Source organism: Nonomuraea sp. ATR24 (assembly GCF_041950485.1).
Lineage (GTDB): Bacteria > Actinomycetota > Actinomycetes > Streptosporangiales > Streptosporangiaceae > Nonomuraea > Nonomuraea ceibae.
Window position 1 is genome coordinate 56,638 of record NZ_JBGNUU010000027.1, and the last position, 56,186, is coordinate 112,823.

General features: G+C 71.3%; 58 protein-coding genes (2 of these 58 only partly in view). 20 read left to right on the top strand and 38 right to left on the bottom strand.

All coding sequences use genetic code 11. The annotated features are described in order from the left end of the window. The 4 genes in view from ACBI99_RS40325 to ACBI99_RS40340 are tightly spaced (each overlapping or abutting the next) and all read right to left on the bottom strand, a layout consistent with a single transcriptional unit that may run on beyond the window. Positions 1-889: the 5' portion of an ABC transporter ATP-binding protein gene (locus tag ACBI99_RS40325; RefSeq protein WP_219509984.1), read on the bottom strand. 182 nt of this gene lie to the left of the window's left edge; only the first 889 of its 1,071 coding nucleotides appear in the window; it begins with the start codon at positions 887-889; the stop codon falls past the left edge of the window. Then, positions 890-1,708, bottom strand: coding sequence for a carbohydrate ABC transporter permease (locus ACBI99_RS40330; protein ID WP_219509985.1), 819 nt, complete (start codon positions 1,706-1,708; stop codon positions 890-892). Next, the gene (locus tag ACBI99_RS40335; protein WP_364180305.1) at positions 1,705-2,640 is read right to left on the bottom strand and encodes a sugar ABC transporter permease; all 936 of its coding nucleotides are present in this window, start codon (positions 2,638-2,640) and stop codon (positions 1,705-1,707) included. Before ACBI99_RS40335 ends, ACBI99_RS40330 begins: the two co-directional genes overlap by 4 nt. Further along, positions 2,615-4,000: an extracellular solute-binding protein gene (locus ACBI99_RS40340; protein WP_357590404.1), complete on the bottom strand. Its 1,386-nt coding sequence runs from the start codon at positions 3,998-4,000 to the stop codon at positions 2,615-2,617. The genes ACBI99_RS40335 and ACBI99_RS40340 overlap by 26 nt, the downstream gene beginning before the upstream one ends. Before the next feature lie 274 nt (positions 4,001-4,274). Here ACBI99_RS40340 and iolC point away from each other — a divergent pair, with 274 nt between their 5' ends. The 6 genes from iolC (at position 4,275) to ACBI99_RS40370 (ending at position 10,571) form a co-directional block, all read left to right on the top strand. After that, positions 4,275-5,213 (top strand): 5-dehydro-2-deoxygluconokinase, encoded by a 939-nt coding sequence (gene iolC, locus ACBI99_RS40345; protein WP_364180309.1) that lies wholly within the window; start codon positions 4,275-4,277, stop codon positions 5,211-5,213. After that, positions 5,210-6,115: a deoxyribose-phosphate aldolase gene (locus ACBI99_RS40350; RefSeq protein ID WP_246646053.1), complete on the top strand. Its 906-nt coding sequence runs from the start codon at positions 5,210-5,212 to the stop codon at positions 6,113-6,115. The genes iolC and ACBI99_RS40350 overlap by 4 nt, the downstream gene beginning before the upstream one ends. Further along, on the top strand, positions 6,112-6,951 hold the full coding sequence (iolB, locus tag ACBI99_RS40355) for a 5-deoxy-glucuronate isomerase (RefSeq protein ID WP_219509988.1): 840 nt from the start codon (positions 6,112-6,114) through the stop codon (positions 6,949-6,951). Before ACBI99_RS40350 ends, iolB begins: the two co-directional genes overlap by 4 nt. Further along, positions 6,948-8,804 (top strand): 3D-(3,5/4)-trihydroxycyclohexane-1,2-dione acylhydrolase (decyclizing), encoded by a 1,857-nt coding sequence (gene iolD / locus ACBI99_RS40360; RefSeq protein ID WP_375074872.1) that lies wholly within the window; start codon positions 6,948-6,950, stop codon positions 8,802-8,804. The genes iolB and iolD overlap by 4 nt, the downstream gene beginning before the upstream one ends. A gap of 65 nt (positions 8,805-8,869) precedes the next feature. Then, positions 8,870-9,883: an AI-2E family transporter gene (locus ACBI99_RS40365; RefSeq protein ID WP_219509991.1), complete on the top strand. Its 1,014-nt coding sequence runs from the start codon at positions 8,870-8,872 to the stop codon at positions 9,881-9,883. Between the two features lie 49 nt (positions 9,884-9,932). Further along, a complete protein-coding gene (locus ACBI99_RS40370) occupies positions 9,933-10,571 on the top strand; it encodes an HAD-IA family hydrolase (RefSeq protein ID WP_375074873.1) in 639 nt (212 codons plus the stop codon). A gap of 15 nt (positions 10,572-10,586) precedes the next feature. On the opposite strand, the gene ACBI99_RS40375 is transcribed toward ACBI99_RS40370, so the two are convergent. Then, positions 10,587-11,108, bottom strand: coding sequence for a DivIVA domain-containing protein (locus ACBI99_RS40375; RefSeq protein WP_219509993.1), 522 nt, complete (start codon positions 11,106-11,108; stop codon positions 10,587-10,589). A gap of 118 nt (positions 11,109-11,226) precedes the next feature. On the opposite strand from ACBI99_RS40375, the gene ACBI99_RS40380 reads away from it, so the two are divergent. Together ACBI99_RS40380 and ACBI99_RS40385 are read left to right on the top strand one after the other, a co-directional pair. Then, positions 11,227-11,958, top strand: coding sequence for an ATP-binding cassette domain-containing protein (locus ACBI99_RS40380; protein ID WP_375074874.1), 732 nt, complete (start codon positions 11,227-11,229; stop codon positions 11,956-11,958). Continuing rightward, positions 11,955-12,626 carry a hypothetical protein gene (locus tag ACBI99_RS40385; protein WP_219509995.1) on the top strand — a complete coding sequence of 224 codons (672 nt, stop codon included), beginning with the start codon at positions 11,955-11,957 and terminating at the stop codon, positions 12,624-12,626. Before ACBI99_RS40380 ends, ACBI99_RS40385 begins: the two co-directional genes overlap by 4 nt. A gap of 26 nt (positions 12,627-12,652) precedes the next feature. Here ACBI99_RS40385 and rlmN read toward each other — a convergent pair whose 3' ends face one another. Beyond that, a complete protein-coding gene (gene rlmN, locus ACBI99_RS40390; protein WP_219509996.1) occupies positions 12,653-13,753 on the bottom strand; it encodes a 23S rRNA (adenine(2503)-C(2))-methyltransferase RlmN in 1,101 nt (366 codons plus the stop codon). Between the two features lie 184 nt (positions 13,754-13,937). Between rlmN and ACBI99_RS40395 the strand changes: the two genes are divergently transcribed. Beyond that, complete coding sequence (locus ACBI99_RS40395; RefSeq protein WP_375074875.1) at positions 13,938-14,864, top strand: suppressor of fused domain protein; 927 nt, start codon at positions 13,938-13,940, stop codon at positions 14,862-14,864. A 22-nt stretch (positions 14,865-14,886) separates the two neighbouring features. On the opposite strand, the gene ACBI99_RS40400 is transcribed toward ACBI99_RS40395, so the two are convergent. The 6 genes from ACBI99_RS40400 to ACBI99_RS40425 form a co-directional block, all read right to left on the bottom strand. After that, positions 14,887-15,711 (bottom strand): phosphatidate cytidylyltransferase, encoded by an 825-nt coding sequence (locus ACBI99_RS40400; RefSeq protein WP_308125995.1) that lies wholly within the window; start codon positions 15,709-15,711, stop codon positions 14,887-14,889. 56 nt (positions 15,712-15,767) lie between these two features. Further along, the gene (frr, locus tag ACBI99_RS40405) at positions 15,768-16,325 is read right to left on the bottom strand and encodes a ribosome recycling factor (RefSeq protein WP_219509999.1); all 558 of its coding nucleotides are present in this window, start codon (positions 16,323-16,325) and stop codon (positions 15,768-15,770) included. A gap of 43 nt (positions 16,326-16,368) precedes the next feature. Next, positions 16,369-17,067, bottom strand: coding sequence for a UMP kinase (pyrH, locus tag ACBI99_RS40410; RefSeq protein WP_246646054.1), 699 nt, complete (start codon positions 17,065-17,067; stop codon positions 16,369-16,371). 231 nt (positions 17,068-17,298) lie between these two features. Beyond that, positions 17,299-18,132: a translation elongation factor Ts gene (gene tsf / locus ACBI99_RS40415; protein ID WP_219510001.1), complete on the bottom strand. Its 834-nt coding sequence runs from the start codon at positions 18,130-18,132 to the stop codon at positions 17,299-17,301. Between the two features lie 914 nt (positions 18,133-19,046). Beyond that, on the bottom strand, positions 19,047-19,997 hold the full coding sequence (rpsB, locus tag ACBI99_RS40420; protein WP_219510002.1) for a 30S ribosomal protein S2: 951 nt from the start codon (positions 19,995-19,997) through the stop codon (positions 19,047-19,049). Positions 19,998-20,235: 238 nt separating this feature from the next. Then, entirely contained in the window at positions 20,236-20,838 is a 603-nt protein-coding gene (locus tag ACBI99_RS40425; RefSeq protein WP_219510003.1) for a helix-turn-helix transcriptional regulator, read from the bottom strand. Positions 20,839-20,949: 111 nt separating this feature from the next. Here ACBI99_RS40425 and ACBI99_RS40430 point away from each other — a divergent pair, with 111 nt between their 5' ends. Continuing rightward, a complete protein-coding gene (locus ACBI99_RS40430; RefSeq protein WP_219510004.1) occupies positions 20,950-22,212 on the top strand; it encodes an MFS transporter in 1,263 nt (420 codons plus the stop codon). An 85-nt stretch (positions 22,213-22,297) separates the two neighbouring features. After that, complete coding sequence (locus ACBI99_RS40435) at positions 22,298-23,134, top strand: M23 family metallopeptidase (RefSeq protein WP_375074876.1); 837 nt, start codon at positions 22,298-22,300, stop codon at positions 23,132-23,134. Between the two features lie 24 nt (positions 23,135-23,158). On the opposite strand, the gene ACBI99_RS40440 is transcribed toward ACBI99_RS40435, so the two are convergent. Both ACBI99_RS40440 and ACBI99_RS40445 read right to left on the bottom strand, forming a co-directional pair. Further along, positions 23,159-24,064 carry a tyrosine recombinase XerC gene (locus ACBI99_RS40440; RefSeq protein ID WP_357590422.1) on the bottom strand — a complete coding sequence of 302 codons (906 nt, stop codon included), beginning with the start codon at positions 24,062-24,064 and terminating at the stop codon, positions 23,159-23,161. Between the two features lie 582 nt (positions 24,065-24,646). After that, complete coding sequence (locus tag ACBI99_RS40445) at positions 24,647-25,642, bottom strand: hypothetical protein (protein WP_375074877.1); 996 nt, start codon at positions 25,640-25,642, stop codon at positions 24,647-24,649. A 476-nt stretch (positions 25,643-26,118) separates the two neighbouring features. Between ACBI99_RS40445 and ACBI99_RS40450 the strand changes: the two genes are divergently transcribed. After that, on the top strand, positions 26,119-26,652 hold the full coding sequence (locus tag ACBI99_RS40450; RefSeq protein WP_375074878.1) for a hypothetical protein: 534 nt from the start codon (positions 26,119-26,121) through the stop codon (positions 26,650-26,652). 72 nt (positions 26,653-26,724) lie between these two features. Here ACBI99_RS40450 and dprA read toward each other — a convergent pair whose 3' ends face one another. The 17 genes from dprA to ACBI99_RS40535 form a co-directional block, all read right to left on the bottom strand. Next, complete coding sequence (gene dprA, locus ACBI99_RS40455) at positions 26,725-28,599, bottom strand: DNA-processing protein DprA (protein WP_375074879.1); 1,875 nt, start codon at positions 28,597-28,599, stop codon at positions 26,725-26,727. 50 nt (positions 28,600-28,649) lie between these two features. Then, positions 28,650-30,374 carry a YifB family Mg chelatase-like AAA ATPase gene (locus ACBI99_RS40460; protein WP_375074880.1) on the bottom strand — a complete coding sequence of 575 codons (1,725 nt, stop codon included), beginning with the start codon at positions 30,372-30,374 and terminating at the stop codon, positions 28,650-28,652. After that, complete coding sequence (locus ACBI99_RS40465) at positions 30,375-30,728, bottom strand: YraN family protein (protein WP_219511891.1); 354 nt, start codon at positions 30,726-30,728, stop codon at positions 30,375-30,377. 310 nt (positions 30,729-31,038) lie between these two features. After that, positions 31,039-31,362 carry a DUF2469 domain-containing protein gene (locus tag ACBI99_RS40470; RefSeq protein ID WP_219511909.1) on the bottom strand — a complete coding sequence of 108 codons (324 nt, stop codon included), beginning with the start codon at positions 31,360-31,362 and terminating at the stop codon, positions 31,039-31,041. 39 nt (positions 31,363-31,401) lie between these two features. Beyond that, the gene (locus tag ACBI99_RS40475) at positions 31,402-32,070 is read right to left on the bottom strand and encodes a ribonuclease HII (RefSeq protein ID WP_375074881.1); all 669 of its coding nucleotides are present in this window, start codon (positions 32,068-32,070) and stop codon (positions 31,402-31,404) included. 45 nt (positions 32,071-32,115) lie between these two features. Continuing rightward, positions 32,116-32,706, bottom strand: coding sequence for a signal peptidase I (gene lepB, locus ACBI99_RS40480; RefSeq protein WP_375074882.1), 591 nt, complete (start codon positions 32,704-32,706; stop codon positions 32,116-32,118). Then, positions 32,703-33,566, bottom strand: a complete 864-nt coding sequence (lepB, locus tag ACBI99_RS40485; RefSeq protein WP_219511964.1) for a signal peptidase I — start codon at positions 33,564-33,566, stop codon at positions 32,703-32,705. The genes lepB (ACBI99_RS40480) and lepB (ACBI99_RS40485) overlap by 4 nt, the downstream gene beginning before the upstream one ends. Positions 33,567-33,707: 141 nt before the next feature. Further along, the gene (rplS, locus tag ACBI99_RS40490) at positions 33,708-34,070 is read right to left on the bottom strand and encodes a 50S ribosomal protein L19 (protein WP_219511985.1); all 363 of its coding nucleotides are present in this window, start codon (positions 34,068-34,070) and stop codon (positions 33,708-33,710) included. 138 nt (positions 34,071-34,208) lie between these two features. Next, positions 34,209-34,991 carry a tRNA (guanosine(37)-N1)-methyltransferase TrmD gene (gene trmD, locus ACBI99_RS40495; RefSeq protein ID WP_219511995.1) on the bottom strand — a complete coding sequence of 261 codons (783 nt, stop codon included), beginning with the start codon at positions 34,989-34,991 and terminating at the stop codon, positions 34,209-34,211. Beyond that, positions 34,988-35,491 carry a ribosome maturation factor RimM gene (rimM, locus tag ACBI99_RS40500; protein WP_357590456.1) on the bottom strand — a complete coding sequence of 168 codons (504 nt, stop codon included), beginning with the start codon at positions 35,489-35,491 and terminating at the stop codon, positions 34,988-34,990. The genes trmD and rimM overlap by 4 nt, the downstream gene beginning before the upstream one ends. A gap of 69 nt (positions 35,492-35,560) precedes the next feature. Continuing rightward, the gene (locus tag ACBI99_RS40505) at positions 35,561-35,806 is read right to left on the bottom strand and encodes an RNA-binding protein (protein WP_043634919.1); all 246 of its coding nucleotides are present in this window, start codon (positions 35,804-35,806) and stop codon (positions 35,561-35,563) included. Between the two features lies 1 nt (position 35,807). Further along, positions 35,808-36,248 (bottom strand): 30S ribosomal protein S16, encoded by a 441-nt coding sequence (gene rpsP, locus ACBI99_RS40510; protein ID WP_219512013.1) that lies wholly within the window; start codon positions 36,246-36,248, stop codon positions 35,808-35,810. 196 nt (positions 36,249-36,444) lie between these two features. Next, positions 36,445-37,992, bottom strand: coding sequence for a signal recognition particle protein (ffh, locus tag ACBI99_RS40515; protein WP_219512020.1), 1,548 nt, complete (start codon positions 37,990-37,992; stop codon positions 36,445-36,447). Between the two features lie 56 nt (positions 37,993-38,048). Next, positions 38,049-38,663: an ATP/GTP-binding protein gene (locus ACBI99_RS40520; protein ID WP_219512022.1), complete on the bottom strand. Its 615-nt coding sequence runs from the start codon at positions 38,661-38,663 to the stop codon at positions 38,049-38,051. Beyond that, a complete protein-coding gene (locus ACBI99_RS40525; protein ID WP_219512024.1) occupies positions 38,617-39,018 on the bottom strand; it encodes a DUF742 domain-containing protein in 402 nt (133 codons plus the stop codon). Before ACBI99_RS40525 ends, ACBI99_RS40520 begins: the two co-directional genes overlap by 47 nt. A gap of 5 nt (positions 39,019-39,023) precedes the next feature. After that, on the bottom strand, positions 39,024-39,446 hold the full coding sequence (locus tag ACBI99_RS40530) for a roadblock/LC7 domain-containing protein (protein ID WP_219512032.1): 423 nt from the start codon (positions 39,444-39,446) through the stop codon (positions 39,024-39,026). Then, positions 39,443-42,286, bottom strand: a complete 2,844-nt coding sequence (locus ACBI99_RS40535; RefSeq protein ID WP_219512042.1) for a nitrate- and nitrite sensing domain-containing protein — start codon at positions 42,284-42,286, stop codon at positions 39,443-39,445. The genes ACBI99_RS40530 and ACBI99_RS40535 overlap by 4 nt, the downstream gene beginning before the upstream one ends. A gap of 429 nt (positions 42,287-42,715) precedes the next feature. Here ACBI99_RS40535 and ACBI99_RS40540 point away from each other — a divergent pair, with 429 nt between their 5' ends. The 8 genes from ACBI99_RS40540 (at position 42,716) to ACBI99_RS40575 (ending at position 50,127) form a co-directional block, all read left to right on the top strand. Then, positions 42,716-43,705, top strand: a complete 990-nt coding sequence (locus tag ACBI99_RS40540; RefSeq protein WP_219512049.1) for an ABC transporter substrate-binding protein — start codon at positions 42,716-42,718, stop codon at positions 43,703-43,705. Then, entirely contained in the window at positions 43,702-44,478 is a 777-nt protein-coding gene (locus tag ACBI99_RS40545) for an ABC transporter permease (RefSeq protein ID WP_219512059.1), read from the top strand. Before ACBI99_RS40540 ends, ACBI99_RS40545 begins: the two co-directional genes overlap by 4 nt. Continuing rightward, complete coding sequence (locus tag ACBI99_RS40550; protein WP_308126088.1) at positions 44,442-45,254, top strand: ABC transporter permease; 813 nt, start codon at positions 44,442-44,444, stop codon at positions 45,252-45,254. The genes ACBI99_RS40545 and ACBI99_RS40550 overlap by 37 nt, the downstream gene beginning before the upstream one ends. A 93-nt stretch (positions 45,255-45,347) precedes the next feature. Further along, complete coding sequence (locus tag ACBI99_RS40555; protein ID WP_357590462.1) at positions 45,348-46,283, top strand: methyltransferase; 936 nt, start codon at positions 45,348-45,350, stop codon at positions 46,281-46,283. 55 nt (positions 46,284-46,338) lie between these two features. Beyond that, positions 46,339-47,580 carry a flavin-dependent oxidoreductase gene (locus ACBI99_RS40560; protein WP_364180361.1) on the top strand — a complete coding sequence of 414 codons (1,242 nt, stop codon included), beginning with the start codon at positions 46,339-46,341 and terminating at the stop codon, positions 47,578-47,580. Positions 47,581-47,603: 23 nt separating this feature from the next. Beyond that, complete coding sequence (locus ACBI99_RS40565; RefSeq protein ID WP_219512080.1) at positions 47,604-48,575, top strand: ABC transporter substrate-binding protein; 972 nt, start codon at positions 47,604-47,606, stop codon at positions 48,573-48,575. Between the two features lie 11 nt (positions 48,576-48,586). Beyond that, a complete protein-coding gene (locus ACBI99_RS40570; RefSeq protein WP_375074883.1) occupies positions 48,587-49,354 on the top strand; it encodes an ABC transporter permease in 768 nt (255 codons plus the stop codon). Then, positions 49,351-50,127, top strand: coding sequence for an ABC transporter permease (locus ACBI99_RS40575; RefSeq protein WP_375074884.1), 777 nt, complete (start codon positions 49,351-49,353; stop codon positions 50,125-50,127). Before ACBI99_RS40570 ends, ACBI99_RS40575 begins: the two co-directional genes overlap by 4 nt. A 4-nt stretch (positions 50,128-50,131) precedes the next feature. Here ACBI99_RS40575 and ACBI99_RS40580 read toward each other — a convergent pair whose 3' ends face one another. The 7 genes from ACBI99_RS40580 to ACBI99_RS40610 all read right to left on the bottom strand — a co-directional run. Beyond that, entirely contained in the window at positions 50,132-51,130 is a 999-nt protein-coding gene (locus tag ACBI99_RS40580) for a nitrilase-related carbon-nitrogen hydrolase (protein WP_364180369.1), read from the bottom strand. Beyond that, on the bottom strand, positions 51,127-51,570 hold the full coding sequence (locus tag ACBI99_RS40585; protein WP_219512109.1) for a DUF3598 family protein: 444 nt from the start codon (positions 51,568-51,570) through the stop codon (positions 51,127-51,129). Before ACBI99_RS40585 ends, ACBI99_RS40580 begins: the two co-directional genes overlap by 4 nt. A gap of 3 nt (positions 51,571-51,573) precedes the next feature. Continuing rightward, positions 51,574-52,950: an aldehyde dehydrogenase family protein gene (locus ACBI99_RS40590; protein ID WP_219512117.1), complete on the bottom strand. Its 1,377-nt coding sequence runs from the start codon at positions 52,948-52,950 to the stop codon at positions 51,574-51,576. Positions 52,951-53,051: 101 nt separating this feature from the next. After that, positions 53,052-53,612: an ATP/GTP-binding protein gene (locus tag ACBI99_RS40595; RefSeq protein WP_219512166.1), complete on the bottom strand. Its 561-nt coding sequence runs from the start codon at positions 53,610-53,612 to the stop codon at positions 53,052-53,054. A gap of 13 nt (positions 53,613-53,625) precedes the next feature. Continuing rightward, entirely contained in the window at positions 53,626-53,973 is a 348-nt protein-coding gene (locus ACBI99_RS40600; protein ID WP_049565051.1) for a DUF742 domain-containing protein, read from the bottom strand. A gap of 58 nt (positions 53,974-54,031) precedes the next feature. Then, positions 54,032-54,454, bottom strand: coding sequence for a roadblock/LC7 domain-containing protein (locus ACBI99_RS40605; protein ID WP_219512126.1), 423 nt, complete (start codon positions 54,452-54,454; stop codon positions 54,032-54,034). Beyond that, on the bottom strand, positions 54,451-56,186 hold the 3' portion of the coding sequence (locus ACBI99_RS40610) for a nitrate- and nitrite sensing domain-containing protein (protein ID WP_364180375.1). It continues 1,021 nt past the right edge of the window; 1,736 of the gene's 2,757 nt are visible here — the last part of the coding sequence; the start codon falls outside the window, past its right edge — the gene reads right to left on this strand; the stop codon is at positions 54,451-54,453. The genes ACBI99_RS40605 and ACBI99_RS40610 overlap by 4 nt, the downstream gene beginning before the upstream one ends.

Below are 56,186 nucleotides of genomic sequence, written 5' to 3' on the forward strand. Positions count from 1 at the left end.
CGGTCAGCGACCCGTCGACCGGCTGCGCCGAATAGGTCATGTATTCGGGACGCACCCCGTACACCAGCTTCTCCCCCTCGGTCAGGAGTCCTTCCGCGGAGGCGGGGACGGGCAGCTTGCACCCGGCCACCTCCAGCGTGTCACCCCTGACGACGGCGTCCAGCAGGTTCATCGGGGTGGAGCCGATGAAGGCGGCCACGAACGTGTTGGCGGGCCGCTGGAACACCTCGGCGGGGGTGCCGATCTGGCGGATGTGCCCGGCCTCCATGACGGCCATGCGGTCGGCCATCGCCAGCGCCTCGGCCTGGTCGTGGGTGACGAAGACGGTCGTGACGCCGAGCTCGCGCTGGAGCTTCTTCAGGAACGTGCGCGCCTCCAGCCGCAGCCGGGCGTCCAGGTTGGACAGCGGCTCGTCGAACAGGAACGCCTGCGCTTGGGTGGCCATGACGCGGGCCAGCGCGACGCGCTGCTGCTGGCCGCCGGAGAGCTGGCCGGGCCGCCGGTCCATGAGCTGCTCCAGGCCGAGCCTGGCGCCGACCTCGGCGGCCTTGGCGTGGCGGGCGGCCTTGGGGACCTTCTTGATGCGCAGCGGGTAGGCGATGTTGTCGCTGACGTCCATGTGCGGGAACAGGGCGTAGTCCTGGAAGACCATGGCGATGTCGCGTCCGCCCGGCTGCACGCCGGTCACGTCCCGCCCGCCGATCACGACGGCGCCGCCGGTGGCGGTCTCCAGCCCGGCGATCGTGCGCAGCAGCGTGGTCTTCCCGCAGCCCGAGGGGCCGAGCAGGGCGAAGAACTCGCCGTCGGGGACGGTCAGGTCGAGCGAGTCGAGCGCCTTCACCCCGCCGGGATAGACCTTGGTCAGGCCCCGAAGTTCGATAGCGGCCATTTAGCGCTTGATCCCTCCGTGGAAGCGGAAGCCGTACTTCTTGCTGACGAACAGGTACATGAGCACGACCGGTACCGAGTAGAGCAGGCCGAAGGTCGACAGCACCCTGAGGTTGGCCTGGCCGCCCTCGGTGTAGAGGGTGTACATGATCACTGCGGCCGGCTGCTTCTCCACGTCGCTGAGCAGCAGGAACGGCATCAGGAAGTTGCCCCACACGTTGGCGATCGTCCACACCGCGATCGTCGCCAGGCCGGGCCGCACCACGGGGGTGACCACGTGGCGGACGATCTGGAGCGGCGAGGCGCCGAACACCCGCGCCGACTCCTCGTAGGACTTCGGCGTGGCGTCCATGAAGTCCTTGATCATGAAGATCGCGGCCGGCAGCAGGCCGCCGGTCAGGATGAGGATCAGCCCGGTGTGCGAGTCGATCAGGCCGAGCTCGATGGCGAGCTGGAACAGCGGCACCATCGCGGCGGTCCCGGTGATGATCGACGAGAGCAGCAGCAGCGCGTAGAGCAGCGCGTCGCGGCCCGGGATGCGCACCCGGCTGAGCGCGTAGGCGGCCAGCGCCGACAGCACCACCACGAGCAGCGCGGTGCCGATCGCCAGGATCAGCGAGTTCACCAGCGAGCCGAGCGCGTACGGGTGCTCGATGATCGTCTGGAAGTTCTCGAACGTGAAGTCCGGCATCCGGACCTCGTACGTCGGATCCGAGGTGAACGGCGCCGCGGCCAGCCACAGCAGCGGGATCGTGAAGAAGGCCAGGAGCACCGCGATCAGCGTGTAGAAGCCGATCCGCCCGGCCCAGGTGCGGGTCATTTCTTGCTCCTGAGCAGCCGCAGGTAGAACACCGCCACGACCAGGTTGATGAGCAGGATCACGGTGGAGATCGCCGCGCCGTAGCCCAGGTCGCCGTTCTGCAGCGCGACCTTGTACACGTGCACGGCCAGCACCTCGGACTTGCCGTCGGGGCCGCCCGCCGTGAGCAGGAAGGGGCTGAAGTCGTTGAACGTCCACAGGCTGATCAGCAGCAGGTTGGTCAGGATGTGCCCGCGGATGTGCGGGAACACCACGTCGCGCAACTGCTGCCAGCCGGACGCCCCGGCCAGCCGGGCGCTCTCCAGGTGCGACGGCGGCACGTTCCCGAGCGCCGCGCCGTAGAGCATCATCGAGAACGCGGTGCCGCGCCAGGTGTTGAAGATGATGATCGACAGCATCGGGTGGTCGAGCAGCCAGGCGAAGCCGGGGATGCCGAGCAGCGCGTTGAGGGTGCCGGCGTCGCGGTCGAGCAGCGCCACCCACAGGAACGACACCACGGCGCTCGGCAGGATCCAGGCCAGGATGACCAGGCCCTCGACCACGCTCTTGAGCGTGCCGCGCCGGTCCTTCAGCATCCAGGCCAGGGTGAAGCCGAGCACCACCTGCCCGATGACGGCCGAGCCCAGCACGAACTGGAAGGTCAGCCAGGTGGAGTCCCAGAACTCCGGGTCGGTGACGGCCTTGACGAAGTTGTCCAGCCCGACGAACTGCGGCTCGGCCGCGGCGGCGCCGGTCAGCCGGTAGTTCGTCAGCCCCAGGTAGATCACCCAGAGCGCGGGGAAGACCAGGAAGACCGCGATCAGCGCCAGAGCGGGCGCCACGAAGGCGCCCGCCCGCAGCCGGCCCAGGCCCGCCGCGTCGGAGCTGTAGCGGCGGGCGGGGGCCGGGCTGACGACCTCGGCCGGCTCAGGAGGCGATGTTACCTGCGCCACCGACGAGCCCTTCGAGCTTCTTCTGGTAGTCCGCGGCCGCCTGGTCGGCCGGGGTGCCGCCGGCCACCGCGGCGGTGGCCTCCTGCAGCGCGACCGACACCTGCGGGTAGAGCGCGACCGGCGGCCGGTAGGCCGTCAGCGGCAGCACCTGCTCGGAGATGTAGGTCAGCAGCGGCTCACCGGCCAGGATCTCCTTGTTGACGTCGCTGCGCGGGGTGATCCGGACGTTGCCGTCCTTGGTCTCCTCCTTCAGCGCGTCGGCCGAGAGCGTGAAGGCGAGCAGTTCGAAGGCTTCCTTCGGGTGCTTGGTGTTGGGGTTGACCGTGCGCAGCGCGCCGCCGGACATGCTGACGAAGTCCTGGCCGCGGATGCCCTTGCCGGGCTCGATGGCCGGGATCTTGGCGTAGCCGACGACCTGGTCGCGGTCGTCCATCTTGGCGACGCCGTCCTTGGGGTTGACCACGCCGCGCCAGAAGTAGTCGCCTTCGAGCAGGATGCCGATCTTGCCCTCGGCGAACTGCTGGAACGACTTGTCGCGGCCCTTGGCCTCCTGCTGGAGCTTGGGGTCGCCGAGGCCGCCGCCGTAGATCTTCTGGTAGAGGCCGAGGGTGTCCTTCAGCGGCTGGGACGCGCCGGTCCACTTGCCGTCCTTCTGCACCTCGCCGCCCGCGCCCGCGAGCAGCGGCAGCACGCCCTGCATCGTGGTGGCCTCGCCCATCGCGGTGCCGGCGTTGATCTGGATCGGCACGGGGACGCCGGACGACTTGAGCTTGGCGGCCGCGTCGAGGATCTCCTGCCAGCTCGTGGGCTGCCAGTCGGCGGGCAGCCCGGCCTTGGTGAACAGCGTCTTGTTGAAGTAGAGGACGCGGCCGTCGGTGCCGACCGGCAGCGCGTACTTCTTGCCTTCGAAGGTGGCCAGGCCCTGCACGGCCTCGGGGATCTGCTGCCAGCCGTCCCAGCTGTCCGCCTCGGGGCCGACCAGCTCGGCCAGCGGCTTGATGTAGCCGGCCTCGGCGAACTCGCCCGCCCAGATGCCGTCGATGTCGATCACGTCCGCGCCCTTGCCTGACTTCAGGTCCAGGGAGAGCTTGGTCTTGTACTGTTCGTCGTCGACTCCGCTGGGGACGAACTTGACCGTGACGTCCTTGCCCTTGGCCTTCTGGGCCTCCTCGAACTTGGGGATCACCCAGTTGGCGATGTGGTCGGCGGCTGCCGCGTTCTTGCCGCCGGCGATGGCGTTCTGGCTGATCGTCAGCTCGATGGCGTCACCTCCGCCACCGCCGGACGACTGGCCGCACCCGGCGAGTCCCAGCGCGGACGCGGCCAACACCGCGACCACCGACCTTTTACGCAACACCATGCAAACCCTCCGACACGTCCTAAAAGGGAGGAAGTCAGGGCCAATATGTCATGACATCCATATGACGTAAAGACCTTGCCATATCCAGGAGCGTGCCCTCATGCTGCGACTTTGCCCGTTGGGAGACGGACCGCCAGCCCGACACTATGCGACGCGCCGGCGGGGCCACCCATCGGGGGATACGGCCAGGGCACATTCAGTAACATAGCGGACATCCGAATGTCATGACAATATGCCATAGTGTTGGGCGGAAGGCTCCATCTCTGGAGGTGCGTTGTTCGACCTGATCACGATCGGCCGCTGCGGCGTCGACATCTATCCGCTGCAGACCGGCGTGGGCCTGGCCCACGTCGAGACCTTCGGCAAGTTCCTCGGCGGCAGCCCGACCAACGTCGCGGTAGCGGCGGCCCGACACGGGCTGCGCTCCGCCGTGGTGACCGCCGTGGGCGCGGATCCCTTCGGCGAATGGGTACGGCAGGCGATCCGCGGGTTCGGTGTGGACGACGCCTTCGTGGGCACGGTCGAGGGGCCGCCCACCCCGGTCACGTTCTGCGAGATCTTCCCGCCCGACCACTTCCCGATCTACTTCTACCGGGGCGAGCATCCGCCTGACCTGCGGCTGACACCCGAGTCGCTGGACCTGGCCGCGATCCGCGAGGCGTCGGTCTTCTGGTTCACCGGCACCGGGCTGAGCCAGGAGCCCAGCCGGTCCGCGCACGCCGCCGCGCTGGAGGCCCGCACGTCCGGGTGGACGGTGTTCGACCTGGACCACCGCCCCACGCTGTGGGAGTCGCCCGAGGCCGCCCGCCGCGAGGTGCGCCGCGCGCTCGGGCACGCCAACGTGGCCGTCGGCAACCTCGACGAGGTGGAGATCGCCGTCGGCACCCGCGACCCCGAAGAGGCGGCGCAGGCGCTGCTCGACGCCGGCATGGAGGTGGCCGTGGTCAAGCTGGGCCCCGCCGGGGTGCTGGCCCGCACCAAGGACGAGCACGTCGTCGTCGAGCCCGTGCCCGTCGAGGTGGTCAACGGGCTCGGCGCCGGCGACGCGTTCGGCGGGGCGCTCTGCCTCGGCCTGGTGCGCGGCTGGCCGCTGGAACGTACCCTCCGCTTCGCCAACGCGGCCGGCGCGCACGTCGCCGCCCGCCTGGCCTGCGCCGACGCGATGCCCTCCACCGACGAGGTGCTCGCGCTCCAGACGGGAGCCCGTCCTTGAGCGACATCACGCTGCCCCGAAGCGTCGGCTACGAGCAGCTCACCCACATCCGCGCCACCCGGCCCGAGGAGATCGCCCACGCCGCCGCCCGCCGGCAGCGGCGCGGCCTGCCCGCCGAGGACGAACGCCTGCTGATCATCGCCGCCGACCATCCGGCGCGCGGCGCGCTGGCCGTACGCGACCGGCCGCTGGCCATGGCCAGCCGCGTCGACCTGCTCGACCGGCTCCAGGTGGCGCTGGCCAGGCCCGGCGTCGACGGCATCCTGGCCTCCCCCGACGTGCTGGAGGACCTGCTCCTGCTCGGCGCGCTCGAAGGCAAGCTGGCCTTCGGCTCCATGAACCGGGGCGGGCTCCAGGGCTCGGTGTTCGAGCTGGACGACCGCTTCACCGGCTTCGACGCGGCCTCCATCGGCGACATGCGCCTCGACGGCGGCAAGATGCTCTGCCGCATCGACCCCGGCGACCACGCCAGCGTGGCCACCCTGGAGTCGTGCGCCCGCGCCGTCACCGACCTGGCCCGGCGCCGGCTCCTGGCCATGGTCGAGCCGTTCTGGTCGGTGCGCTCGGAGAGCGGGGCCGTGCGCAACGACCTGTCGCCCGACGCCGTCATCCGGGCCATCAGCGTCGCCCAGGCCCTCGGCGTGACCTCCGCCTACACCTGGCTGAAGATCCCCGCGGTCGCCGAGATGGAGCGCGTCATGGCCGCCACCACGCTGCCCGCGCTGCTGCTCGGCGGCGACCCACCCGACGTGGCCGCCGCCTACGCCGACTGGGGGCGCGCGCTCCTGCTGCCCGGCGTGCGGGGGCTCGTGGTCGGGCGCGCTCTGCTCTACCCTCCGGACGACGACGTCGCCACCGCCGTGGACGGCGCCGCGACCCTGGTGCGAGAGGCTGGTTCATGACTTACATTCCGTACGGCAAGGCCGCCGCGGCTCCCTGGGCCGTCGAGATCACCCCCGGCCTGGCCGGGTGGGACTACTCCGGGCTGCGGATCGCCGACCTGGACGGCGCCCCGGTCGCCTTCGACACCGGCGGCGAGGAGATGCTGGTCCTGCCGCTGTCGGGCTCGTGCACGGTCACGCACGGCTCCGGCACGTTTGAGCTGTCCGGCCGGCCGTCGGTGTTCGACGGGCCGTCCGACTTCGCCTACGTCCCGATCGGCGAGCACGTCGTGCTGGAGGGCGCCGGCCGGATCGCGCTGCCGTCCGCGCGGGCCGGCCGCCGCCTGGAGGCCCGGTACGTGCCCGCGTCGGCGGTCTCCGTCGAGCTGCGCGGCGCCGGGCAGGCCAGCCGCCAGGTCAACAACTTCGCCTCACCCGAGGCGTTCGCGTGCGACAAGCTCGTGGCCGTCGAGGTGCTCACGCCGGGCGGCAACTGGTCGTCCTACCCGCCGCACAAGCACGACACCGCCGGCCCCGGCGAGGCCGTGCTGGAGGAGATCTACTACTTCGAGGTGGCCGACCAGGGCCTCGGCTACCAGCGCGTCTACGGCTCCGGACGGGGCCACGTCGACACGCTGGCCGAGGTCGGCTCCGGCGACGTGGTGCTCGTGCCCTACGGCTACCACGGGCCCTCGATGGCCGCGCCCGGCTACGACCTGTACTACCTGAACGTGCTGGCCGGACCCGCCGCCGAGCGGTCGATGGCGTTCTGCGACGATCCCCGCCACGCCTGGATCCGCGGCTCCTGGACCGGCCAGGAGATCGACCCCAGGCTGCCCTTCGGGAGGACCTCATGAGGCTTACCGTGGCCCAGGCCGTGGTGCGCTTCCTCGCCGCCCAGCGCACCGAGCGCGACGGCGTGGAGCACCGGCTGTTCGGCGGCTGCTTCGGCATCTTCGGTCACGGCAACGTCGCCGGGCTCGGCCAGGCGCTGGCCGCCCCCGGCGCGGAGCTGCCCTACTACCTCAGCCGCAACGAGCAGGCGATGGTGCACACCGCCGCCGCCTACGCCCGCGCGAGCAACCGGCTGTCCACGCTGGCCTGCACGAGCTCCATCGGGCCCGGCGCGACCAACATGATCACCGGCGCGGCCGGGGCGACGATCAACCGGCTGCCGGTGCTCCTGCTGCCGGGCGACATCTTCGCCACCCGCGTGGCCAGCCCGGTGCTCCAGGAGCTGGAGGACACGCGCTCGTACGACATCTCCGTCAACGACGCGTTCAAGCCGGTCTCCCGGTTCTGGGACCGGATCAACCGGCCCGAGCAGCTCCCGTCGTCGCTGCTGGCGGCCATGCGGGTGCTCACCGACCCTGCCGAGACCGGCGCGGTGACGCTGGCGCTGCCGCAGGACGTGCAGGCCGAGGCCGCCGACTGGCCCGCCGAGCTGTTCGCCCCGCGCGTGTGGCACGTCCCCAGGCCCCGGCCCGAACGCGCCGCCCTGGCCCGCGCCGCCGAGGTGATCAGGTCGGCCGAGCGCCCGCTGATCGTCGCGGGCGGCGGCGTCCTCTACAGCGAGGCGTCCGCCGAGCTGCGCGCCTTCGCCGAGACCTACGGCGTCCCCGTCGCCGAGACGCAGGCGGGCAAGGGCGCACTGCCGTACGGCCACCCGATGGCGATGGGCGCCGTCGGCGCGACCGGCACCACGGCCGCCAACGCGCTGGCCCGCGAGGCCGACGTGATCATCGGGATCGGCACCCGCTACAGCGACTTCACCACGGCCTCCCGCTCGCTGTTCGCGCCGGACGCCCGGTTCGTCAACCTGAACGTGACCGGCTTCGACGCGGCCAAGCTGTCCGGGCTCCAGCTCGTCGCCGACGCCCGCGAGGGCCTGGCCGACCTGGCCGCCGCCTGCGACGGCTGGGCCGCCCCCGCCGCCCACCGCGCCCGCGCCGCGGAGCTGTCGCGCGCCTGGGACGCGCTGGTCGACGAGGCGTACGCCCTCGACGGCTCGCCGCTCCCGCAGCCCGCGGTGATCGGCGCGGTCAACGCCGCGGCCGGCGACGACGGCGTGGTGATCTGCGCCGCCGGGTCCATGCCCGGCGACCTGCACAAGCTCTGGCGGCCCAGCGGTCCGGGCAGCTATCACGTCGAGTACGGCTACTCGTGCATGGGCTACGAGATCGCCGGCGGGCTCGGCGTCAAGCTCGCCGACCCGTCACGCGAGGTGTTCGTCATGGTGGGCGACGGGTCCTACCTGATGATGGCGCAGGAGCTCGTCACGGCCGTCGCCGAAGGGGTCAAGCTGACCGTGGTCCTGGTGGACAACTCCGGCTTCGCCTCCATCGGCCGCCTCTCCGAGAGCGTCGGCGCCGAACGGCTCGGCACCGCCTACGCCTACCGGGGCGGCGGACGCTACGACGGCGGGCCGCTGCCGGTGGACCTGGCGGCCAACGCGGCCAGCCTCGGCGCCACCGTCGTGCGCGCCGGCACGCTCGCCAAGCTGCGCAAGGCCCTGGACGAGGCCCGCGCCGCCACCACGACCACGGTGATCCACGTGGTCACCGACCCGCACGTCGACACCCCGTCGTCCGAGGCGTGGTGGGACGTCCCGGTCGCCGAGGTGTCCACCACCCGGGCGGCGGGCGAGGCGCGCGGCGCGTACGAGAAGGACAAGCTGGAGCAACGCCCGCACCTGGCTCCGCCCGCTTAGCCCTCTCGGAGGGGTTGCCCCGGGCCGCGGAGGGAAGGCCTCTGAGCAGCGAAAAGGGGGCGGGGATGAGGCCGTGGCGAGCGCTGGGCTGGATCGCGATCATCGCGGTGGTGCTCTACTGCTACTCCATCGTGAGCACCGTGGTCCTCTCGGTGATCATTGGCCTGTTCATCACCGCCCTGCTCTACCCGCCCGCCCGCTGGCTGATGCGGCGCGGGCTCAACCGGGCGCTCGCCACCACCGTCGTCTTCGTCGGCGGCCTGCTGCTGGCCGTCGGCCTGGGCGCGCTGCTCGTGCCGCCCACCATCGCCAGCGTGGCCGAGATGCACGCCAGCGTCGGCAAGGTGCTGGAGGAGCTGCACCGGTTCACCGCCTGGCTGGGGCTCGACGACCAGCAGCTGCTCCAGCAGGCGCGCGACTACTTCGCCAAGCAGGAGCACCAGATCACCACGGGCGCGATCGCCGGCGTGCGGACCGCCGGCGAGATCGTGGTGGGCGGCGTGCTGGCCGTCATCCTGGCGGTCTACTTCGTGCACGGCGGCGACCGGCTGTGGCACTGGCTGGTCGAGCTGTTCCCCGCCTCGGCACGGCAGCGGCTCATGGAGACCGGGGAGCTGGTGTTCTCCGTGATCGGCCGCTACATCCGCGGGGTGGCGCTCGTCGGGCTCGTCGACGCGTTCTTCATCGGGCTCGCACTGTGGATCCTCGGCGTGCCGATCGCGCTGCCGCTGGCGGTGCTCACGTTCGTCGGCGCGTTCCTGCCGGTCGTGGGGGCGTTCATGGCCGGGCTGCTGGCGGCGGTGGTCGCGTTCGTGGCCAAGGGCTGGCTGATCGCGCTGATCGTCGTCGCGGTGACCGTGCTCGTGCAGCAGATCGAGGGCCACGTGCTGGCGCCGCAGATCTACGGCAAGGCCCTCGACCTGCCCGGCGCGGTCATCCTCGTGGCCATCACGGTCGGCAGCGTGATCGCCGGCATCACCGGCGCGTTCCTGGCCGCCCCGGTGACCTCGGTCATCGTGGCCCTGCTGAGCCACGGGCACCTCAGAGGATCCGGCACTCCGGCTCCAGCCCGCGCCTGACCGGCGCGACGGGTCGCGTAAAGATCGCCAAGGGCGCATGATGAGCCTTATGCGATGGGTCACGTTCGACTGTTTCGGCACGCTCGTCGACTGGCGGCACGGCATCCGCTCCGGCGCCGAGCTGATCGCCCCCGGTCACGGCGAGCGCCTGCTGGAGGCGTACGTCAGGCACGAGCTCGACGTGCAGGCCGAGAACCCCGCGATGCGCTACCGGCAGGTGCTGGCCGAGGCGCTGCGCCGGGCCTGCGCGCAGGAGAAGGTGACGCTCGCCCCCGACGACGCCTTCGTGCTCGGCGACACCCTGCCCTACTGGCCGGTCTTCCCCGAGGTCGGCACCGAGCTGTCGGCCGTGCGCGAGGCCGGCTGGAACCTGGCGCTGCTCACCAACTGCGACCGCGACCTCATCGCCGGGACCCTCCGCCGGCTCCCGGTGCCCTTCGACGCCGTGGTGACCTCCGAGCAGGTGGGCGCCTACAAGCCGTCGCACGCCCACTTCAGCGCCTTCGAACGCGCCCACCGGCCCGCCCACTGGGTGCACGTGGCGCAGAGCTACGTGCACGACCTCGTCCCGGCGCACCAGCTCGGCATCCGCCGCGTGTGGATCAACCGGCAGGGCGAGCGGCCCGCCGACCCCGCGATCCTCCAGGAGACGCAGCCCGACCTGCGCGGGCTCGTCCGGGCGATCTGAGCCGCCCTCGGGTCCTCAGGCCCGCTGCTCCAGCACGTCCGCGATGCCCGCCAGGAACTCGTCCACGTCGGCGATCAGATAGCCCGCCCGGAACATCACGGTGGCGAACTTCGCCTCCCTGACCTCGGCCGCCGACACCGGGTAGTCCGTCGTGCCCCGCAGCGTGGCCACGATCCGGTCCAGGAACGCGTCGACCTCGTCCTCGTTGTAGCCGGTGCCCATCCGGCCGGGCCGGAACGCCACCCGCTCCACCCGGGCCGCCTGGCCCTCGAACCACTCCTCGCGCAGCATCTCCCCCGTCGGCTCGGCCATCGCCAGCCGGACCGGCGCCTTGGCCATCGTCTCCAGCGCCACCACGAACGCCTCCAGCGCGAAGTCGACCGCCGTCTCCTGATAGCCGCCGCGCCGCGCCCGGAACGTCGCCGTGCGCACCTCGTCGGCGGTGACGCGCTCCAGGTCGCGCGGCCCCCTGCCCAGCGTCGCCTCGATCCGCCCGATCAGCGTGTCGACCTCGACGGGGTCATAGCCTGAACGCATACCCATGACGCGCGGAAAGCGGTTCAAGCCCACTCCTCCTGAGTTCTGCCGGGGTCGCCTCCCATTGTGGAGTTCATTTATCACGACAATGCGAGCCGGGCTATACCGTTACAGCACCATGCGCCTGACCAACGTGTCCTTCCGCTACAGAAGACGTGACCAATCCGTCATCAGGGATGTCAACGCACAGGCGTCCCCCGGCGACGTGATCGAGCTGACCGGCGTCAACGGCGCCGGCAAGTCCACGCTCCTGCGCCTGCTGGCCGGGCTGCTCACCCCCACCACCGGGACCATCGCGGACCGGCCCGCGGTCGTCGGCCTGGCCCCCGACCGCTTCCCCACCGAGCAGCCGTTCACCGTGGCCCGCTACCTCGACCACATGGCCCGGGTGCGCGGCGGCGCCCGCTGGCGGCCGTGGGCCGAACGCCTCACCATGCAACACCTGCTGGACGTGCGGCTCGGCGAGCTGTCCAAGGGCAGCGCGCACAAGGTGGGGCTGGCCCAGGCGCTGATGGGCGAGCCGGGGCTCCTGCTGCTCGACGAGCCGTTCGCCGGGCTGGACGCCGACACCCGTGACGCCCTCCCGCCGATCGTCGCCGACCTGTCCGCGCGCGGCGTCGTCGTCGTGGCCAGCGACCACCAGGGCGGGCTGCGCGGCCTGCCGTCGCTGCGCCACTGGTCGCTCACCGGCGGCCTCCTCACGGAGCCCGCCGCCCCGGCGGAGCCGGTCCTGGAGGCGCCGCCCGTCACGGTCGAGGTCACGGTGCCGGCCGGGGAGGTCGCCGCGTTCCTCGGCCGCATGCGGGCCGAAGGCTACGCGGCCCGCGAGCTGAGCGAGGAGACCCGATGATCGCCCTGGCCGCCTTCCGGGTCGCCGCCTACGTCCGCTCCCACCGCGTCTACCAGGCGCTGCTGGCGATCCTGGCGCTGCTCGCCATCCTGCACGGCAGCCGCGCGCCCCGAGGGCTGGAGGCGGCGGCGCTGACCGACTCGGCGGCGCTGATCATCCCGTTCCTCGCCTGGGCCGCCAGGAGCCTGCTCGACACCGAGCCGGACCGCCAGCGCGAGCTGTCGGCCACCCTCGCGGGCGGGCGCCGGCGCGAGCTCGCCGCCGGGCTGCTGGCCGCCCTCGCCGCCTGTGTCGCCTTCGACGCGCTGGCCCTGGGGTGGGGGCTGCTGCTCGGCGTGAGCGCCACCCCGCAGGGCGCCGAGCTGGCCGCCGTCCTGGCCCTGCACGCCCTGGCGATCCTCACCGGCCTGGCGCTCGGCGCGCTCACCAGCCGCGCGATCCTGCCGTCACCGGCCGTCTCGATCATGGCGCTGGTCGGCGGCTTCCTGGCGATGCTGATGGTGAGCGCGTCGCCGCTGCACTGGCTCAGCGTGCCGGTCACCGCCTGGATGCGCGCCGCGAACTCCGGGCTGCTGGCCGACCGGCTCCCCGCGCTGGCCGCCGCCTCGCTGGCCTGGTGCCTGATCGGCCTGGCCGCGTACGCGTGGCTGCGCCGTACCCGCCCCTGAGGCGGGGGCTTCCTTTCGGGCGGGTGTTATTCGGCGGCGGCGAGCTGGCCGCAGGCGCCGTCGATCTCGCGCCCGCGCGTGTCGCGGACCGTCACCGGCACGCCGTGGAACTGCAGCCGCCGCACGAACGCCCGCTCGTCCTCCGGCCGCGAGGCGGTCCACTTGGAGCCCGGCGTCGGGTTGAGCGGGATCAGGTTGACGTGCACCAGCTTGTTCTTGACCAGCTTGCCGAGCAGGTCGGCCCGCCACTCCTGGTCGTTGATGTCCTTGATCAGCGCGTACTCGATGGAGACCCGCCGCTTGGTCCTGGCGGCGTAGGCCCAGGCGGCGTCGAGGACCTCGGCCACCTTCCAGCGGGTGTTGATCGGCACCAGCGTGTCACGCAGCTCGTCGTCGGGCGCGTGCAGCGACAGCGCGAGCGTCACCGGCAGGCCCTCGTCGGCGAGCTTGCCGATGGCGGGCACCAGGCCGACCGTGGAGACGGTGACGCCCCGGGCCGAGATGCCCAGGCCGTGCGGCGCGGGCTCCACCAGGCGGCGCACCGCCCCGATCACCTGCTTGTAGTTGGCCAGCGGCTCGCCCATGCCCATGAACACCACGTTGTTGACCCGGCCGGGCCCGCCGGGCACCTCGCCGGCCGCGAGCGCGCGGGCGCCGGAGACGACCTGCTCGACGATCTCTGCGGTGGACATGTTACGGGTCAGCCCCGCCTGGCCGGTGGCGCAGAACGGGCAGTTCATGCCGCAGCCGGCCTGCGACGAGACGCACATCGTGGCCCGGTCGGGATAGCGCATGAGCACCGACTCCACCAGCGCGCCGTCGAACAGCCGCCACAGCGTCTTGCGCGTGGTGCCGCCGTCGGTGGTCATCTCCCTGACGGAGGTGAGCAGCGGCGGCAGCAGCGCCGACAGCTTCTCGCGGGCGGCGGCGGGCAGGTCGGTCATCGCCTCGACGTCGGTGGTCAGCCGCTCGAAGTAGTGGCGGGAGAGCTGGTCGGCGCGGAACGCCTTCTCGCCGAGCTCGGCGACGGCCGCCCTGCGCTCGGCCATGGACAGGTCCGCCAGGTGCCTGGCCGGCTTGGCCCGGCGCGGCGCGACGAAGGTGAGCTGGCCTGGCTGCTGGGACACGTTCCTGCCTTTGTTCGTACGGTTTCCGACCAGGGTAGTGAACGCCTACCTCGCCGGTGTCATTCCGGAGAGCCTGGCCGGGGATCTACAGTTCTCACGTATGGCGATTTTCCGGTCTGCGTCGGGCGAGGGGCATACCGAGGTCGTCCTCACGGCCGGCAATCCCTACGGTAGCCGGACGCTCGTGGTCGAACGGGACGAGGACTCCTCGGTCGCTTACCTGTGCGCGCCCGACGGCGCCGTGCGGGGCGCGGTCTGGCTGGCCAACCATCGGCCCGCGCCCGCCGTGATCGACCTGTCGCGTGTCAACGCCGGGCTGCCGCCGCTGATGCCCCGCCCCAACACCCTCCACCCGGACGGGCGCCGGCCGCTGGGGCAGCTCACGCCGCTGTGGTTCGAGGAGGGCGACGGGGTGGCGCTCTACGAGGAGGACGACCTGCTGGCCGTCATCCCCGGCTGGGCCGACATGCACCGCGGCATGCCCGGCTACGCGCGTGACGCGGTAGGCGAGTCGCCGTTCGCCTGGGCGCTGTCGGAGGCCCTGGAAGGGCTGCGCCCGCGCATCTCCAACGCGCACTCCTACTGGCGCTGGCGGCAGGCGGAGGGGTCGTGGCCGTCGTTCCAGGAGTTCGTGCTGGGCCACCTCGACCGGGTGCTCGGCCCGGCGGGCCGCTACTGGGACGCCAGCGGCGACCGGCTGCCCACGGTCGGTATCACCGAGCGTCCGCCCCACGGCGAGCGCGGGTTCACCGTGCTGTCGACGGTCGGGATGAGCTGCCAGCGGATGCCGACGGTCGAGCAGTGGCTCGACACGCCAGGCGCGTACGCCAGGATCGAGCTGGCCGTCGCCACCCGCGAGGATCCGCGCGACGCGGCGCTGCTGCTGGTGTGGCTGGCGCAGTATCCGTGGCACTCGGTCACCTGGCTCGGCAACGGGCACACCGCGAAGTGGTATCACGACCCGTCGACGTTCCCGATGGGCGCGCGGTACGCGGGGGTGACCATGGAGGCCGACGCCCCCAATATGCCCGACATGTCAGGATTTGCGTTTGGCGGGGAGATCGTCCGCTGGCTCTGGCTCACGCCCGCCACCGCCGACGCGCTCAGCTGACTTTCACACGAGCAGCCGGCCCTCAGACGAACAGCGCCAGGAGCAGCCACACCGGCACCAGCGTGGCCACCAGCGAGTCCAGCCGGTCCATCAGCCCGCCGTGCCCCGGCAGGATCGTGCCCAGGTCTTTGATGCCGAGATCACGCTTGATCATCGACTCGATGAGGTCGCCCACGGTCGCCAGCAGCGCCGCCAGCACCCCGATCACCGCGCCCTGCCACGGCTCGCCGTCCAGCAGCCACGTCACCAGCCAGGCCCCCACGGCCGTGCACGCCACCGCCGACCCGGCCAGCCCCTCCCACGTCTTCTTCGGGCTGATCGGCGAAAGCTGGTGCCTGCCGAACAGCACCCCCGCCACATAGCCGCCGACATCGCTCGCCACCGTCACTGCGATGAACACCACCACCCGGTGCGCCCCGTCGTCCGGCGCCAGCAGCAACGCGACGAACCCGGCCAGCAACGGCGGATAGAACAGGGTGAAGACCGACGCCGTCGCGTCCCGTACGTACCCCTCGGTGCCGGCGCTGACCATCCGCCAGATCAGCAGCGCGAACGCGAACACCACGAACGTGCCCAGCAGCCACACGCCGCCGCCCCAGTAGGCGCCCGCCTGCATGGCGACCACGCCCGCCAGCACCGGCACGGCCGGAACCTGGATCCCGCGGGTCGCGAACGCCCGCACCAGCTCCATCACGCCGACGCCCACGGCCCCCGCGACCACCACGAGGAAAAGCTCCTTGATGGTGTAGAGGGAGACGATGACCAGCGCGCCCAGCCCCACGCCCACCGCGATCGCGGCAGGCAGGTTCCGGCCGGTGCGGCTGGTCCCGGCCGTACGTTCTTCCACAGAGTCTCCATGAGCCACGGCCCCCGCCATCAGGCGAGGGCCGCGCGGCGAGCCGCTCAGACTTCGAGCAGCTCGGCTTCCTTGTGCTTCAGCAGCTCGTCGATCTTGGCGACGTGCTTCTGCGTGAGGTCGTCAAGCTCCTTCTCGGCACGCCTGACCTCGTCCTCGCCCGCCTCGCCGTCCTTGACCATCTTGTCGAGGATCTCCTTGGCGGAGCGGCGGATGTTGCGCACCGACACCTTGGCGTGCTCGCCCTTGTTCCTGGCGACCTTGATGTACTCCTTGCGGCGCTCCTCCGACAGCTCGGGGAACGACACGCGGATCACCTGGCCGTCGTTGCCAGGGTTGACGCCGAGGTCGGAGTCGCGGATCGCCTTCTCGATCGCGGCCATCGAGCCCTTGTCGTAAGGCTGGATGATGACCATGCGGGCCTCGGGCACATGGAACGAGGCCAACTGCTGGATCGGGGTCGGCGAACCGTAGTACTCAGCGTTGATCTTGTTGAACATCGAGGGGGTGACACGGCCCGTACGGATGCCCGCGAAGTCTTCCTTCGCGACCGAAACGGCCTTGTCCATCTTTTCCTCGGCTTCGAGGAGGGTTTCGTCGATCACAGCGGCTCCCTGTCTTCTAGCTGGCGGTGTCGGGCTCGCACCCTCATTTGCCTGCGGGACTCACCAGCGTGCCGATTTTCTCACCGCGGACCGCACGCAGGATGTTGCCCTCGCCCATCAGGTCGAAGACCACGATCGGCAGGTCGTTGTCCTTGCACAGGCTGATCGCGGTGGCGTCCATGACCGCCAGGTCACGAATCAGCACCTCGCCGTAGTCCAGGTGGTCGAACCTCACCGCATCGGGATTCTTCCGTGGATCGGAGTCGTAGATCCCGTCCACCTGGGTGCCCTTGAGCAGCGCCTCCGCGCCGATCTCCAGGGCACGCTGGGACGCGGCGGTGTCGGTGGAGAAGTACGGCGAGCCGAGCCCGGCGCCGAAGATGACCACGCGCCCCTTCTCCAGGTGCCTGATCGCCCGGCGCGGCAGGAACGGCTCGGCGACCTGCTGCATGGTGATGGCGGTCTGCACGCGCGTCTCGACGCCGCGCCGCTCAAGGAAGTCCTGCAGCGCGAGGCAGTTGATGACCGTGCCGAGCATGCCCATGTAATCGGCGCGGGCCCGGTCGATGCCCCCCTCCGACAAGGTCGCGCCGCGGAACATGTTGCCGCCGCCCACCACGACCGCGACCTGCACGCCCTCGCGCACGGCCTCGGCGATCGAATCGGCCAGCTGCTCGACCACGCCGGGGTCGATGCCCAGCGGCTCGCCGCCGGCGAACGCCTCACCCGACAGCTTCAACATCACCCGCTTCCAGCGCAGCGGACTCTGGTTCCGGGACGAAGAAGCCGCCGACGTGGCGGGCTCCTGACTGTCCTGCACGGCGGCGGCCTCCCTCTATTGGCGGTTCTGTTGGACTTGCTCCGGCCGGCGGGGCGTTCAGCCCCGATCCGACCGGATTCCACGCGTTACGTCGCGTGACGTCGCACCGGAACCGGCCTTGGCCGGTGCGACGCCGGAGAACTTCGCTCCAGCCTATGCCTGGCCGACCTTGAACCGGACGAAAGCCAGAACCTGCGCGCCGTTCTCCTCGGCGTACTTGCCCACGCTCTTCTTGTTGTCCTTCACGAACGCCTGCTGGAGCAGCGTGAAGTCCTTGTACCAGCCGTTGACCCGGCCCTCGACGATCTTGCCGATCGCGGCCTCGGGCTTGCCCTCCTCGCGGGTCATCTCCTCGAAGAGCTTGCGCTCCTTCTCGATGACCTCGGCCGGCACGGCGTCCGCGTTCAGGTACTGCGGGGCCATCGCGGCAGCGTGCTGCGCGACGTCCTTGGCCACCTCGGGGTTGGCCTTGTCGAGCTGCACGAGCACGCCGACGGCCGGCGGCAGCGCCGGGTCGGTGCGGTGCATGTAGGCGCCGATGTAGCCGCCCTCCAGCACCTTGAAGCGGCGGATCTCGATCTTCTCACCGAGCGCGGCGTTGGCCACGTCCAGGTGCTCCTTGACCGTCTTGCCGTCGAAGGACGACTCCAGCAGCGACGGCACGTCGGCCGGCTTGGTGGCCAGCACGTGCGCGACGACCTGGGAGGCCAGCTCCTGGAAGCGCTCGCCCTTGGCCACGAAGTCGGTCTCGCAGTTGAGCTCGAGCAGCGCCGCGGCGGAGTCGCCGTCCTGCTGGAGCGCGACCAGGCCGTTGGAGGCGGTGCGCGCCTCGCGCTTGCCCACATCCTTGGCGCCCTTGAGACGGAGCAGCTCGATGGCGCGGTCGAAGTCGCCCTCAGCCTCCTCAAGAGCCTTCTTGCAGTCCATCATGCCTGCAGCGGTGATCTCGCGAAGCCGCTTGACGTCGGCCATGTTCACGGAAGCCATTGCGTTTTCCTCGTGGGATGTCGTCGTGGGTTGTTCGTCGTGGAAGGGGTGGGGGCCGCCCACCCGCTTGTCGGTACGGCACCGGGTGCCGCACAGAAGCCTCTCGATGGGCCCGGGAGCCATACTCTCTGCCCCGGGCCGTGCCCTTCGACCCTCGCCCGGGGGCTCCCGAACCGCTTCACCGTCTCATCCGCGGCCCCTGAGTCCGACCCGCAAGCCGTACGCCCTGAGCCGTCGCCCGTGAGCCGTCGCCCGTGAGCCGTCGCCCGTGAGCCGTGGCCCTTGGACCGTGGAGCCTGGGACCGTGGCCTTGTGGGGCCTCGGGACCCTGGGCCTCGGGGCTTTGGCGGTCACCCGCCCGAACCCCGCGGCCCGCCGTACTGCCGCCTGCGACCCCGGCCCTGCGCCCACCTGCGGCGGCCCACCGACCGGACGTGCGGTCAAGCGTCCCGCCACCTGCGGCGGCCCGCCGATCCCGGCCCGTGGCATCCACCGACCGGAGCCTGCGGAACCCCACCGACTGCGGCCTGCGGACCCCACCGGCCTGAGCCTGCGGAAGTCCACCAGCCCGTCGCCTGCGGCGTCGGCCCACCGCTCCAAGCTAGCGGTCCGCCTACCGGAGCCTGCGGCGGCCCACCGGTCCGGCCGGCGATCCGGCGGCTCACCGCTTGCGGCGGCCTGTCGGCTGCGGCGGGCTCACCCCGGGTGCCACCTGTGGCGGCCACTCGCGGCGGCCACCGAGCCGGCCCGGCGGCGAGCCGTCGACCCGAGGGCGGTGGCGAACCACCACCCCGAGCCCCTGGCCCGCCGGTCCGATGCCCCGGCGTCCCGGTGGGCGTCCGGCCGACCTCTCGATCAGCCGGACCCCGGAACCCCTGGCCCGGTCCGGACCCGAAGGCCCGGGCGGGAAGGCGTCAGGCCTGCTGCTCGGTCTCGGCGGCCTCGACGGTCTCGCCCTCGGCCGCGGCCTCAGCCTCGGCGGGAGCCGCCTCAGCCTCGGGAGCGGCTTCGGCGACCGGGGCCTCAGCGGCCGGAGCCTCGGCGACGGCCTCCTCAGCGGCGGGCGCCTCGGCCGCGGCGGCCTGCTCGCCACCACCCTGCTCGATGAGCTCGCGCTCCCACTCGGCCAGCGGCTCGGCGGCGGCCGGCTTCTCGTCGCCGCGGGCGGCGCCGGAGCGGGCCATCAGACCGGCGGCGACACCGTCGGCCACGACGCGCGTGAGCAGCCCGACGGCGCGGATGGCGTCGTCGTTGCCCGGGATCGGGTAGTCGACCTCGTCGGGGTCGCAGTTGGTGTCGAGGATCGCGACGACCGGGATGCCAAGCTTCTTGGCCTCGCTGATCGCGATGTGCTCCTTCTTGGTGTCCACGATCCACACCGCGCTGGGCACGCGGCCCATGTCACGGATGCCGCCGAGCGTGCGCTCGAGCTTGTCCTTCTCGCGGCGGCGCATGAGGAGCTCCTTCTTGGTGAGCCCCGACGCGGCGACGTTGTCGAAGTCGAGCTCCTCGAGCTCCTTCAGACGCTGAAGCCTCTTGTGCACGGTGGAGAAGTTGGTGAGCATGCCGCCCAGCCAGCGCTGGTTCACGTACGGCATGCCGACCCGGGCGGCCTGCTCGGAGATGGCCTCCTGAGCCTGCTTCTTGGTGCCGATGAACAGGATCGTGCCGCCGTGGGCGACGGTCTCCTTGACGAAGTCGTACGCACGGTCGATGTACGACAGCGACTTCTGCAAGTCGATGATGTAGATGCCGTTGCGCTCGGTGAAGATGAAGCGCTTCATCTTCGGGTTCCAGCGGCGGGTCTGGTGGCCGAAGTGAACGCCGCTCTCGAGCAGCTGTCGCATGGTGACGACGGGGGCCATGTGCTGGTCCTCCAAGTCAGGGCGCCCCGCGAGTGGGCGCGATTCTCGGTTGTGCCGCGGCAGCCGGCGAGCTACCGCCCTGATGCCCCGGAACCGCTCCAGCCGGGCCGAGGCCCGGACCGATGGTGCGGTCCTTCGTGAGGCATGCGAAGTCGGCCTGTGGTCACAGGCCATCGAAAAGTCTACCTCCCATGCCACCCCCGCCTGACCGTCGAGGTCAACCGGCGGCGCGCACGGCTCAGCCGCCGGCGTCGTGGTCCTCGCTGGGCAGCCCGGGCACCGGCCGGTCGGCTTGCGGGAACAGGCTCACCTGCGCCTCCGCCACCCTCGCCCCGGGTGGCGCGTCCTCCGGGCTGCGGTGACGGGCGATGTACGGGGCGAGCAGCTTCTCGATGTCGGCGTAGAGGCGTCCCATCTCCTGCGCGTCGAGGCGCAGCGTGATCCGGCTGAAGCGGCTCGCGTCCCGCCATTCTTCGGGCTCCTGCGGCAGGTTGGACAGGGCCCGCTCCAGCTCCTTCTCGGCGTCCTTGCGCACCGCCCGGATGAGCAGGTCCTTGGCCTCCCGCACCTCGGGCCGGTCGCCGGGCAGGATGCCGATCGCGAGTGACCTGTCGACGGCCTTCCACAGCCGTTCGCGCCCGTCGCCGCGCGGCGGGGCGTCCTCCACGAAGCCGTACTTGGCGAGCATCCGCAGGTGGTAGCTGGCCGCGCTGGGGGTGATCCCGGCGTCCTCGGCGACCTCGGTGGCGGTCGCGCTCCTTCCGGCGCCGAGCCGGTTCAGTATGGCCAGCCTGGCTGGATGGGCCAGTGCCCGCATCGCCTTCGGATCGTCCAGCTCCATGCGCCAACGGTACCGGGACATTCGTGAAAGGTTGCCTTCACAACTCTGAAGGACTACTTTCAGAGTTGTGAAGGGTTTCCTTCACAACTTTGCATCCTCTTGGAGTCCCCCATGACCGGCGCGCCCCACACCGATTCCCCGCTGCCAGACCCTCCGCTGTCCGACCTTCCTCTTCGCAAGCAGCGCGACTACCGGCTGCTGTGGTCGGCCCGTACGATTTCCATCACCGGCTCGGAGGTCTCCAAGCTGGCGATCCCCCTCACAGCGGTCACCCTCCTGGCCGCCGGCCCCGCCGAGATGGGCATCCTGACCGCCGCCGCCTCGCTGCCCGCCCTGCTGTTCGGCCTGCAGGCAGGAGCCATCGCGGACCGCCTCAGCCGCCACCGCCCCCTGATGATCGCCTGCGAGCTCGTGTCGGCCGTGGCCGCCGTGACCGTCCCCGTGGCCTGGCTGCTGGGCGTGCTCACGGTCCCGTGGCTGATCGTCGTCGCCCTCGTGATCGGCACCGCCGGCGTCACCTTCCGCGCGGCGAACTTCCCCCACCTGGCCGCGATCGTCCCCGAGAACCAGCGGACCAGCGCCCTGGCCGGCTTCCACGCCTCCTACTCGATGGCGTCCGTGGCGGGCCCCGGCCTCGCCGGCCTGCTGGTGCAGATCCTCACCGCACCGCTGGCCGTGCTCGCCGAATCGCTCTCCTTTCTGAGCTCGGCGCTGCTCCTGCGCTCGATCCGCACCCCCGAACACGCCGAACCCGCCCCCACTCGCGGCATGTGGCGCGACATCGTCGAGGGCCTGCGCACGAGCATCACCATCCCGACCCTGCGCGCCCTGCTCGGCGCCGGCGTCACGATCAACTTCTTCGCCATGGCCTACACGGCCGTCCACATCCTCTACATGGTGAACACCCTGGGCATCCCCCAGGGCCTGATCGGCGTCCTCATCGCCCTCAGCGGCGCCGGCGGCCTGCTGGGCGCCTGGGCCACCACCCGCCTGGCCAAGCGCTTCGGCGAGAACCGGATCCTCCTCGGATCGGTGCTGTTCTTCCCCCTGGAGATCCTCGCGGTGGGCCTCCTCAACGGCGCCCTCTGGTGGAAGCTCGTCGTCCTCGCCACCACGGGCGTCCTCACCGGCGGCATCGTCGTCGCCTTCGCCACCTGCATGGGCGCCATCACCCTGCGCGACTCCCCCACCGAACTCCGCGCCCGCGTCAACGCCACCATGACCTTCGCCGTCCAGGGCGTCATGGCCCTCGGCGGCCTCGCAGGCGGCCTCCTCGCCGAGGTCCTCGGCCTACGCCCCGTGATCTTCATCTGCGCGGCGGGCATCGCCCTCAGCACCGCCTGGATCTGGGCCTCCCCGCTCCGCTCCCGCTGAGCCCTTCCCCTTATCCACAGAACCCCTTATCCACAGAACCCCGCTCGGCCCCCCGCACCCCCTGCCCCCGCCGCAGACTCCCCCCATGCCCCGCCGCCCCTCACCCCGCACCACGCTGAGGTTCCTGGCGATCATCCTCGCCCTGACCTGCGCCGTCCTCGTCCCCACCACCCCGGCCACCGCAGACCGCCCACCGTGGCGCTGGCCCCTCGACGGCACACCCCGCATCCTGAGCCGTTTCGCCCCGCCCCCGGCCCCCTGGCTGGCGGGCCACCGCGGCGTGGACCTGGCCGCTCCAGCAGCCACCCCCGTCCTCGCCGCAGGCCCGGGCACGGTCGGCTTCGCCGGCCCCGTGGCAGGCCGCGGCGTGGTCACGGTCAACCACGCGGACGGCCTCCGCACGACCTACCTCCCGGTCATCCCCGCCGTACGCCGAGGCGACCCCGTAGCGCTCGGAGACCGCCTGGGCGCCATCGCCCCTTCACCACCGCCGCACTGCCCCGAGTCCTGCCTCCACTGGGGCCTCAAACGCGACACCACCTACCTCGACCCGCTCCTGCTCCTGGCCCAAGCCCCCGTCCGCCTCCTCCCCTTCTGGCAATCCCTGCCTCCAGCCCAGAGCCAGGCATCGACCCTCAGCCCAAAGACGGAACAACCCCGACCCCCGACCCCCACTCCAGGACCGAAACAACCCTCCGCCCCGCCGCTCCTCCCCCGCTCAGCCTCGACCCCGGCACCCCCGCCCATCGCCCTGACAGCCCTCATCGGCACCGCCCTCCTCCTCTTCCTCCTGATCCGCCGCCACCGCCCCCGCCCACCGGAAGGCAGACACTCCAAGAGAAGAACGCCCACCGCCGATCCCCCGCCCACCCCCACCGGCCAGCACCGCAAGCCCCGCCGCCCCCGCCGCCCACCCCGCTGAGCATCCCGAGGGGGGATCCCACCGTCACGCCCTCGGATGTGCCTGCCGATAGGCGCTACGCAGCCGTTCGATCGACACATGCGTGTACACCTGCGTACTGCTGAGCGAGGCATGCCCCAGCAACTCCTGCACGCTGCGCAGATCCGCCCCACCCTCCAGGAGATGGGTAGCCGCGCTGTGCCTCAACCCATGAGGCCCCATGTCGGGCGCCCCTTCCACCTGCCGCACCCGCGCATGCACCACCCGCCGGACGGTCCCGGCATCGATGCGCCCGCCCCGCACCCCCAGGAACAACGCCGCCCCGGACCCCGGCCGCACCCACAACGGCCGCCCGTACACGCACCACCCGTCCAACGCCCGCATCGCCGGCCCCCCGACCGGCACCGACCGCTCCTTACGTCCCTTGCCCAGCACCCGTACGACCCGCCGCTCCCGATCCACGTCATCCACATCCAGCCCGCACAACTCGGACACGCGAATCCCGGTGGCGTACAGCAGCTCCAGCAGAGCCTGGTCGCGCAGATCCTTGGGCTCCCCCTCCACCGGCACGTCCAACACCCGCCGCGCCTGCTCCTGATCGAGCACGGCAGGCAACTGCCGCGGCGCCTTGGCCGTCCCCAACAGCAACCCGGGATCGCTGCCGAGCCACCCCTTGCGATGGCAGAAGGCGGTGAACGTCCGCACACAGGCCGACCGCCGAGCCAGCGTCGCCCGCGCCTTCCCCGCGTCATGCTGCGCCGCCAACCACCCCCGCAGCGCCACCACATCCAGCGCCTCCACCGCCCCGCCCACATAAGCCAGCAGCTCGGCCACATCCCCCAAGTAAGCCCTCACGGTATGAGGCGACAAATCCCTCTCGAACCGCAAATAGGCCTCAAACTCCGCAACAACATCCCCGACCGCAGGCCCATCCCCCACAACCGCCTCCATTTGCTCAACAACTAATGAACTGCACGCCTGAACACCACTCCCAGTCTGCCCCCGCACCCCCTACCTTCACCGCACCTCCACCCGCCAGCCCCGAAGCCGAGCTCCCCTTCTCGCACCCGGAGCCGCTACACCAAGGCGCCCGCCCACTGCCTGCATCCACAGTTTCGGCTGCTACCAGCAAGGACGCCTCGCGAGCCCCGCTGGCCAAGGCGAGCACGGTTTACGGTTGCCTCAGCCACCGCGGACTGCCGGTTGCGGTGCTTCAGGGCCAGCGCGGATTGCGGTAGCCCGTGGCCAGAGCTGATTGCGATGGTCCGGGGGCCTGGTACGGAGCGCAGCAGCCAAGAGCCAGCACCGGAAGCGGTGGCCAGGGCAGCACTTCGCGGTGGCCGGAGGCGAGGCGTGGGACGCACCGGCCGGAGGCACGACGCGGGACGCACCGGCCGAAGGCGCGGCGCGGGATGCAGTGGCCAGAGGCGTGACGCGGGGGCCACTGGCCGAAGGCGCAACGCGGAGCGCACTGGCCGGGAGCGCGGCGAGGCGGCGACAGGACCAGCGGCCGGTGCAGAGCCCTTCCGAAAGTCAGCCGACAGCCGAGGCACGCCCTTCCCCGCCATGCGAGGCACGCCCGGCCGCTACCAGCACCACAGCAGCCGCAACAGCAGTGAGCGCCGTCAGAAGAGCGCCGGCAGCCAACGTCAGGACGTCAGGCCGGATCAAGGGCTGAGCACGCAGCGCCTGCCAGGTGAGCAAGGCGATCAGGCCGGTGTAGCCGACGGCGGCCACGCCGATCAGCCGAGCACGAGTCCGGTCGTCACGTAAGAGCGGGTAGCGAGCCGCCAGAGCAGCCAGCAGCAGGGCGCCGATCAACATGACCTGAAGCCCATGCAATCCGACGAAATGAGGAATCCGCAGGTCACCACCCGTGGTGCTCCACTCCGTCAAAGGAAGGCCGGGGCCGCCGTCGGGCACGCCCACGCTGTGCCCGCTGCTCAACAGCACCCGCTCGCCCCCGGTGGTCAGCGCGATCTCCGCCTTCCCCTGCATGGGGATGAGAAAGCCCAGCGCCATGCCGACGACGGCCAGCGTGAGCCCCGCGTGAATCGCCCGGCTCATCGCACGATCGGCATGGACGCGCTGTACGGCCAGAATGACCGCGAGCGCGATGTTGGCCAGCATGATCAGAAGCACCCCGTTGCCGAAGATGACCTGCATGACCCTCTCGGCCGAATCGGTGGACTTGTTGAAATGGCTGAAGGTGCCCCGAGCAGCCTGGGTCGCAACGATGGCGGTGTCGACGAACCCGGTGACGGCGAAAACCGTGGCCAGCCCAGAGGTCCATTTGCTGCCCCGATGAGGCAGAGACAGCATCCAGGCCAGCGTGGTCCCGTAAACGGCCATCGACACCGCGAACTTGAACGGCTTGAGCCACACGGGAGCCCCCAGAAGCACCCGGCCGTCGACCACAAGCCCAACCGCCGAGACGACCAGCAGCAACAGCATCGCGGCGACCATCAGCATCAACGGCCGATGCCACCGCGCCACCCGGCGAAGCAGCGCACCAAGAACAGCGGACACGGCACCTCCTGGAGGACAACCGGAGCTACGCCCAGAGTCCCCCTCGCCGGATGCGGACACATTCCCGCACACCCCCGGCTTGCAAGGAGGCCAGCCCTACCCCCGGCCCCGCCCTGCCGAAGGCCGCCCATACCTGAAGCCGACATTAGGCGACACCCCCGCGAAACCGGTCCACACGGAAGCCCGTTCGCGTGGAAGCCCGTCCACACGGAAGCCGGCCCGCGTGGAAACCGGCCCGCGTGGAGAAGCCCACCCGGAAGCGGCCCGCACGCAAACGCGCCGCACGGAAACGGCCCGCGCGGAGGGTGCCCCGCACGCAAACGCGCCGCACGGAAGCAGCCTGCACAGAAGGCAGCCCGTACGGTAGGCGGCGGATTCCGAGCGGGCGACAGGGCGGAGACATTCAGTTGCCGTGTCGAAATGGCCGGTCCCAGCGCCAGTCAGAATGTCTGCGTTGAGCTTTACGATCACGGCTCATGACGGAATTCCAGCCCAGCGCTCACACCATGACCATCGCCCTCGGTGTCGATTACGGCCAGGCGTACCTGCTCGACGACTATGACGAGACGGACATTCCCGAGCGCTTAGGTCAGGACGATGAAGGGCAACCTCTCGGGGTCATCAGCGTGATGGAAGGCACCGCCTTGCTGACCATCGGCACGCACTACGGCAAGGTGCGGTTCGACGTTCAAGTGACGCCGTTCGAGCCTGATCCGGACTTGGACGCGTACGAGGACATCGTGGAGATTGGGTTCACCTCGGCGACGGGGAGCGTTTCGCTTCATGAGTGGGGAGACGAGGAGATTTACGCGCTCCCGCCCCTTCCCTCCGGTCCTGGTCAGTATCGTTTGCGGTATCACGTTCATGGTTTGGACGAGAGCCACTGCGATTATTACGAGGAGCAGGCACCCGATCGCTACCTCCTGCAGATCTGGCCGTCCGGCGACTCCGCGGCCCGGGTCGTCAAGAGCGCGAGCCGGCGGCACCGGAGGTGGATGCGCGCCGATTGACGAATGCATCCCTGCTCGGGGATACGGGACGCCGCACGGGAAGCGACGCGCTCGACGTACGGCGAACGTCGATCATGGCGGCTCCGGGCGGGGTGACGGGATCATCTGATTCTCCGGGTGACAGGGCTGCGACGCGGGCGTCGATGAGGGGAGCGGCGTCTCGTCCTCTTGCGAGCTGGCGTTGGGCGGGGGCGTGAGCGCCGGAGAGCCGGTGCGGGGTGAGGGGATGAGAGTGGGCCGTCCCTCGGGCAAAGCCGGGCGAGGAGGAGAGGTTCGCTCGGGTGTGGCGGAGGCGTCGAGCAGTGGGCGGTCCGAAGGGACGGGCGATCCGGGCGTTCCGGGCGGGTGAGCGGGTGGTTGAGCTGATCCAGCGGGCGGCTCCGATGGCGCAGCGTCTCGTTCCGACGGAACGCTGGGTGGGGCGGCGCGCTGCTCGGGAGGCACTCTGGGCGATTCCGGTGAGACAGCGGGCTGTCCGGAAGGGACGCTAGACGGCCCTGTAGAGATGGCTCCCTGCTCTTGAGGCGCCCCGGGCGGCCTCGGCGAGGCAGCGCGCTGCTCGGAAGCGCGCTGCCCCGAAGCGTGGTGCCCCCAAGCGTGGTGCTCGGAAGCGTGGTGCTCGGAAGCGTGGTGCTCGGAAGCGTGGTGCTCGGAAGGGACGGCGTGCTGTTCCGAAGGGGGCGTGGGCTGGTCGACGGCGGTGGGGGTGGCTTTGGGGTAGACGGGCGAGGGGGCTTTGCGGATGCGCCAGCCCTTTGGGACGCGTTCGACGTAGCCGGCGGCCGCTAGAGAGCCCAGGGCGCTCAGGGCGGTGTTGAGGGGGACGCCCGCGGCCACGGCGATGGTCGCCGGGCCGGCGCCGCCTCGCGAAGGGATGGCGTCCAGGACGGCGCGGGTCTGGAGTGACAGGGCGTCTCTGGGTAGGGCCGGAGCGCGCTGGGGCGGGGCGAGGTCGTCGCCGATCGTGCCGACGAGCTCGATGAGCTCTTCGGGGGAGGTCACGCAGACCGCCTTCTGCTCTCTGAGGAGGCGGTGGCAGCCCGCGGACTGGGCCGAGGTGATGGGGCCGGGGACGACGGCCAGGTGGCGGTCGAGGGTGAGGGCGTGGGTTGCGGTGTTGAGCGCGCCGCTGCGCAGGGCGGCTTCGATGACGGCCGTGCCCCGGGAGAGTGCGGCGATCAGGCGGTTGCGGATGAGGAAGCGGGCGCGGGTGGGGTGGACGCCCGGCGGGCACTCGCTGACCAGGACGCCCTGGTCGCGGGCGGCGGCGAAGAGGGGCTGGTGTTCGGCCGGGTAGGGGATGTCCACGCCGCAGGCCAGGACGACGACCGTCGGGGAGTCGGCGGCGAGGGCGCCTCGGTGGGCGGCGGCGTCGATGCCAATCGCGCCGCCCGAGATGACGGTCCAGCCTGACTCGCTCAGGCCGATGCCGAACTGGGCGGCGACGTGGGCGCCGTAGGGGGTGGCGGCTCGGGCGCCGACGACGGCCGCCGATCTGAGGCAGGAGAAGCGGAGGTCGGCGTTGCCGTGGAGCCACAGGCCGAGCGGGCGGCCGGGGCCGAGTTGGTCGAGCTGGGTGGGCCACTCCGGGTCTCCGGGGATGACGAGCCTGGCTCCGGCCTGGTGGCCGGCGGCGAGGTCCGCCGCGGGGTCGGCGGCGGTCAAGCGGGCGTGCCAGGTGGCCAGGCGGGTGTGCCAGGTGGCAAGGCGGTGGCTCAGGTCCCCGGGGTGGTCTCCCGGGCGGTCTCGGGAGTGGTCTCCGGAGTGGTCTCGGGGGTGGTCCCCGTCGGCCGGGAGGGGGTCGCCGGGGTCGGGGAGGCGCTGGGCGCGTACGGCTTCGGCGGTCCGGACGGCGCCGTAGTGGGAGACCAGGCGGCCCATCGCGGTGTCGCCGGCGTCGGCGGCGCGCATGAGGGCGGCACGGGCCTCGTGGTCGGGGGTGTGCACGGGGGTCTTCTCCTGGAGACGGAAGGCGGACGAGTGGGGGAAGGGGCGGGTCAGGGGGTCAGGCCGAGCCACAGCGCCAGGGCTGCGGAGGTCTCGTCCTCGTCGGGGCGGTCCTTGCCGGCCAGGTCGGCGAGGGTCCAGGCGACGCGGATGACGCGGTCGAGGCCGCGCGCGCTGAGGGTGCCGGAGTCGAGGCAGCTCGTGATGGGGCGCATGGCGGCGTCCGCCGGACGGTAGTCGGCGTGCAGAGACGACGAGGGGATCTCGGCGTTGGTGCGCCAGGGGGTGTCGGCGAAGCGCTTGGCGGCGCGCTCACGGGCCAGCAGGACGCGCTGGGCGACCGTGCGGCTGGACTCGACGAACTGCCGGTCGGCCAGGAGCTCGCGCCTGCTGGAGCGAGCCACGGTGACCTTCATGTCGATGCGGTCGAGCAGCGGGCCCGAGAGCCTGCCCAGGTAGCGGCGCCGGACCGTGGGCGAGCAGTGGCAGCTCTCACCCTGGTCCTGGGGCTGGGCACAGGGGCAGGGGTTGGCGGCCAGCACCAGGATGAAGCGGGCCGGGAATGTGACCGAGCCCGCCGATCTCGCCACCGTGACCTGGCCCGACTCCAGCGGCTGGCGGAGCGAGTCGAGGACGTGGCGCGGGAACTCCGGGGCTTCGTCCATGAACAACACGCCCCGGTGGGCGAGGGAGATCGCGCCGGGGCGCACAACCGTGCTGCCGCCGCCGATGACGGCCGCGGCGGAGGCGGTGTGGTGGGGGTTGACGAAGGGCGGGCGGCTGACCATGGGGCTGTTGGGCGGTAGGACGCCCGCGACCGAGTGGATGGCCGTCACTTCGAGCGCGTGGTCGAGCTCCAGGTCGGGCAGCAGGGTCGGGAGGCGTTCGGCCAGCAGGGTCTTGCCGGTGCCGGGTGGGCCGAGCATCCAGAGGTTGTGGTTGCCCGCGGCGCAGACTTCCAGGGCGCGTCTGGCCATCGGCTGGCCGACCACGTCCGACAGGTCCAGGTCGGAGCGGGCGGCGGGCGCCTGAACGGCAGGTCCGGCAGCCTCGGCGGACGTCGAAGCGCGGCCCGAAGCGGACCCCGAAGTCGGGCCTGGAGCGGGGCTCGAAGTCGGGCCTGGAGCGGGGCTCGAAGCCGTGCTCGAAGCGAGGCCCGATGCGAGGCTTGCAGCGGACGCCACAGCGGAGCCTGAAGCGGGCGCCACGGCAGGGTCCATAGCGGGGGCTGCGGCAGGGGCCGGGATGGCGGGTGGGGGGTCGCCTCGGCGCAGCCATTCGACGAGCCGGCGCAGGTCGGCGACCGGGACCACCCGCACGCCCGGCACCAGGGCCGCCTCGGCCGCGTTGGCGGCGGGGACGACCACGGTGGCGGCCCCGTCCCCGGCGGCGCCCAGAACCGACGGAAGCACGCCGCGCACCGGCCTCAGCCGCCCATCGAGGCCGAGCTCGCCGAGGAAGAACATGTCCGCGACCCGCTGGGCGGGCACCAGCCCGGCGGCGCCCAGGATGGCCACGGCTATGGCCAGGTCGAACTGACTGCCGCGTTTGGGCAGGCTGGCCGGGAAGAGGCTGACGGTGATGCGGGCGTCGGGCCAGGCGTAGTGGCTGTTGACCATGGCCGACCGGACGCGCTCGCGGGCCTCGCTCAGCGCAGTGTCGGGCAGGCCGATGAGGTGCATGCCCGCCAGCCCGCTGCCGACGTCGGCCTCCACCTCGACGGTGCTGCCGGTGACGCCGACGAGGGCGACGCTGCGGGTGGACGCGACCGCCATCTAGCTCACCCCCCGCACGTGACGCAGGGAGTAGTCGCCGGCGAAGCGCTCCAGCGCGATCACGTCGACCCGCACGGTCGCGTAGGGCTGGGGCTGGGCGGCGAGCCAGGTGGCGGCCAGGGCGCGCAGCCTGGCCACCTTCGCGGGGCGGACGGACTCGAGCGCCGTGCCGTGGGATCTGCTCGATCGGGTCTTGACCTCGACCACGACGAGCGTGGCGCCGTCCTCGGCGATGATGTCGATCTCGCCCCGGCGGCAGCGCCAGTTGCGGTCGATGATGGTCATGCCCTGGGAGCGCAGGTAGTCGGCGGCCAGTCGCTCGCCGTGCCTGCCCAGGTCGTTCTTCGCGGCCATATGGCACCTCCGGGAAGCGACTTTCGCTCATGGAGGCGGGGCCGGCAGCGGCCGAACGGGGTTCTGGGGATAAGTGCGGGGAATCGGGGCCGGGCCTGTGGACGAACGCGTGCGCGCACGCGCCGCCACCAGCCCGCCGGAAACGACCAGCCTCTCGGAAACGACCAGCCCCCGGAATGACCAGCTCCAGGAAACGGCCAGTCCCCGGAAACGATCAGTTGCAGGAAACGACCAGCTCCAGGAAACCACCAGCCCGGAAGCGGTCAGCCCCGGAAGCGGTCGGCTCAGGAGTGATCAGCCCCGGAAGCGGTCAGCCCGAGAAGCCCTCCTTCGGCATTTCCAGGTCGGCCTTGGCCAATTCCTCGACGTTCACATCCTTGAACGTCACCACCCGGACATTCTTCACGAAGCGCGCCGGTCGGTACATGTCCCAGACCCAGGCGTCCTGCATCTTGACGTCGAAGAACACATCGCCGTTCTCCGCCGTGCGGACTTCCAGGTCGACCGAGTTGGTCAGATAGAAGCGCCGCTCCGTCTCCACCACATACGTAAACAACCCGACGACATCGCGGTATTCGCGGTAAAGCTGCAGCTCCATCTCGGTTTCGTACTTCTCGAGATCCTCTGCGCTCATCGCGGTCCTCCTGTCGTACCGGTCCCCCGGTGTGCCCGGCTAGGCAACGCCGGCCCCCATTTCATTCTCGCCCATCTCCCTGGCCACCGTGACGAACGAGTAACGGTGGTGCGGACACGGGCCGTGCGCCCCCAGTGCGAGGCGGTGTTGTGGTGTCACATACCCCTTGTGCTCGGCGAAACCGTACAGCGGATAATCGTCGTCCAGCGCGACCATCAACCGATCCCTCGTCACTTTGGCCACGATCGACGCGGCCGCCACACAGGCGGCCACCTGATCCCCCTTCCACACGGCGAGCGACGGCGCCGGCAGGCCCGGCACCGGGAATCCGTCCGTCAGGATGTACCCAGGGTCGCAGGACAGCCGCGCGACCGCCCGCCGCATGCCCGACACATTGCACTTGTGCAGGCCGCGCGCGTCGATCTCGCCGGGAGGGATGACGACGACGCCCACGTGGGCGGTGTCGACGATCCGCTCGTAGAGGCGCTCACGTACGGGCGCCGAGAGCAGCTTGGAGTCGCCCAGGCCGTTGATCTCCTTGCGCAGGATGACCGCGGCGACCACGAGCGGGCCCGCGCAGGCCCCGCGGCCGGCCTCGTCGACCCCCGCGATGGGGGTGAGGCCGCGCCGGGCGAGCGCCCGCTCGTAGGCGTAGATTCCGGAATCACGCCGGACGACGCTCGGTCGAGGGCGGAACGCAACTGTCATGACACACGAAGCGTACGCCCCATTCGCCGCATACCGCGACCGAAGCTACTCGATCTTCGCGAAGCTGTCGGGAGTGGTGAAGATCGTCCCTCTCGACAGCGGCCAGTAGCGCACCACGGCGGTGCCGATCACGTCGTCGACCGGGATGAACCCCTTGCCCGGCTCCTCCATGTGGCTGCGCGAGTCGGCCGAGGCGCTGCGGTGGTCGCCCATCAGCCACAGCTTGCCCTTGGGCACCGTGATGTCGAACTTCTCGTCGGAGGGGAAGTCGTCGGGGAAGAGGTAGGGCTCGTCCAGCGCCTTGCCGTTGATCGTCAGGCGCTTCCTGGAGTCGCAGCACACGACCCGGTCGCCGGCCACGCCGATGACGCGCTTGATCGTGTCCTCGCCGTTCCAGCCCTTGAAGACGATGATGTCGCCCCGCCCGGGAGCGCCGGCGAGCTTGTTGACGAACACCCGGTCGTTGATCTTGAGGGTGTTCTCCATCGACTCCGAGGGGATGTAGAACGACCCGATCACGAACGCCTGGAGCACCAGCGCGATCCCGACGCCCAGCACCAGCAGGTAGATCGTCTCGCGGAAGCCGCCCTTTTTCTTCTTCTCCACGCCCTCTGCCTTCTCGGTGACGGCCGTCATCGCCTCTTCACCAGCCAGCGCCGACGGACCACGACCAAGGGTACGGCCAGCGCGAATCCGGCGACCAGCGGGGCTGACCCGCTCAGCGCCTGGAGCGCGGGCTGGGCGAACGTGTCGGGGATCGGAATCGTGGTCGCGCGGGAGAACGGCCAGACGATCACGAAGGCGCGGCCGATGACCTGGCTCTCGGGGATGGACCCGCCGCCGGGGTCGCCCGTGTGGGAGCGCGAGTCCAGCGAGACCTGGCGGTGGTCGCCCATCACCCACAGGCGGTTGGGCGGCACCGTGATGTCGAACGGCTCCCGCGAGGGCAGGTTGCCCGGATAGAGGTAGGCGCTCTCGTCGATCGCCACGCCGTTGACGGTGATGCGCTGCTGGGAGTCGCAGCACTTGACGTGGTCGCCGCCGACGCCGATGACGCGCTTGATGTAGTCCTTCTCGCCGGGGACCACGCCGAACGCGGTGCCGACCCAGCGGAAGAAGCCCGCGACGGGGTTGGCCGGCTCCTCGAACTGGAACTCGCCGTCCCAGGAGTCGACGCCGGAGAAGACGACCACGTCGCCGCGCTCGATGTCGCGCGTGTGGTAGACGAGCTTGTTGACCAGCACCCGGTCGTTGGTGAGGAGCGTGTTCTCCATCGACTCGGACGGGATGTAGAAGGCCTGGATGACGAAGGTCTTGATGATCAGCGCCAGCGCCAGCGCCACGACGACCAGAACGGGAAGTTCTTTCCAGAACGACCCCTTCTTCTTCTCTTTCTTCCCGTCTTTTGCCGGCTTCTGAGTGTCTTCGGCGACCACGTCCACCTCGTCCTCGACAGGGCGGCGCGGCGCGCCGTGCTCCTGGCTCTCGCTAGTCATTGCTGACGAGCCTAGATGATGTCCCGGCCCGACAAGCCTCGACCGACGTTACACCGCTCACGAGTCGCTCCACATAAAGGAAAGGGCCCCGCAAAACCGAATGGCCCGCACCTCGGTGCGGGCCATTCGGGGAAAGCATGCTTACTTCGCGGGCGTGCTCTCACGCTTCTCGCGGATGCGGGCGGCCTTGCCGCGCAGGTCGCGCATGTAGTAGAGCTTGGCACGGCGGACGTCGCCACGGGTCACGAGGACGATCTTCTCGATGACCGGGCTGTGCACCGGGAAGGTGCGCTCGACGCCGACGCTGTAGCTCACCTTGCGGACGGTGAAGGTCTCGCGGGCGCCGCTGCCCTGACGGCGCAGCACGAACCCCTTGAAGACCTGGACGCGGGAGCGGTTGCCTTCGACGACTCGGACGTGAACCTCGAGCGTGTCACCGGGACGGAAGTCCGGCACGTCGCTGCGCAGGGTCGCCTTCTCGAGCTCCTGGATCTTCGTGTGCATGAGAGCTGTTCCTCAAGTCTCGCGAGCACGCGGAGGTCCACCCGGCCTGGGCTCGTGGCGGACACGCTTGCTGATCTGGTGGACCCGGGAACGCTTTCCCGGGCATGGCTGACCAACCACCTGACGATTGGCAACGCTTCAGTGTGCCACATCTTCCGGCGGGAGGCGAAACGACAGCTCGTCGAGCAGCCGCCGGTCGTGCTTGTCGAGCGTCGCGGGGTCGATCGCCGCCGCCAGCTCGGGCCGGTTGGCGACGGTGCGGCGCAGCGCCTCGTCACGGCGCCAGCGGGCGACCTTGCCGTGGTGGCCGGACAGCAGCACGGCGGGCACCTCGTGCCCGCGCCACACCGGCGGCTTGGTGTAGACGGGGCCTTCGAGCAGGTTGCGCATCGCGCCGGGCGCGAAGGAGTCGTCGACGGCCGAGTGGGCGTTGCCGAGCACGCCGGGCAGCAGCCGGCCGATGGCCTCCACCATCACCAGCACCGCCACCTCCCCGCCGGCGAGCACGTAGTCGCCGATGCTGACCTCGTCGACGCGCAGCCGCGTGCCGTACTCGGCCATGACGCGCGAGTCGATGCCCTCGTAGCGGCCGCAGGCGAACAGCAGCCACGGCTCGGCGGCCAGCTCCTGGGCGAGCTCCTGGGTGAAGGGGCGGCCGCTCGGCGTCGGCACGATCATGCGCGGGGCCCCGTCGCCGATGACGTCGTCGAGCGCCTCACCCCAGACCTCCGGCTTCATCACCATGCCGGGGCCGCCCCCGTACGGGGTGTCGTCGACGGTCTTGTGCACGTCGTGCGCCCAGTCGCGGAGCTGGTGGGTGCGCACGTCGAGGATGCCGCGCTCGCGCGCCTTGCCGATGAGGGAGACGTCGAGCGGCGCGAAGTACTCGGGGAAGATCGAGATGATGTCGAGCCGGGTCACAGCAGGCCCTCCGGCGGGTCGACGACCAGCCTGCCGCCCTCCGGGTCCACCTCCGGCACCAGGGCCTTGACGAACGGGATGAGCGCGTCGTCACCGCCGCCCGCGCGCTTAACGACGAGCAGGTCCTGGCCGTGGTGGAGCACGTCGGTGACCTCGCCGACGGGCTCGCCGCCGGTGGTGACGACCGCGAGGCCGATGAGCTGGTGGTCGTGGAACTCGTCGGGGTCGCCGGTCGGAGCCACGTCGGCGGAGTCGATGACCAGCATGGTGCCGCGCAGCTCCTCGGCCGCGTCACGGCCCGCGACGCCGGCGAAGGCGACCAGGAGCATGCCCTTGTGCCAGCGGCGGCTCTCGACGACGAGCGGCCCCCGGCCCGGCGGGTCGGTGGCGATCGACGTGCCGGCGGCGAAGCGCACCTCGGGATCGTCGGTGCGCACCTCGACGGTCACCTCGCCGCGTACGCCGTGCGGGCGGCCTATCCGGCCGACGACCAGCTGCACCTGTACCTCTTTCCAACGCGGAGCGCCCCCATCGGCGGCAACCGATGAGGGCGCGGGAATTTCCTGACGCTAACGGACTGCTTCGTGCAGGTCGAGCAGATCGACCCGGACGTACTTCCCGTCGGCCAGGGCGTTCACGACGGTGCGCAGCGCCTTGGCGGTGCGCCCACCGCGTCCGATGACCTTGCCCAGGTCCTCGGGGTGCACCCGGACCTCCAGGACGCGCCCGCTGCGGATGCGGCGTGCGCGGACCCGGACATCGTCGGGATGTTCGACGATGCCCTTGACGAGGTGCTCGAGGGCCTCCTCGAGCACCTCAGGCCTCCGCCTCGGCCGGGGTCTCGGCAGGGGCCTCGGCCTCGTCCTTCTTCTTGGCCTTCTTCGGCGTGGTGGCGGCCGTGCCGGTGTCGCCACCGGACAGCGCCTCCTTGGCCGCGGCCTCGTAGATGGCCTGACGGTCGGGCGCGGGCTCGGCGACCTTCATCGGCGCCGGCGCGGGCTCGCCCTTGTACTTCTGCCAGTCACCGGTGAGCTTGAGCAGCTTGAGCACCGGCTCGGTCGGCTGCGCGCCGACTCCCAGCCAGTAAGCGGCGCGCTCGGCGTTGACCTCGATGCGCGAAGGGTTCTCCTTCGGGTGGTACAGGCCGATCTCCTCGATCGCCCGGCCGTCACGCTTGGTGCGGCTGTCGGCGACGACGATACGGTATTGAGCGTTGCGGATCATGCCGAGCCGCTTGAGCTTGATCTTGACTGCCACGGGTGTGGTCTCTCCTGCATTAGAGCGCGGGTGAGCGGCTCCTCATCGAGTGGGGCACGATGCGAATCCGACTCCAGGGACAAACGCGGCCGGCGGGAGGTGAGAGGGCACCCGCCTGGTCACGGTGTTCCAACATGCCATTGTGCCAGACGCGCGCCACTGCCCCGCACTCCGCACCGGCGTCGCGCGGCAAAAATTACTTCTGGCCCGGCAGCCTGAGCTTGGACGGGTCGAAGCCCGGCGGCAGCTCCATGCCCGGAGGCAGCTTGCCGCCGAGGTTGCCCAGCACGCCGCCCGGCTTGGGCTCGTCGGCGGGCGCCTCCTGGGCCTGCTTGCCGAGGGCCGCCTTGCGCGGGTCACCGCTCACGCGGCGCCCCTTCTTGCCCTTCTTCTGAGCCTTCTGTGCCTTGCCCCGGCCGCCCGGCATGCCGGGGATGCCCATGCCGCCCGCCATGCGCTTCATCATCTTCTGGGCCTCGAAGAAGCGGGTGACGAGGTTGCTGACGGCGCTGACGGTCACGCCGGAGCCGGCGGCGATGCGGGCGCGGCGGGAGCCGTTGATGATCTTCGGGTCCTGCCGCTCGCCGGGCGTCATCGAGCGGATGATGGCGGCGATGCGGTCGAGGTCACGGTCGTCGATGGCGTTGAGCTGGTCCCGCATCTGCCCCATGCCGGGCATCATGCCGAGCAGGTTCTTGATCGGGCCCATCTTCTGGACCATCATCATCTGCTCGAGGAAGTCGTCGAGCGTGAAGTTCTCGCCCGAGGTGAGCTTGCCCGCCATCTTGGCGGCCTGCTCCTCGTCGAACGTCTTCTGCGCCTGCTCGATCAGGGTGAGGATGTCACCCATGTCGAGGATGCGGGAGGCCATCCGGTCGGGGTGGAAGGCGTCGAAGTCTTCCAGCTTCTCGCCGGTGGAGGCGAACATGATCGGCCGGCCGGTGATGTGCCTGACCGACAGGGCCGCGCCGCCTCGGGCGTCGCCGTCGAGCTTGGTCAGCACGACGCCGTCGAAGCCGACGCCCTCCATGAACGCCTGGGCCGTGGTGACGGCGTCCTGGCCGATCATGGCGTCGACGACGAACAGGACCTCGTCGGGCCGCACCGCGTCGCGGATGTCGGCGGCCTGCTTCATCATCTCCTGGTCGATGCCCAGGCGGCCGGCGGTGTCGATGATGACGATGTCGTGCTGCTGGCGCCGGGCCTCGTCGATCGACTGGCGGGCCACGGCGATCGGGTCGCCGACGCCGTTGCCGGGCTCGGGGGCGTAGACGGCGACCTGGGCGCGCTCGCCCATGACCTGGAGCTGCCCGACGGCGTTGGGCCGCTGGAGGTCGGCGGCGACGAGCAGCGGCACGTGGCCCTGCTCGCGCAGCCAGCGGGCCAGCTTGCCGGCCAGCGTGGTCTTGCCGGCGCCCTGGAGGCCGGCGAGCATGATGACCGTCGGCGGCGTCTTGGCGTAGCGGAGCCTGCGGGTCTCGCCGCCGAGGATCTCGATCAGCTCGTCATTGACGATCTTGACGACCTGCTGCGCCGGGTTGAGCGCCTGGGAGACCTCTGCGCCGCGGGCGCGCTCCTTCACCTGGGCGACGAACGCCTTGACCACCGGCAGCGCGACATCGGCCTCGAGCAGCGCGATGCGGATCTCGCGGGTGGTGGCGTCGATGTCCGCGTCGGACAGTCGCCCCTTGGATCGGAGGGAGGAGAAGACCGATGTCAGCCGGTCGGATAGCGTCTCGAACACGTGGTTGGCCAGTCCTCGAAAGCGAATGTGGGTCTGGTCTCAGCCTATCCGCTTCGCTAGCCGTTCCAGCCTGGCACGGCCATCCGGACCGAGAGCGCGTGCTCGACCAGGTTGATGAGCGTGCTCTTGACCGAGTCCTTGGACCGGGCGTCGAGCCGCACCAGCGGGATGTGCGGGGCCAGCGTGAGCGCGTCACGCACCTCCGCGTCGGTGTGCGGGTACTGCCCCTCCCAGCCGTTGATCCCGACCACGAACGGGAGCTGGGCCTCCTCGAAGTAGTCGATCGCGGGGAAGCTGTCGGCCAGCCGCCGCGTGTCGACCAGCACGACGGCCCCGATGGCGCCCCGTACGAGGTCGTCCCACATGAACCAGAACCGGTGCTGCCCGGGCGTGCCGAACACGTACAGGATCAGGTCGCGGTCGAGCGAGACGCGGCCGAAGTCGAGCGCGACGGTGGTGGTCGACTTGAGCGGGGTCATGCCGAGGTCGTCGATGCCGGCCGAGGCGTCGGTCATCACGGCCTCGGTCGTGAGCGGCATGATCTCCGACACGGCCCCCACGAACGTCGTCTTGCCCACCCCGAATCCCCCGGCCACGACGATCTTCGTCGAGGTTAGGCCGGGGCTAGAGCCTGCGAAGTCCACTGAGCACCCTTTCAAGCAGGTTGACATCCGGCCTTCCGGCCTCCAGCTGCGGCTGGTGGACGCGGACCAGGCCTTCGGCGGCCATGTCGGCGATCAGCACCCGGACCACGCCCAGCGGCATCCGCAACAGCGCCGAGACCTCGGCCACCGAGCGCACCTGCCTGCAGAGCTGACTGATCGCCTGGTACTCCGGCGTGATGTGGGAGAACTCCCGGTGCTCGGCCGTGGCCGACGACACCAGCGCCTCCATCGCCAGTTTCAGCTTGGGCGCGGTGCGCCCGCCGGTCACCGCGTAGGGACGGACCGGCGACGCGGGGTCGGAGGCCGGCTGCGGGGGCGGCTGAGGGTCCCAGCCGCCGGTGTTCCATCTCGGGTCCGTCACCTACATCACCTGGTCTGGCTGGCGCGCAGCTCCGCGCGCACCGCCGGGGTAAGCACCTGTCCGGCGCGATCCACCATCAATGTCATCTGGTACGCCACCAGTCCCATGTCGCAGTCGGGGGCCGCGAGCACGGCCAGGCAGGAGCCGTCGCTGATCGCCATGATCAGCATCAGCCCCCGCTGCATCTCCACGATGGTCTGATTGACCGCACCGCCTTCGAACACCCGGGCGGCGCCCTGTGTCAGGCTCACCAGGCCGGAAGCGATGGCGGCGAGCTGGTCGGCCCGGTCCGCCGGGAACCCCGACGACGCGGCCAGCGGCAGCCCGTCGGACGACACCACCACCGCATGCGCGACGCCGGGGACGGTGCTCACGAAGTCGGTGATCAGCCAGTCGACGCCGCGCGCCGAATGACTCAGGTCGTTCACGCGCCCTCCTCCCTGTTGTCGTCTTTCCTCGGGTCAGAGGAGAATGCCCTGCCCCCGCTGATGTCGTCGCGTGCCGCCCGGAAGCCCTGCTGGAAGCTGGACAGGCGGCTGCGTACCCGGTCGGGCGAGACCGTGGGCATCGGGACGACGCCCTTCGGGGCCGATGCCGTGTCGGCCGAGCCCGGCACCAGGTTGGCCTTGGGCACCCGCTTGGGCAGCCCGGAGGCGGTCGCCCCGTCGCGCACCGGCTCGGCGGCGGCCTGGGCGGCGCTCCACCCGGCGTCGGCCGTGGACGAGCCCCAGTTGGCGCTGCCGCTGCCGCCCTGCTCGAACCAGGCCGACTCCACCGAGGCGAAGATCGGCAGGAACTCGTCGCCGGCGGAGGGGGCGTTGCCGCCCACCACGGGCATGGGCCCGGTGGCGGCGGACTCGGTCTCCGGGAAGTCGTAGCGGTTGCGCTTCTGCGCGCCGGTGTCGGGCCAGTCGTCGAACTCGCGCGGGACCGGCTGCTCGGTGGGCCGCTTGGGCAGCGGCTCGCCTTCGCCGGCCCAGCCGCCGGGGACGCGGGAGGGGATCCACACGTCGGCGGTGTCGTAGCCGCCGCTGGTGCTGCGCGGGTCGGAGGGCCAGCCGTCGGCCTGGGAGGGCCACTGCGGCGCGGACGGCCAGGACCCGGTGGGGTCGGCGCCCGGGTACGAGGGGTGGGCGGGGCTCATCTGGAACGAGCCGCCCTGCCACGGGGGCGCCGCGGCCGCCGCCGGCTGGGCGGGGGTGAAGGCGTCCATGCGGCCGCCGCGGTCGGCGACCGGGGCGGGCGCCACCGGGGCGGCGCCCGCGGCGGCCGGGGTGTCGAAGGCGGGCGTCTGGGCGCCGAGCAGCGACTCGGGCACCAGGACCATGGCGGTGAGCCCGCCGCCGCCCTGGGGCCTGAGCTGGACGCGGATGCCGTGGCGGTGGGCCAGCCTGGCGACCACGAACAGGCCCATGCGCCGCGAGACGGACACGTCGACGGTGGGCGCGTCGGTCAGGCGGTCGTTGGCCTGGGCCAGCTCCTCCTGGGTCATGCCGATGCCGGAGTCGCTGATGGACAGCATGACGCCGCCGCCGTCGATGCGGCTGCCGGAGACGGTCACGCGGGTCTCGCGCGGGGAGAACGACAGGGCGTTCTCGACCAGCTCGGCGATGAGGTGGATGACGTCGTTGACGGCCTGGCCGGCGACGGAGACGCCGTCGGGGACCTGGAGGAGCACGCGCTCGTAGTTCTCGACCTCCGACAGCGAGGCGCGGGCGACGTCGACGAGCTTGACCGGCTGGCTCCACCGGCGCGGCGGGTCCTGGCCGGCGAGGACCAGCAGGTTCTCGCTGTTGCGGCGCATGCGGGTGGCCAGGTGGTCGAGCTTGAACAGGTTGCCCAGCCGCTGCTCGTCCTGCTCGCCCTGCTCCAGACCGTCGATCAGGGTGATCTGACGCTCGACCAGCGTCTGCGAACGCCGTGAAAGGTTCACGAACATCGCGTTGACGTTGGAGCGCAGGCGGGACTCCTCGGCCGCCAGGCGGACCGCTTCGCGGTGGACCTCGTCGAAGGCGCGGGCGACTTCACCGATCTCGTCCTTGGAGGCGATGTCGATGGGCGGCACGTGCAGTTGCTCGGGCTGGACCTCGTTCTCGCGGAGCTGGCGGACGAGCTCGGGCAGCGTGTTGCCGGCGACCTTGAGCGCGTCGCCGCGCAGGCGGCGCAGCGGGCGCACGAGCGAGCGGGCCATCACGGCGGTGACGGCGAGGACCAGCAGCAGCAGCGCGACGACGACGCCGATGCTGATCGCGGCGGCCTGCCGGTCGGCGCTCTGGAGGTCGGCGCTTCGGGTGGCGATCTGCTGCGACAGCGACTTCTGCACCACGTGCAGCTTGTCGACGGTCTCGCTGATGGCGTCGAACCAGAGCCTGACGTCGTTCCTGGAGGTGGTGTCGAGCCGCTGGAGCGGCACGCCGCCGTTGTGCAGGAAGACGGCTCTGGCCACGTAGAACTCGGCGCGGCCGATCTCCTGGCTGGTGACGGTGTTGTCGTAGAACTGGCGCTGGGCGGCGGTGGCGACGGCGCGGAACGAGGTCCGCTCGCTCTCGCGGCGGGCGCGGGCGTCCAGGAACGCGTTGAAGCCGGGCTCGCTGAACTCGCCGCGGATCAGCGCGATGGACAGAAGGGCGCGCTGCTTGGAGGCCTCCTCCTGGACGCGGGCGACGGCGCGCATGGCCGAGCTCGTCGCGGTGAGCTGCTCGTCGGTCGAGCCCTGCGCCACCTCGTCGTAGAGCTGCAGCAGCTCGGCGATGGTCTCGGAGTACTTCTCCATTGTCGGCAGCGGCGGCAGCTGGGTCTTGGTGACCGTCTCGCGCATCGAGGGGATCTGGTCCAGCCGGACGCGGATGTTGGCCAGGCGCCTGCGGCCCAGGTCGGACAGCGACGCCTCGGCCGAGGTGGCGGCCTCCTCGGTCCGCTTGACGCTGACGTTCACGATCTCGTACTGCGAGGTGAGCGCCTGGAGGTCGGCCTGCCGCTTGTTCTGGGCGACGAAGCGGGTGGCGAGGTCGCGTTCGAGGGCCAGCTCGCGGGAGAGCTCGCCCACCTGCGCCACCAGCGCGCTCGTCTCGCCGATGCGCTGGTACTCCTGGGCGCTGCTGAACGAGGTCGTGATGCGCAGCGCGCCCAGGATGACGCCGACGATGGTCGGGATGGCGATGAGGGCGATGAGGCGGGTGCGTACACGCCAGTTGCGCAGCGCGAAAGCGCTGCCCGGTTTGGGCGCCTCCGGCACCGGCGCCCGAGCCGGCGCGGGCTCTTGCGGCATGTCTGGAGCCCTACGACGACCGGCTTCGGTCGTTGTTGTCCTCACTGTGGAGCCTCTCGCCATGGCCTGCTGGGGGATGAGCGGCTTTGTCACGCCGACGGAGTGATCGCAGGCAAGTTCGGGCCCAATTTGAGCACAAACCTCATAGTTCAGCCAACGTCTCACAAGTATTAGACCGTTCCAAGCCCGCCTTGGTGCACGTCGCGAGGTTTCATACACGGAGCGCGACCGCCGCCAATCCGGACATATACCCCGTAAGACCCAATAGGGCAGGTTCTAGCGGCATAACGCGATAATTACACCTCAAAGCAGAAAAATTAACATATACGCGGCATAGTGCTTCAGCTATGATCCCCTGCTCCGGTACGCTCACGCCCGGCAACCGATTGCCAGTCTCTAAAAGCTTCCCCCCTGGTAGGAGACCTTCCCATGACACGCACTTTGCGCGGTCGCGCGGTCGTCGTCGGCGCCGCGCTCGCGCTCACCCTCGCCGGCTGCGGTGCCGGCGAGGAGGCCGGCACGACGTCCGCGAACGGCTCAGGGCTCGAGAAGACGACCATCAAGGTCGGGGTGCTCCCCATCCCCGACCCCGTTTCCGTCTATATCGCCAACGCGAAGGGCTTCTTCAAGGCGGAAGGCCTCACCGTGGAGCCGGTCATCATCACCGGTGGCGCGGCGGCCATCCCGAAAATCAAGAGCCGCGAGCTCGACATCTCGCAGACCAACTACGTCTCGACGTTCGCCGCCGTGGCACAGGGCGAGAAGATCAAGCTCGTTGCCGACATGTATCAGGCAGGTCCGAACACCTTCAACATCATGGTGCCCAAGGATTCTCCCATCAAGACGGTGGCTGAACTCAAGGGCAAGACCATCCTGGTCAACAACCTGAACAACGTCGCCCAGCTCGCGGTCGAGACTCAGCTGAAGGTCGCGGGGCTAACTAAAGACGACGTCAAATTCGCCGAGAAGCCGTTCCCCGAAATGGGCAACGCGGTCAACAGCGGCCAGGCGGACGCGGCCTGGATCACCGAGCCGTTCATCACCGCCAACCAGAGCCAGTTCGGCTTCACCAAGCTCGCCGACACGATGACCGGCCAGACCGAGAACCTGCCCATCGCGGGCTGGATGGCCACCGACGAGTGGGTGCAGAAGTACCCGAAGACGCTGGCCGCGTTCCAGCGGGCCATCTCCAAGGCGCAGGAGCTCGCCTCCAGCGACCGCAAGGAGATCGAGAAGATGATCCCGACCTACACGAAGATCGACGCCAAGACCGCGTCGGTCATCACCCTGGGCACCTTCCCGAGTGAGCTGAACCGCGACCGCCTGCAGAAGGTCGCCGACCTCATGGCCGAGTACAAGTACCTGAGCAGCCCCATCGACGTCTCCTCGGTCATCGTCCCGGCGCCGACGAGCGGATGACCAGAGCGCGCCTGACCCGCGGCGTCATCGGCGCCGCGGGCTTCCTTGTGGCCGGCGAGCTGTTCATCCGCTTCGTCATGAGCGAGGATCTGCTGTTCCCGCCGCCGTCCGTCATCTTCCTGGAGGCCGCGCGGCTCCCCGCCGACCCGGACTTCCTGGCCGGGAGCCTGACGACGATCGGCAACTGGGGGCTCGGCCTGCTGATCGCCGTGGCCGTGGCCGTCCCCCTGGGCGTGCTGCTCGGCGCGGTGCCGCCGGTGGAGCAGGCGGTGCGGCCCCTGGTGGAGTTCCTGCGTCCCATCCCGTCCGTCGCGATCATCCCGCTCGCGATCCTGCTGATCCCGTCGGACCAGTGGATGAAGGTCTCGGTCATCGTGTTCGCGTCGTTGTGGCCGATCCTGATCAACACGCTGTACGGCATGCACGACGTCGATCCGCTGGCCAAGGACTCGCTGCGGACCTTCGGATTCGGGGAGCTGGCCGTGCTGAGGCGGGTGAGCCTGCCGAACGCCGCGCCGTTCGTCGCGACGGGCGTGCGGATCGCCGCCGGCATCGCGCTGGTGCTGGCGGTGAGCGCCGAGCTGGTCGCCGGCGGCTCCGACGGGCTGGGCGTGTACGTGGTGATGGCCGGCAGCGCCAACCGGATGGACCTCATCATGGCGGCGACCGTGTGGGCGGGCGTCTTCGGCGTGCTGGCGAACCTCGCCCTGCTGGCCGGGGAGCGCCGCCTGTTCCGGTGGCACGCGCTGCGGACGGGGGCGGCACGCTCGTGAAGACGCTCAACAAGCTGTGGTTCGTCCCGGTGGTCCTCGTCGTGTGGGAGCTCGTCACGCGCGCCGCCGGCGACCTCGACTTCCCCCCGCCGACGACGATCGTCGCGCGCATGTACGAGCTGTGGTTCTCGGGCCCGGCCTCCCGGCTGTTCCTGACCGACGACGCGATGGACAACGTGCTGCCCAGCCTCGGGCGCATGTTCAGCGGGTGGATCCTCGCCTCGCTGATCGGCGTGGTGCTGGGCGTGCTGCTCGGCCGTTCCCGGGTGGCCACCGACTACGTCGACGCGCTGATCGAGTTCGGCCGCGCCATCCCGCCGCCGCTGCTGCTGCCGCTGTTCGTGGTCCTGCTGCAGGGCCTGCTGGCGACGCAGCTCGCGGTGATCGTGTTCGGCGTGATCTGGCCGGTGCTGCTCAACACGATCGACGGGGCCCGGGCCATCGACCGGACCTACACCGAGACCGCGACCGTGTTCGGCCTGTCCAGGGCCGAGCGCCTGCGCGTGGTCGTCATCCCGGCGGCCTCCCCGAAGATCTTCGCCGGACTGCGGATGAGCCTGTCGCTCGCGCTGATCCTCATGGTGATCTCGGAGCTGTTCGGCGGCACCGACGGCATCGGCTACCAGCTCCTGTATGCGCAGCGCACCTTCGACGCGCCCGGCGTCTGGGCGGCCATCGCGCTGCTCGGCGTGCTCGGGTACGCCGTCAACGGGCTGTTCGTGCTGGCGGAGCGCCGCGTGCTGGTGTGGCACCGGCAGGCCAACCGCACGGTTTGACCTCTCATCTCTACGGAAGGGCACATGTCCCCATCTGAAGACCTCCTCTGGGGGGCCGTATCCGACATTTCGCGATTCGCGGCTCTGCTGACCATGGCGGAGCTGGGCCTGGCCGACCACCTGGCGGACGGGCCGCTCGACACCGGCGAGCTGGCCCGGCGCAGCGGGGCGCACCCGCCCGCGCTCCGCCGGGTGCTGCGCGAGCTGGCCGGCATGGACGTGGTCAGGCCGCACGGGGACGACGGCTACGACCTGACCGCCCGGGGCACCGCGCTGCGCTCCGACGTGCCCGGCTCGATCCGCAGCTCGATCCGCATGCTGGGCGAGGAGAGCTTCTGGTACGCCATGGGCAACCTGCCGTCCACCGTGCGCGAGGGCAGCTCGGCGTTCGCCAGGCGCTACGGCCACCTGTACGACCACCTGGCGGTGCAGCCGGAGGCCAGCCGCCTGTTCGACGAGTACATGACCACCCGGGCCATCACGTTCACCGACGGCCTGCTCAAGCGCTACGACTTCGCCGGCGCCGCCTCCATGGTGGACGTCGCCGGCGGCCGGGGGCACATCCTGGCCACGGTGCTGCACGCCAACCCCGGCATGCGCGGCATCCTGTTCGACCTCGACCACGTGACCGGCAGCGCCCGCGAGGCGCTGGCGGCCGAGGGCCTGGCCGACCGGACCGAGGTCGTGGCGGGCAGCTTCTTCGACGGGGTCCCGGCCGGCGCCGATGTCTACCTGCTGTCCAGCGTCCTGCACAACTGGGACGACGAGGACGCGGTGCGGATCCTGCGCAACGTCCGCGCCGCGATGGGCCCCGGCGGCCGGGTGCTGGTGCTGGAGGTGGTGCTGCCGGACGAGCCGGCTCCGCACCTGGGCAACGACCTGGACATGCGCATGCTGGCCATCTTCGACGGCGGCACCGAGCGCAGCGCCGCGCAGTACGCCACACTTCTCGATGAGGCCGGTCTCCGGCTGACGGAGGTCATCGAGCTGGGCGCGGCGGCGAGCCTCATCGAGGCCGTTCCCAAGTGATCGCCCGGGGAGCGTCCGGTGCGGCGCTCCCCGCCTCATGACAGGGGGACATCCGATGCGGGTGTTGATCGTCGGCGGGGGGATCGGCGGCCTGACGGCCGCGCTCAGCCTGCACGCTGCGGGGATCGGCTGCGTCGTCGTCGAGGGCGCCGCCCGGATGCTGCCGCTCGGCGTGGGCATCAACCTGCAGCCGCACGCCGTACGCGAGCTCACCGAGCTGGGCCTGGCCGCCGAGCTGGCCGCGACCGGCGTCGAGACCACGTACATGACCTTCACCGACCGGTTCGGCGGCGAGATCCTGGCGCTGCCGCGCGGCCGGCTGGCGGGCTACCGCTGGCCGCAGTACTCCATCCACCGGGGTGAGCTGCAGATGCTCCTGCTCGCCGCGGTGCGCGAGCGGGTCGGGCCGGTACGGCTGGGCGTCCGGTTCGAGGAGTTCGAGCAGGACGCCGCGGGGGTCACGGTCACGCTGCGCGACACCGCGTCGGGCGAGGTGCTGCGCGAGCGGGCGGACGTGCTGGTCGGCGCCGACGGCGTGCTGTCGGCGGTGCGCGCCCAGCTCCACCCGTCGGGCGACCCGCTGCGCTGGAACGGGATCCGCATGTGGCGCGGCGTGGCCGACGCCGACCGAGTCCTCGACGGCTCGACCGTGCTGGTCTCCGGCACCAACGCGGCGGGCAAGTTCGTCTCGTACCACATCTCCCCCGCCCATCCGCGCCGGGTCAACTGGGTCGCCGAGGTCAAGGTGGCCGAGCCGGGCGTGACGGGCGCGGCCGACTGGTCGCGGCCGGGGCGGCTGGAGGACGTGGCGCCGCACTACGCCGGGTGGGCGTACCGGCACTTCGACATCCCGTCGTTCATCGCCTCCTCCGCGCGCATCCTCGAATACCCGATGGTGGACCGCGATCCGCTGCCGTTCTGGGGGACGGGCCGGGTGACGCTGCTCGGCGACGCCGCGCACCCGATGTACCCGGTCGGCTCCAACGGCGGGTCGCAGGCGGTGCTGGACGCCCGGGTGCTGGCCCGCCACCTGGCGACCACGGCCGACCCGGCCGAGGCGCTGGCCGGTTACGAGGCCGAACGCCGGCCGGTCACCTCCGAGCTGGTCCTGGGCCACCGCTCGCTGCCGGCCGACGAGATGGTCCTGCTGGTGGAGCGACGGGCTCCCGGCGGCTTCGCCGACATCCGGGACGTCCTGGCCGAGGACGAGCTGGCGGCCCTGGCGGACGCCCAGCACGCGATCACCGATTCCGATGTGCGCGCGCTCAACGAGCGACCCTCGTGGAGCGTGCGCTGAACCTGCGTTCAGTAAGGAGTGACATGCGGTTGGCACGCACGTGCGCCCTCGGGCTCGCGCTGGTCCTCGGCGTCGCGGCCTGTGGCGACGACGGCCCGGCCCCCGCCACCGGCGGCTCCGGGCTGGAGAAGACCCAGCTCACCGTGGGCATCGTCCCGGTGCCGTCGTCGGCGCCGCTGTTCATCGCGGAGAAGCGGGGCTTCTTCAAGGAGGAGGGCCTGACGGTCAAGACCGAGGTGATCCAGGCGCCGCAGGCCGTCATGCCGAAGATTTTGAACGGCAGCATGGATGCCTTCCTGACGAGCTACGTGTCGCTGCTGGCGATCAACGACTCGGGGGCGGCCAAGCTGAAGCTGCTCCAGCACAGCCAGGAGGCGGCGCCCGGGGTGGCGGGCGTGGTGGTGCCCAAGGGCTCGCCGATCAAGACGGCGGCCGACCTCAAGGGCAGGACGGTGGCGGTCAACGTGCTGAAGGCGCTCGGCCAGACGCTCACGAACGCGCACGTGCAGGAGGCCGGGCTGAAGCCGGAGGACGTCAAGTTCGTCGCGGTGCCGTTCGCCGACCAGCTCAACGCGCTGTCGGGCGGCCAGGTGGACGCGGCCTGGCTGGTGGAGCCGTTCCTGACGGCGGCCAAGACGAAGATGGGCGCGACCGAGGTGATCGACACCACCGACGGCGTGACCGCGGGCATCCCGATCGACGGCTGGGGCGTGTCGGAGGCGTGGCTGGCGCAGAACCCGAAGACCGCCGCCGCCTTCCACCGGGCGCTGGCCAAGGCGCAGAAGATCGCGAGCGAGGACCGCGCCGCCATCAACGAGGTCATCCCGACCTACACGCAGATCGACGCGCAGGCGGCGGCCGCGATGAAGCTCGGCGTGTTCTCGATGGAGGTCGACAAGGCGAGCCTGCAGAAGCTGGCCGACCTGCTGGCCGGCTACGGCTACCTCAAGACCAAGCCGGACGTGACGCAGCAGATCGCCGCCGTCGGCGGATGACCGGAGCGCGCATGAGGCGGGGGGTCCTGGGCGCCGCCGGTGTCCTGGGCTCCCTCGCCCTGCTTGAGGCAGCGGGCCGCATCGGCCTGATCGACCGCGACGCGCTGCCGTACGTCTCCGTGGTGCTGGTGACGGCGGTGGAGCTGGCCGCGGACGGCGAGTTCCTGCGGCACGTGCTGATCACGCTGTCGGCGTGCGCGGCCGGGCTGCTGATCGCGGTGGCGGTGGCGGTGCCGGCGGGGCTGCTGCTGGGCACGGTGCCGGTGGTGGAGCGCTCGGTGCGTCCGCTGGTGGAGTTCCTGCGGCCGATCCCGTCGGTGTCGCTGATCCCGCTGGCGATGTTCCTGTTCCCCGACAGCGGCGACGCCAAGACATCGCTGATCGTCTACACGTGCGCGTGGCCGCTGCTCGTCAACACGCTGTACGGCCTGGCGGACGTGGACCCGCTGGGCAAGGACACGCTGCGGGCCTTCGGGTTCGGGCCGGTGGCGGTGGCGGTGCGGGTGTCGCTGCCGAGCGCGGCGCCGTTCATCGCGACGGGGGTGCGCATCGCGGTGGGGGTGACGCTGATCGTGGCGGTGAGCGTGGAGCTGATCGCGGGCGGCGACGGCGGCATCGGCGCCTACCTGGTGCAGGCGGGCAGCGCCGCCCGCACCGACCGGGTGCTGGCGGCGACGGTGTGGGCGGGCGTGCTCGGCCTGGCCGCCAACCTGCTGTTCACGGCCGGGGAGCGGCGGCTGTTCCGCTGGCACCACGCCAGGACGGGAGAGACGTCATGATCGCCCGGCTGGGCTGGTACTGGATGCTGCCGGTGGCGGCGCTGACCTGGGAGTTCGCCGCCCGCGCGGCGCAGGCCGTCTACTTCCCGCCGCCGAGCGTGATCGTGCCCCGGCTGCGGGAGCTGTGGTTCTCCGGACCGGCCGGGCGGCTGTTCCTGACGGACGAGGCGGTGGCCGACCTGCTGCCGAGCCTCGCGCGGCTGTTCGGCGGGTGGGCGCTGGCGGCGCTCGCGGGCGTCGTGCTCGGCGTCGCGCTGGGCCGCTCGCGCACGCTGTCGGCGCTGGTGGAGCCGCTGCTGCACTTCGGCCGCTCGGTGCCGCCGTCGGCGCTGCTGCCGGTGTTCCTGCTGCTGTTCGAGATCGGCACGCCGATGCAGGTGGCCTCGATCGTGTACGGCGTGGTGTGGCCGGTGCTGATCAACTCGATGGACGGCAGCCGGTACGTGGACCGCCAGTACGTCGAGACCGGCCTGGTGTTCAGGATGGGCGCGGGCGCCCGGCTGCTGCGGATCATCCTGCCCGCCGCCGCGCCGAAGATCTTCGCCGGGCTGCGGCTCAGCGTGTCCCTGGCGCTGATCATGATGGTGATCTCGGAGCTGTACGGCAGCACCGAGGGCATCGGCCACCGCCTGCTGGAGGCGCAGAGCCAGTTCGACATCCCCGCGATGTGGGCCGGGATCGTGCTGCTCGGCCTGCTGGGCGTGCTGCTGAACGCGGGGTTCCTGGCCGTCGAGCGGCTGGTGCTGCGCTGGCACCACGGCGCCCGCGCCTGAGCGGTCAGCCGTACAGCCGCTCGATCACCTCGCGCTGGCGGGCGGCGAACCAGGCGCGGTCCGGGGCGCCGGTCAGCGCCCCGGGCCGCTCGACGTCGTGGCGGCCGTACTCCTCGGCCCACAGCCGCGACTTGACCCGGCTGGGCAGGTTGCCCATGCCGGGCCTGCGGCGCAGCCGGCGCAGCGCGGCCAGGTCCAGCTCGGCGGCGGCGACCAGCGACTCCCCCGCCCCGGCCCTGGCCAGCACCCGGCCCTCCGGGTCGACGATCTCCGAGCCGCCGTTGGTGGAGTCGCCGGGGATGGCGATCCCGCTCAGGCCGCCGCTGTTGGCGGAGACCACGTAGGCCAGGTTCTCCACGGCGCGGGCGCGGCGGGCGATCGCCTTCGGGGTGAGCTCCGGTGACGACGCCTCGGAGGTCGGGTTGCAGATGATCTCCGCGCCGCGCAGCGCCAGCGAACGGGCCAGCTCGGGGTAGAGGATCTCCTCGGAGGCGACCACCGCGAGCACGCCGATCTCCGTCTCGGCGACCGGCAGCACCCCGTCGATCCCGTACACCTCCAGGTAGCGCTCCCAGACGTCGTACGGGCTCGGGGTGAACATCGAGTGCAGCCGCCGATAGCGCAGCACCGGCTCGCCCTCGGGGGAGAAGATCACCGACGCCTGGAAGTACAGCTCGGGGAAGTGCTCGTCGCTCTCGTAGGCGTTGACGCAGAGGAACACGCCGTGCCGCCGGGCGACGCCGGCCAGCGCCGCGTACTCGGGGCCGCCGGGGGCGAGCGCCGCCTTGTCCCGCCACTCGCCGAGGCTCTCCCGCAGCGGGAAGCCGGTCAGCGCGTATTCGGGCAGCACCACCAGCCGCAGGTCCGGCCCGATCCACGCCTTGGACGCGCCGACCTGCCGGTCGATCCGGGTGACGGCCGCGCCGATCGCGGCGCGCGGGTCGGCCGCGTCGTTGACCGCCCGCGTCTCCAGCTGGAGCGCCAGCGCGCGCAGCGCCGTCATCCGACCCTGCGCTCGTTGATCAGCGTGCGCCGGACGACCTCGCCGCCCTTGATCCACTGCCAGACGCGGCTGCGGGTGTCGCCGTCGTCGCTGAGCACGATCAGCTCGAACAGCCTCAGGTCCTCCCCCTCGGCCTTGAACTGCCACGACAGGTAGATGCTGCTCCCGTCGAGCTCCCAGAACTCGCCCTTGAGCCGGTCGGTGTCGAAGCCGCACCGGCCGCCGCCCAGGTAGGTCCCGGGGAACTCGTGCACCTCGGCGCGCCCGTCGTCCCAGGTGTAGCGGTTGGTCTGGTGGTAGACGGCGTCGTCCACGATGGCGCAGGTGAGCTGGGCGCGGTGCCGGTCGACGACCGTGCCGTCGGCGTCGACGTGCACGTACGTGCCGTCCCACTCGCCCTCGTGCCGCGCCAGCAGCGGCATCTCGGCGCGCAGTCCCATCTCTCACTCCTCGCTCGGGTGCCACCAGGGGTCGGCGGCGTGGGATCGGTTGACCAGGAAGGCCCTGCGGCGCAGGAAGCGGCCGATGGAGGCGGCGCCCATGCGTGAGCCGCCGAGGCCGGAGAGGCGGAAGGAGTGCTTCTCGCCCTCGTGCACGAGCGCGGTCAGAGCGGCGTCGTTGACGCTGATCGCGCCCGCCCTGATCCGGGCGGCGACGGCCAGCGCGCGCTCCTCCGAGCCGGCGAAGACGGCCGCCGACAGGCCGTAGACCGAGTCGTTGGCCAGCGCCACCGCGTGGTCGGCGTCGTCGGCCGCCATGACGGGCAGCACCGGCCCGAACGTCTCCTCGGTCATGACGAGCATCGAGTGGTCGACGCGCGACAGCACGGCGGGCCGGAACCAGTGGCCGCCGCCGTGGCGCTCGGCCGTGCCGCCGGTGTGCACGACGGCGCCCTTGGCCACCGCGTCGGCCAGATGGGCGGCGATCACGTCCTCCCGGCCGGGCCCGATGATCGGCCCGATCGGCCCGCCCTCGCAGGTCAGCCCCACCTTGGCGGCCTTGCCGGCCAGCAGGTCCAGGAACTCGTCGTGCACCGGCCGCTCGACGTAGACGCGCTCGATCGACTGGCAGGACTGCCCGGCGTTGGCCGTGCCGCCCCACAGCACGGCCGAGGCCGCCCGGTCCAGGTCGGCGCCGGCCAGCACGATCGCCGGGTCCTTGCCGCCCAGTTCCAGGAAGGCGGGCACGAACGCGCGGGCGGCGGCCTCGGCCACCAGCCGCCCGGTCGGCACGCTGCCGGTGAACACGACGGCGTCGGCCAGCCCGACCAGCGCGGCGCCCGTCTCGCCGTCGCCCTCGACGACGCGCAGCGGCAGCTCGTCAGGCACCAGCCGCATCAGCGGCTCGATGAAGCGCGGCGTCACCTCGCTCGGCTTGACCAGCACCGGGCACCCGGCGGCCAGCGCCGGCACCGCGTCGATGAGGCCGAGCAGCAGCGGGAAGTTCCACGGGCTGATCACCCCCACCAGGTCGTACGGGACCGCGTCGCCGCCGACGAAGACGCCGGGCAGCGAGGCGGGGAACTCGGCCGGGGGCTCCAGCAGCGCGGGCGCCGCCCGTACCCATCGGTCGACGAGACCGGCCACGATCTGCCGCTCCAGCACCGACTCGGCGACCCGCCCGGTGTCGGCCACCAGCGCCGCGAGCAGGTCGTCGTCGGCGGCGATCGCCTGCCCGAACCGGGTCAGGACGGGGCCGCGCCCGGCGGCCCGCCACGCGGGGGCGAGCGCGCGCAGCTCGGCCGCAGTGGCGGCGAGCCGGTCCGGCGGGACGGGCGCGAGCGGCCGGTCCGGCCGCCCGGTGAGCGGGTTCCTGATCACGACAGGGCCGTGCCCCGGACTGCGGCCATGCTGCGTGCTCCCTCGGACTGGAGGCGATCCGCCGCCATTGTGATCATGCCGGCGGCGGCGCGTCAACGGCTTCAGCCGCTCCAGCCCGGCACCGCGGTCCTGATGTTGAGTGCGTGCTCGACCAGGTGGATGAGCGCGCCCTTGACCGAGTCCTTGGAGCGGGCGTCCAGCCGGATCAGCGGGATGTGCGGGGCCAGCGTGAGCGCGTCGCGGACCTCGCTGTCGCTGTGCGGGTACTGCCCGTCCCAGCCGTTGACGCCGACGATGAAGGGGAGCTGGGCCTCCTCGAAGTAGTCGATGGCCGGGAAGCTGTCGGCCAGCCGCCGGGTGTCGACCAGCACGACCGCGCCGATGGCGCCGCGCACCAGGTCGTCCCACATGAACCAGAACCGGTGCTGCCCCGGCGTGCCGAACAGGTAGAGGATGAGGTCACGGTCGAGCGACACCCGGCCGAAGTCCATCGCCACGGTGGTGGTGGACTTCAGCGGCGTCATGCCGAGGTCGTCGATGCCCGCCGAGGCGTCGGTCATCACGGCCTCGGTGGTCAACGGCATGATCTCCGAAACGGCCCCCACGAACGTCGTCTTCCCCACGCCGAACCCACCGGCCACCACGATCTTCGTCGAAGTCAGACCCACGCCCGAACTAGAGCCTGCGTAGTCCACTGAGCACCCTCTCCAGCAAGTCGACATCCGGCTGACCGGCGTCCAGCGCGGGCTGGTGCACGCGCACCAGGCCCTCCGCCGCCATATCCGCGATCAGCACGCGAACCACTCCCAGCGGGATCCGCAGCAGGGCGGAGACCTCGGCCACCGAGCGCACCTGCCGGCAGAGCTGGGAGATCGCCTGGTATTCCGGCGTGATGTGCGAGAACTCCCGGTGCTCGGCCGTCGCCGACGACACCAGCGCCTCCATCGCCAGCTTGACCCGGGGGGCCGTGCGGCCCCCCGTCACCGCGTACGGCCGCACCGGCGAGGCCGGGTCGGCCTGCAGCCGCGGCTGGGACTCCGGCTCCCAGCCGCCGCTGTTCCATCGTGGATCCGTCACCACATCACCTGGTCTGGGACGCGCGCAGCTCCGCGCGCACCGCCGGCGTGAGCACCTGTCCGGCGCGCTCGACCATCAACGTCATCTGGTACGCCACCAGTCCCATGTCGCAGTCGGGAGCGGCCAGCACGGCCAGGCAGGACCCGTCCGAGATGGACATGATCAGCATGAGCCCGCGCTGCATCTCCACGATCGTCTGGTTGACCGCGCCGCCCTCGAACACCCGCGCCGCCCCCGCGGTGAGCGACACGAGCCCGGAGGCGATCGCGGCGAGCTGGTCGGCCCGGTCCGCCGGGAACCCCGACGAGGCCGCCAGCGGCAGCCCGTCGGACGACACCACCACCGCGTGCGCGACACCGGGGACGGTGCTCACGAAATCGGTGATCAACCAGTCCACGCCACGGGCGGCATGGCTCAGCTCGTTCATGATTCCTCCTCGCGGCCTTCCCCGCCGTCCGCGGAGCGGGGCGGCGGGCCGAATCCGGGTCCGGCGTTCGCGCGGCCGCCGTTGATGTCGTCGCGGGCGGCGCGGAAGCCCTGCTGGAAACTGGACAGCCGGGAGCGCACCCGGTCCGGCGACACGGACGGCACCGGCGAGACGCCCGACGGGGCCGTCGCGGTCTCGGCCGAGCCGGGCACCAGGTTGGCCTTCGGCACCCGTTTCGGCAGCCCGGCGGCCGTCGCGCCGTCGCGCACGGGCTCGACCACGGCCTTGGCGGCCGACCAGCCCTCGTCCGCCTTGGACGAGCTCCAGCTCGCGCTGCCGCCCCGCTCGAACCAGGCCGACTCGACCGCCGCGTAGATCGGCAGGTACTCGTCACCGGCGGAGGCGGGCTTGCCGGCCGGGCTCTCCGGCTCGGGGAGGTCGTACCTGGGCCGTTCCGGCGGCAGCGGCGGGTCGGGACGCTCGGCCTGCGTCCAGTCGCCGAGCTGCGGGCCGGGCGTCGGCCGCCGGGGCAGCGGCGGCGAGCCCGACGAGCCGTTCCAGCCCCCGGAGCTGCCGGCGCCAGGCGGGCGCGGGGGCATCCACACGTCGGCGGAGTCGAAGCCGCCGCTGTTGCCGCTGTTGCCGCGCGGGTCGGCGGGCCAGCCGCTGCCGGTGAGGCCGCGCTGCTCGGGCGGCCAGGGCGGGGCGGGCCAGCCGGGGCCCTCGGGGTTGGACGGATAGGAAGGGTAGGACGGGTGGCCGGGGCCGAGCTGGTAGGGCATGGGCGCCGGCTGCGGCCCGGTGTAGGGCTCCTCCTGCGGGCCGCTGGACGCGCCGGCCAGCGCGGGCGACTGGGCGAGCAGCGACTCGGGCACCAGCACCATCGCGGTGAGCCCGCCCGCGCCGTGCGGCCTGAGCTGGACGCGGATGCCGTGCCGGTGGGCCAGCCTGGCGACCACGAACAGGCCCATCCGCCGCGACACCGACACGTCCATGCTGGGCGCGTCGGTCAGCCGGTCGTTGGCCTGGGCCAGCTCCTCCGGCGTCATGCCGATGCCGGAGTCGGTGATGGACAGCATGACGCCGCCGCCGTCGATCCTGCTCCCGGACAGCGAGACGCGCGTCTCCCTGGGCGAGAACGACAGGGCGTTCTCCACCAGCTCGGCCAGCAGGTGGATGATGTCGTTGACGGCCTGCCCGGCGATCGAGATGCCGTCGGGGACCTGGAGCAGGACCCGCTCGTAGTTCTCGACCTCCGACAGGGAGGCGCGGGCCACGTCCACCAGCTTGACCGGCTGGCTCCACCGGCGCGGCGGGTCCTGGCCGGCCAGCACCAGCAGGTTCTCGCTGTTGCGGCGCATGCGGGTGGCCAGGTGGTCCAGCTTGAACAGGTTGCCGAGCCGCTGCTCGTCCTGCTCGCCCTGCTCCAGCCCGTCGATCAGGGTGATCTGCCGCTCCACCAGCGTCTGCGAACGCCGTGAAAGATTCACGAACATCGCGTTGACGTTCGAGCGCAGGCGGGACTCCTCCCCCGCCAGGCGGACCGCCTCGCGGTGCACCTCGTCGAACGCCCGCGCCACCTCGCCGATCTCGTCGTGCGTGGTGACGCCGATCGGCGCCACCGCCGGGACCGCGCCGTCGCCGCTCTCGCGCAGCGTCCGCACGGTCTCGGGCAGCCGCTTGCCCGCCACCTCCAGCGCCTCGCCCCGCAGCTTGCGCAGCGGCCTGATCA

Coding starts and splice junctions, on each gene's coding strand:
- ACBI99_RS40330 (WP_219509985.1), bottom strand. CDS start 1,708: ATGACCCGCACCTGGGCCGGGCGGATCGGCTTCTACACGCTGATCGCG.
- ACBI99_RS40340 (WP_357590404.1), bottom strand. CDS start 4,000: ATGGTGTTGCGTAAAAGGTCGGTGGTCGCGGTGTTGGCCGCGTCCGCG.
- iolB (WP_219509988.1), top strand. CDS start 6,112: ATGACTTACATTCCGTACGGCAAGGCCGCCGCGGCTCCCTGGGCCGTC.
- iolD (WP_375074872.1), top strand. CDS start 6,948: ATGAGGCTTACCGTGGCCCAGGCCGTGGTGCGCTTCCTCGCCGCCCAG.
- ACBI99_RS40365 (WP_219509991.1), top strand. CDS start 8,870: ATGAGGCCGTGGCGAGCGCTGGGCTGGATCGCGATCATCGCGGTGGTG.
- ACBI99_RS40370 (WP_375074873.1), top strand. CDS start 9,933: ATGCGATGGGTCACGTTCGACTGTTTCGGCACGCTCGTCGACTGGCGG.
- ACBI99_RS40375 (WP_219509993.1), bottom strand. CDS start 11,108: ATGCGTTCAGGCTATGACCCCGTCGAGGTCGACACGCTGATCGGGCGG.
- ACBI99_RS40380 (WP_375074874.1), top strand. CDS start 11,227: ATGCGCCTGACCAACGTGTCCTTCCGCTACAGAAGACGTGACCAATCC.
- ACBI99_RS40385 (WP_219509995.1), top strand. CDS start 11,955: ATGATCGCCCTGGCCGCCTTCCGGGTCGCCGCCTACGTCCGCTCCCAC.
- pyrH (WP_246646054.1), bottom strand. CDS start 17,067: ATGTTGAAGCTGTCGGGTGAGGCGTTCGCCGGCGGCGAGCCGCTGGGC.
- tsf (WP_219510001.1), bottom strand. CDS start 18,132: ATGGCTTCCGTGAACATGGCCGACGTCAAGCGGCTTCGCGAGATCACC.
- rpsB (WP_219510002.1), bottom strand. CDS start 19,997: ATGGCCCCCGTCGTCACCATGCGACAGCTGCTCGAGAGCGGCGTTCAC.
- ACBI99_RS40425 (WP_219510003.1), bottom strand. CDS start 20,838: ATGGAGCTGGACGATCCGAAGGCGATGCGGGCACTGGCCCATCCAGCC.
- ACBI99_RS40430 (WP_219510004.1), top strand. CDS start 20,950: ATGACCGGCGCGCCCCACACCGATTCCCCGCTGCCAGACCCTCCGCTG.
- ACBI99_RS40435 (WP_375074876.1), top strand. CDS start 22,298: ATGCCCCGCCGCCCCTCACCCCGCACCACGCTGAGGTTCCTGGCGATC.
- ACBI99_RS40440 (WP_357590422.1), bottom strand. CDS start 24,064: ATGGAGGCGGTTGTGGGGGATGGGCCTGCGGTCGGGGATGTTGTTGCG.
- ACBI99_RS40450 (WP_375074878.1), top strand. CDS start 26,119: ATGACGGAATTCCAGCCCAGCGCTCACACCATGACCATCGCCCTCGGT.
- ACBI99_RS40460 (WP_375074880.1), bottom strand. CDS start 30,374: ATGGCGGTCGCGTCCACCCGCAGCGTCGCCCTCGTCGGCGTCACCGGC.
- ACBI99_RS40465 (WP_219511891.1), bottom strand. CDS start 30,728: ATGGCCGCGAAGAACGACCTGGGCAGGCACGGCGAGCGACTGGCCGCC.
- ACBI99_RS40470 (WP_219511909.1), bottom strand. CDS start 31,362: ATGAGCGCAGAGGATCTCGAGAAGTACGAAACCGAGATGGAGCTGCAG.
- ACBI99_RS40475 (WP_375074881.1), bottom strand. CDS start 32,070: ATGACAGTTGCGTTCCGCCCTCGACCGAGCGTCGTCCGGCGTGATTCC.
- lepB (WP_375074882.1), bottom strand. CDS start 32,706: ATGACGGCCGTCACCGAGAAGGCAGAGGGCGTGGAGAAGAAGAAAAAG.
- lepB (WP_219511964.1), bottom strand. CDS start 33,566: ATGACTAGCGAGAGCCAGGAGCACGGCGCGCCGCGCCGCCCTGTCGAG.
- rplS (WP_219511985.1), bottom strand. CDS start 34,070: ATGCACACGAAGATCCAGGAGCTCGAGAAGGCGACCCTGCGCAGCGAC.
- ACBI99_RS40520 (WP_219512022.1), bottom strand. CDS start 38,663: ATGTCAACCTGCTTGAAAGGGTGCTCAGTGGACTTCGCAGGCTCTAGC.
- ACBI99_RS40535 (WP_219512042.1), bottom strand. CDS start 42,286: ATGCCGCAAGAGCCCGCGCCGGCTCGGGCGCCGGTGCCGGAGGCGCCC.
- ACBI99_RS40540 (WP_219512049.1), top strand. CDS start 42,716: ATGACACGCACTTTGCGCGGTCGCGCGGTCGTCGTCGGCGCCGCGCTC.
- ACBI99_RS40545 (WP_219512059.1), top strand. CDS start 43,702: ATGACCAGAGCGCGCCTGACCCGCGGCGTCATCGGCGCCGCGGGCTTC.
- ACBI99_RS40555 (WP_357590462.1), top strand. CDS start 45,348: ATGGCGGAGCTGGGCCTGGCCGACCACCTGGCGGACGGGCCGCTCGAC.
- ACBI99_RS40560 (WP_364180361.1), top strand. CDS start 46,339: ATGCGGGTGTTGATCGTCGGCGGGGGGATCGGCGGCCTGACGGCCGCG.
- ACBI99_RS40565 (WP_219512080.1), top strand. CDS start 47,604: ATGCGGTTGGCACGCACGTGCGCCCTCGGGCTCGCGCTGGTCCTCGGC.
- ACBI99_RS40570 (WP_375074883.1), top strand. CDS start 48,587: ATGAGGCGGGGGGTCCTGGGCGCCGCCGGTGTCCTGGGCTCCCTCGCC.
- ACBI99_RS40575 (WP_375074884.1), top strand. CDS start 49,351: ATGATCGCCCGGCTGGGCTGGTACTGGATGCTGCCGGTGGCGGCGCTG.
- ACBI99_RS40580 (WP_364180369.1), bottom strand. CDS start 51,130: ATGACGGCGCTGCGCGCGCTGGCGCTCCAGCTGGAGACGCGGGCGGTC.
- ACBI99_RS40585 (WP_219512109.1), bottom strand. CDS start 51,570: ATGGGACTGCGCGCCGAGATGCCGCTGCTGGCGCGGCACGAGGGCGAG.
- ACBI99_RS40605 (WP_219512126.1), bottom strand. CDS start 54,454: ATGAACGAGCTGAGCCATGCCGCCCGTGGCGTGGACTGGTTGATCACC.